The following is a 51,741-nucleotide window of genomic DNA, read 5'->3' on the forward strand; positions in this document are numbered from 1 at the left end:
TTTTTTATGATTTCTTCCTGAAGCTGGGATTTTAAGCTCAGTTCGGCAAACATCTGTTTAAGCTTACGGTTTTCAGCCTCCAGCTCCTTTAAGCGTTTGATATCCGAAGTTTCCATTCCGCCGTATTTTTCCCGCCATTTATAAAAAGTTGAATTACCCATGCCATATTTACGGCAGAGTTCCTTGACAGGAATACCTGCTTCAGCTTCTTTTAAAATAGCGACGATTTGATGTTCAGTCATTTTTTTCATAATTAAATCCCCTTTTACTTTTATCATAGAGAATTTTCTACTTTTTTGCTGTACTATTTTAGGGGATAGTTACAAATTCTCGACCATTAAGTGTTGCATCTCCAACACCATAAACGCCTTCATCAGTAGTTATTTTTAATGTAACAAAATTCCGCCCCGGACTACATACAAATACTTCTGCTTTTACAATTTTCATTTAAAACCTCTTTTGTAAATTTAAGCATGATAAAAATAACGATACAAATACTACCATACAAGTAGAGTTGTATGTCTTTGTGAGATTTATCACAGAAAAAAGAGGATGTTGTTAAAAAGTTTCCGGTTACTATATGTTTCAGTATAAAAAAGAAATAAAAAGATAGCAAACTGGCAATCATATCTGTTTTTAACTGTATTAACGGTATAATGGCTCTGGGTATGACTGGAATTTGGCTGTTATAAATGCCAATGGTTTTAAAACAATACGCTATGTAATTAATAGACTCTATTTTGATATTATTAATAGATAATTATGATTCTTTTACCTTCAATATTCACAATTATTTATGTCAAGTTGGCGCAGAAGTTAAAGTTATTAAAAATGACGAAATGACAATTGAACAAATAAAAGAGCTTAGCTTTTCTAAGATTATCATTTCGCCTGGTCCAGGCTCCCCTACCGATGCTGGAATATCACTTGCAACTATTGCCGAATTTAGTCATATTTGCCCAATATTGGGAGTTTGTTTAGGGCACCAAGCGATTGCTCAATATTATGGTTATAAGATCATCAAAGCACCAACACCTATGCATGGAAAAGTCGATGAGATAACGCACGATGGTCAAGGCGTGTTTAAAGGGATCAAAAGCCCTCTTTCGGTTGTTCGTTATCATTCATTAATTGCTTGTGATAATCCTTTACCTAAAGACTCTCAATTAATTGTAACAGCTCGAAACAATCAAGGATTGATTATGGGACTACGTCACAAAAAGTTACCCATCGAGTCAGTCCAATTTCACCCTGAAGCAATTAAAACCGAATTTGGTTTACAAATGATTGATAATTTTGTCCATGAGCAATACTAAATGAAAATTCATATCGACTTTGAAGGTCAACATAAATATTTTTGCAACCCTATCGCCATTTTAAAGTCTGATGATTATTCAACAATCAAACAACAATTTGATTCAATCGAAAAATTCACACAACAAGGCTATTATGCGGTTGGATATCTCGCTTATGAAAGCGCAATGGGGTTCAATAGTGAAAATAAAACAAAACAGAATTATGATTTGCCGCTATTGATATTTGGTATTTTTGATAAATTTTCTATCATTGAGCAAAAACATGTAGAAATAAGTGATTACACTCCACCAAATTTTGATTTGATGAGCGATACATCAATTGAGGAATATAATCAAAAAATTAACTTTATTCGATCTCAAATTGAATCAGGCAATACTTATCAAACCAACTATACAATTCAATTTACTACTCCATTTAATGAAAGTGCTATTAATTATTACCACTTTCTACAAAAGAACAATCAAGCCGACTATTGCGCTTATATTGAGTTTGACGATTATTGTATTTTATCAATTTCGCCAGAATTATTTTTTAAGTTAGAAAATAAAATTATTACAACAAAACCAATGAAAGGAACAACTGCGCGCGGTTTAAATAATCACCAAGATAAACAACAATTAGAATTATTATTCTCTGAAAAAAACCAAGCTGAAAATATGATGATTGTTGATTTATTACGTAATGATTTAAGTCGGGTTGCAAAGGCAGGATCAGTTACAGTTCCTAAATTATTTTCAGCCGAAAAATATCCAACCGTTTGGCAATTGACTTCTATGATTCAAGGTGAATTGAAAGAACATGTTAATTTATATCATATTTTTCAAGCACTATTTCCTTGTGGATCAATAACTGGAGCGCCTAAAACCAGTACAATGCAAATTATTGCAGATATTGAAAACTCACCACGTGGAGTTTACTGCGGGACAATTGGATATATTGAACCATATATGAACAAAGCTATATTCAATATCCCAATTCGGACTTTAACCATACACAATCAACAAATGCATTATGGTGTTGGCGGTGGGATCACTTGGGATTCAACCTCACAAGATGAATATAATGAGATTTTAGCTAAAACAGCAATTTTAACTCGTACCACTTCTTTTCCCAAATATATCATTGAATCATTATTGTTTGAAAAAGGACAATTTTTCTTATTGGAAGAACATTTAAGCAGACTTTCTCAATCAGCTGATTATTTTGATTTTAACTATGATATCAATGCAATTAAGTTGCAACTTATTAAGTTGGCAAATGCAACTAATAAAAATATTGGAAATATCTATAAAGTCAGAATTTTACTGCAAAAAAATGGGCTATATACCATTAGCGAGAATACAATTAACTCGCCAATGCAGATCAATGAAATCGAATTTGCAAAGCAGTGCGTTCATAACCAAAACGTATATTTGTATCATAAAACGTCTAATCGGGAGCATTTTCCTAATTTAATTACAGGAAAAGAATATATTAATTTTAACCAACACAATGAAATAACTGAATTTGTTAACGGTAACCTCGCATTGCGGATTAATGATCAATGGATTACCCCTAAAAAAGAATCGGGGTTACTAGCTGGCACCATGAGACAATTTTATTTAGATCACAATCAATTGTTAGAAAAAACGATTTTAAAAGATGACCTTTTAAAAGCCGATAAAATCGCATTTATCAATAGTGTTCGTAAATGGGTAGAAATTGATGACAAGGTTTTTAGTCAGTTCAAACGATCATTAAGATCAATTACCGTTTAAATTCAAATATTCCGCCAACATTATGGCGGAATATTATTATGACATTAAAGTTTTATTGAGTTTGCAAAGTCTAGTTCTTCATCCTGCCAACCTTTAGATAGCGCATTAACTAAAGCATCATATCCATTACTTGCTAAAGGAACATAGCGTTCAAATGGTTTGCTTTCAATATTAGTTTTACTATCAGTAACAACCCACCGTCCTTTAATCACCGCATCACCAGTATAGCTTCCATGAAACCCATCAATAAATAACTTTACCGTCAATGTTGGCGTTGTAATTGATCTGCTAGAGACTAAATAATTTGGTAACATGACCGTTAAATCTTGCGTCAATCGTTCTTGCAATTGCTGAGATAGTGTTGATGCCCATAAATGATGCGTTGCTGTTTCATATTTGATATTATCAGTTTGTAATACAATACCTGGTTTATTTAAAAAACTCACCACATCTACCGACTCAATCCAAATAAAATATTTGGTAGTTTTTATTTTTTGCGATACTGAACTCTGTAAATTACTAGTTAGTTGAAAATAGCTTTTACTTGGGTTGTTAGCTGAACAACCGACTAATATTGCAAGTAATGGCATAAATATGATTGTAAGTAGCTTTTTATATATTTTGTTCATCATTTTTTACCTTTTGCTTTAGGCTCTTGATCTTTCTTCGCTGGAGCAGAAAAAATCAGTGCATTGCTCTTATCATTGAGAGTATTAAGTAATGGCGTTAATTCATCCATCATCTGTTGCACTTTTTGTAAACTTTCTTTCATTTGGTTATTTAGTTCAGAGCCAGGTTGTAATTCTTTCATTGTTTCATTTAATGATCGTAATGTCTTTTGCAGATCTTTTGGCATATTTTGCATCTCTTTACTTGCCATAATCTGATTTAATGATTTCATTAACTGTTCGCTTGAAGCTAGTGATTGATTAAACTGTGATAGTGTGTTGTTAAGTGGCAAATTATTAAAATTGTCAAGTAACTGCATAATTTTTGCCTGAATTTGCGCAATTCCTGTCGAAGTCGCCTCAATTGTATCGTAACCAAACTGCTTCGCTAGTTGTGGATCATACTTATTTTTTAACTCAGGATAAAAATCAAGATCTATATATAGCGCACCAGTGAACATATTTGAAGTTTTTAATGACGCTCTTAACCCATTTTTTTGTTCTTTCATTATCAAAGCGGCAATATCGATTTTCTCATCAACCAGTTCCGATAAACGATCAGGCTCTATCCTAATTAATATCGGCACTCTTTTATTTAAAATTGATGTTTTATCTAACATTTCAGCGGTATAAAATGGTACTTTAGATACTGTTCCTAATCTAATACCATGATATTCAACTGGTACTCCCTCTGTTAACCCTGATATAGAGTCTGAAAGCATAATAAGGAATTCTTTATATTCAGTATACTGTGAATCTTGGATAGATTTTTTATCTTCATATAATGTATAAACTGCATTTTGCTCTGCAGGTGCACCTAATTTGGAGCCTTCAGGTAAATCAAAACTAATTCCTCCAGACATTAATACATCCAGAGAAGGAACATCTAGGCTTGCCCCTCGAGATGAAAGCGTTAAATTGATACCACCTTCTTTCCAAAATCGTACATTTTGTGTTACTAACACATCATAAGGCTTAGTAATAAAAATTTGATATTTCATCTTACGCGATTCAACATCAAATTCCGAAGTTTCCACATTACCTACACGATAACCATGAAACATAATAGATGCACCTCGAGGAATCACACCATTTTGCTCGCTTTCTAAATTTAGTCGAATGCCTTTGATACTAGGATCAGACAACGGAGGCGCATCAGAAAGCACAAAAGGTTTATTTTGAAAACTGTGAGTATCGTTCCCTGCGGCTAATTCTATATAGACACCCGATAAAATAGTACCTAATCCCGTTACTCCATCACGACCAATTTCTGGCTTAACAACCCAAAAAATCGAATCATTTTTCAGTAACGGCGCCATATCATTATAAATACGGCCTTTTATAACCACTTGCTGGTAGTCATCAGATAAAGTCACTTCATCGACTATACCCACATCAACACTGCGATTTTTAATTACCGTTTTGCCAGCAACAATGCCACTTGCGTCTTTTGCAAGTAATGTGAACGAGGTACCTCTATCAGCATAATGAGAGTAGATTATCCATAGACCAACAATTGCAGTGACAATGGGAATAATCCATATTGCTGAAATAGCTCTAATTTTAATTATTTTTGCCAATTTACTTGATGTTGCCATATTGTTCCTATTAATCTATTTTCTATTTTGCGGACGATCCCAAATTAAACGAGGATCAAATTTTTGTGATGCAATCATTGTGATAATAACGACAGTTGCAAAGAATGTAACGCCAATATCAGGATAAACCCCCATCATTTGCTGATTTCTCACTAACGAACAAACAACAGAAACAACAAATATATCTATCATTGACCATTTACCAATGAACTCAACTGCAGTATATAATTTTTTCATTTTTAAACAATTATTCTTATTTTTTCGTTTTACTGCTAATGCAAAATAACAAAGCCAACTTAGTGAAATAATTTTTAAAATTGGTATAACAACGCTAGCGAGAAAAATAACAAGAGCAACAGGTACATCACCTGCTTGCCACATATAAATAACTCCATCCATAATATTTGAAGTTGATGCAGCCCCCAAAACAACAGTTATCATAATTCCAAATAAATTAGCTGGAATGTAAAGAATTAACGAAGTAATCAACAAAGCTATAGTCCATTGTATTTTATCACGATCCCTAATTTTACTTTTTTGTTTACATCGAGGACATTTTTTATAATGTATGGGTAATATAGCCTGACAACAATTACATAATTTTAGATTTTGGCTAATTCCTGTTTTTCCAACTTTCAATGAATTAACAGCAAAGTTATTACGATGAATTTCGTTCCAAATTACTTCAGGCGAGAAAATAACTAAAGATTTTATATAAAAAAAGACAAATAGACAAAATGCCCAAAACGTACCAGTAACCCCAATACTTCCATAACTCATTAATTTAACAAAGCTAACCAAAACACCTGTAAGAAAGATTTCCGGCATACACCAATGTTGAAATTTTTCATAAACAATAAGTAGATCGCGTCTGCGATATTTTGTTAATTGAATTCTGGAGCAAAGCAGGACGATAATTAATAAATTAAATATAGGGAAAAGTAAAACAAATAAAATAAAAAGTGCTGAAACATAGCTATATTTATCAAAATAAAGGGTCTTAGGAATATCTAATACGCTAACGCCAATGTAATTTCCTACAATTCGGATATCAATAAAGACAAAGCCACAGGCGACAATAATCATAATTAATGAACAAGCTGCATACATAGCAGCTCTAAACTTCATATTGCTACCATTTTTAGCTAATGTAGTATTACAGCGCGGGCAAACAGCTTTATGCCCTACTGTTATATCAGCTAATTCTATGACCAAATCACAGTGTGAGCATAAAACATAATGTTGTTTATCAATGGCCATTATTTTCCTTTATTTCGAAATATTTTTGAATCTGTATAAATATTTTAGATTAACATTACATTTAAATGTAAAACTAATGCATTATTATTAAATAATCTTTTGAAGAACAAATATTTTAATGAATAAAATGTTGGCTATATTAGCTTCAAAACTAATCATATCAAATGACATTTTTTTATGAAAGTATTACTAAATTAAATTAGTGGGTTTTGATTATTATCAAATATAATCTTTATAAAATGCGTTATTCGTTTCATTATACTAAAATAATCATTATTAACCTAGATTTGATAAAAATTCACAGTTATAAAATTAACAAAATAATTCAATAAATTTAATCTTGAATATCGATATTTCATCATCATTTGTTAGTTTCAATTATTACATAAAATAAATTATCCATAAAAATTGTGACTTAATTTCCATAATTAATAAAATAATTGTTGAGTATAAAAAAAACTTGATACTGTATAACAATACAGTGTAATATTACCAATCCTAACTCATTGGAATTTTATAATATGAACGAAAACAAACAACGCGCACTTTCTGCTGCATTAAGTCAAATCGAAAAACAATTTGGTAAAGGTTCAATTATGCGTTTAGGGGATACCCAAACGTTAGATGTAGATGCTGTATCTACAGGTTCTTTAGGACTTGATATTGCACTAGGTATTGGCGGTTTACCAATGGGTCGAATTGTTGAAATATTTGGACCAGAATCATCTGGTAAAACAACGCTTACCTTATCAGTCATAGCACAAGCTCAAAAAGAAGGTAAAACTTGTGCATTTATTGATGCTGAACATGCACTCGATCCAATTTATGCGGCTAAATTAGGCGTTCAAGTTGATGATTTATTAGTTTCTCAACCTGATACAGGAGAGCAAGCTCTTGAAATTTGTGACGCTTTGGTTCGTTCTGGTGCTGTTGATGTTATTATTGTCGACTCAGTCGCAGCATTAACTCCAAAAGCTGAAATTGAAGGTGAAATGGGCGATTCTCATATGGGATTACAAGCTCGCTTAATGTCACAAGCATTACGTAAGCTAACTGCGAATATCAAAAATGCAAATTGTTTAGTTGTATTTATTAACCAAATTCGTATGAAAATTGGTGTTATGTTTGGTAGCCCAGAAACAACAACTGGTGGTAATGCACTAAAATTCTATGCTTCTGTTCGCCTTGATATTCGTCGCACAGGTTCTGTAAAAGAAGGCGAAGATATTATTGGTAGTGATACTCGCGTTAAAGTGGTTAAAAATAAAGTTGCAGCACCTTTTAGACAAGCAGAATTCCAGATTCTTTATGGTTGTGGTATTTCTAAAGAAGGCGAATTGATTGACTTAGGAGTTAAACATAAGTTAGTCGATAAAGCTGGTGCATGGTATAGCTACAATGGCGAAAAAGTTGGACAAGGTAAAGCTAACTCAATTAAGTTTTTACAAGAACATCCTGAAATCGCAAAAGAGCTCGAAACAAAACTACGTGATTTATTACTAAATAGCCCTGCAGATTTTACAGCACCTGAAGACGATACTTCATTAGAGAATGACAGCATTGAATAATGAAAAAAAACTCAATAAATCAATCCTAAATAAAGCTGTGCAATTACTTGCACAGCGCGATCACTCTTCGTATGAACTAAGCCAAAAAATGATATTCTTTTTTGCAAAAAAGCTACAAAGTACAGAAGATGAATATCATGACCAATTGAGTACCCTAAAAGCTGAAATACAAGATGTGGTTGAACATTGTATTAATCAAAATTGGATAAATGACGCCCACTATATTGAAAAATATATTGTTATGCGTGCCAATAAAGGTTACGGAAAATATAAAATTGCAATGGAACTTAAACAACGGGGTTTATCTGTTGACTTAAGTCGTCAGTTATTGCAAGCCTCTAATATCAACTGGGGAAACCTTGCATATAAACAATTATTAAAAAAGTCAAAACAAATCAAAGCAAAAAATAACAATGAAAAACAAAAAGTTATTCAATTTCTAATAGCTAGAGGCTATACACAAAATGATATTAAAACTGCTTACGATTTGTTGACTTAAATAATTATAATATCTAGAATACAAAATATATAATTTAAAGCCTATTACAAATAAAGCTCATTAATTCTTTTTTTATTTTATCCCTATTTACTTGTAATAAATATTAGTTAGCTCCACTCCAATTTAGGAAGATTTACTTTTCAACTTTAGTTGTAACGGGTATATTACTATGTTTAAAAATCTATCGTTTTATATGGAAGCATAAATGAAAAGTACTGCAGAAATTCGTCAAAGTTTTCTTGACTTTTTCCGTGGCAAAGGACATGAAGTTGTCGCAAGTAGTTCCCTTGTTCCACACAATGATCCAACACTATTATTTACCAATGCCGGAATGAATCAATTTAAAGATGTATTCCTTGGTGTTGATAAGCGTTCTTACACTAGAGCAACAACATCGCAACGTTGCGTCCGTGCTGGTGGTAAACATAATGATTTAGATAATGTTGGTTATACTGCTCGGCATCATACATTTTTTGAAATGTTAGGAAACTTTAGTTTCGGTGATTACTTTAAACATGATGCAATACATTTTGCATGGGAATTATTGACCAGTAAAGAGTGGTTTAACCTACCTAAAGAAAAGTTAACCGTTACCGTTTATGAGACAGATGACGAAGCGTATGCAATATGGGAAAAAGAAATCGGTATCCCTAAAGAACGCATAATTCGTATCGGTGATAATAAAGGTGCTCCGTATGCCTCAGATAACTTCTGGCAGATGGGTGATACCGGCCCTTGTGGTCCTTGTACCGAAATTTTCTATGATCATGGTGATCATATTTGGGGAGGACCTCCTGGTAGCGCAGAGGAAGATGGTGACAGATTTATAGAAATTTGGAATATTGTCTTTATGCAATTTAATCGCCACCTTGATGGAACAATGGAACCATTACCTAAACCATCAGTCGATACAGGAATGGGACTAGAACGTATTGCTGCTGTTTTGCAACATGTCAATTCTAATTATGAAATAGATCTATTTAAGGAATTGATTAAAGATGCAGCTGATATTATTCAAACCAAAGATCTAGAAAATAAATCACTACGAGTTATTGCTGATCATATACGCTCTTGTGCTTTCCTAATTTCAGATGGCGTATTACCTTCAAACGAAGGGCGAGGCTATGTACTACGCCGCATTATTCGACGCGCAGTACGTCATGGGCACATGCTAGGAGCAAAAGATATTTTCTTTTATAAACTAGTTAAACCATTAATTGATGTGATGGGAAGCGCAGCGGTTGAATTAGAAAATAATCGAAAACTAGTCGAAGATGCACTTAAAATTGAAGAAGAGCAATTTTTAAAGACTCTTGAACGAGGGTTATCTTTATTAGATCAGGAGTTAGCAAAAATAACAGGTAAAGTTTTACCTGGGGATATTGCATTTAAACTATATGATACTTATGGTTTTCCATTAGATCTAACGGCTGATGTATGTCGTGAAAAAAACATTATTATCGATGAAGATGGCTTTAACCAATGCATGGAAGAGCAACGAAAACGAGCCCGCGAATCAAGCTCATTTAATGTTGATTATAGTAATGTTATCAAACTTGATGATAAAACTGAATTTTTAGGTTACCAAACAACAGAATCATCAGGAAAAGTTATTGCTATATTTAAAAACGGCCAAAAAGTCGAAAATATTAACGCTGGCGATGAAGCTATTGTCATTCTAGACAAAACACCATTTTATGGAGAGTCTGGTGGCCAAATAGGTGATAAAGGCTTACTAACTGCGGCTAACCTTGAATTTAGTGTTTATGATAGCCAAAAATATGGTAAAAGTATTGGTCATCTAGGCCAAATCATAAAAGGTTCTTTAAAAGTTGGTGATAATATCACTGCTGCTATTGATGTTGAATTACGTGAACGTATCCGACGTAATCATTCAGCTACGCATCTATTACAAGCTGCTTTACAACGTATTTTAGGTAACCATGTTCATCAAAAAGGGTCTTTAGTTAATGATAGCTATCTGCGTTTTGACTTTTCACATAATCAAGCCATTACGCCAGAACAAATTATTGAAATAGAGAACTTAGTAAATCAACAGATTCGTCGTAATTTACCAGTAGATATTGAGCTAATGCCAATTGATAAGGCCAAAGATAAAGGCGCTATGGCTTTATTTGGTGAAAAATATGAAGATATCGTTAGAGTTCTGACAATGGGCGATTTCTCAATTGAACTTTGTGGAGGTACTCACGTAGATAGAACTGGTGATATAGGGTTATTTAAAATAATATCAGAATCAAGCATTGCCTCTGGTGTGCGCCGTATTGAGGCAACCTCAGGGCAAAATGCAATGGATTTGATACATAATGAATCCAATTTACTAACTCAAATTGGACAACTAGCTAAAAGTGATAAATCTGTAGTTTTGGCACGCATTGAGCAATTAATCGATCAAACTAAACAGCTTGAAAGAACAATTGAACAACTAAAAGCACAGAAAGCCAGCCAAGAAAGTGCACAATTACTTAATCAATGTGAAAAAATCAATGATAAACATTTACTAATTGCTAAACTTGATAATGTTGAAGCAAAATTATTACGAACTATGATTGATGATCTAAAAAATCAATTAAAGACAGGTGTAATAATTTTAGCCGCCGTCAATGATGATAAAATCAATTTAGCTGCAGGTGTAACCAATGACTTAGTCAATATAGTTAAGGCAGGAGATTTGGTTTCCCAATTAGCATTAAAAGTGGGCGGTAAAGGGGGTGGGCGACCTGATTTCGCTCAAGCAGGTGGAATGGATCTCTCGGCATTACCAGAAGCGTTATCTTCTGTGAAAAAGGAAATCAGTAATAAATTACAAGCAAATTAGCCAGATAGACTCAAAATATTTGTTAATTGAATATTAGAGTTTTTCTGTAAAATCCCGTCTTATTGATGGGGGCTGATAAAGCTATATATTAAAATTGTTTGGATATATACTTAACTGATATTAGGAGATCTAATGTTAATTTTAACTAGGAGAGTAGGTGAAACACTAATAATTGGTGATGATGTAGTTATTACCATCTTGGGCGTGAAGGGAAATCAAGTCAGAGTAGGTATTAATGCACCTAAAGAAGTTTCTATTCATAGGGAAGAAATATATAACAAAATTCATCAACCACAAGAAGCAAATGATGAAATACCTAAGTCCATAGGGTAATATTGGGCAGGAAATAAACAACTAGCACGCGTAAGCAAAAAAATGTTTGACTTATTTTTTGTAAAACGTAATATGTGCGCCACACATTATGATTTTGTTATTCAAGCAAAGTCATAATGTCTTGGTGAGATGGCCGAGAGGCTGAAGGCGCTCCCCTGCTAAGGGAGTATGCGGTCAAAAGCTGCATCGAGGGTTCGAATCCCTCTCTCACCGCCATTAAATAAATTAAAATATGCATCCGTAGCTCAGCTGGATAGAGTACCCGGCTACGAACCGGGCGGTCAGGGGTTCGAATCCCTTCGGATGCACCATTTTAAATAAATTCAAAACGCATCCGTAGCTCAGCTGGATAGAGTACCCGGCTACGAACCGGGCGGTCAGGGGTTCGAATCCCTTCGGATGCACCACTTTTTTAACGAACTTACACGCATCCGTAGCTCAGCTGGATAGAGCACTCGGCTTCGAACCGAGCGGTCAGGGGTTCGAATCCCTTCGGGTGCACCATTTACCACTTGCGAACACTTTATCAGTTATAGCAATAATTAAAAAATAAAAACTTATCTTATTATATCCAGAATCAAAAACAGTTAAGAACTACTCATCACACCACTTTGTACGTTTATTTGTATATTTTGGGAATTTTAATAGCACATAGTTAAAACTAATGTAGAAAATTACGCTGCTTGCTTTCGTGTTTTATATTCAATAGGCGCCACGTTATTTAATGTCTCATAAAGTCTTTCAGTATTATAAATGGAGAGCTAATTTTCAGTTATTCTTTTTGTTTACTATTGGTTGTTAAAAAGATATAAATCTAACACTCTGTTTTAGTAAGTACGATTAGATTGTTAAATATAACCAATTAGATATGCATTATCAGACTCAATATAATCAATAGTAATACCATATGATTTTTCACAATAGATAAATACTTTTTCTAATTCTAATCCATTATCTACCCGTATTTTGAGTGGATAACCATGATATTGGGTCTGTTTATTCAGATAAAGGATTAAATCCTACCAGTCTGCAATATCAATGCCTAATGCTTCTCATTTAAAGTTATCGATGACATTAAACGTTATAAAAAGACGTTAACGAAACTCATAAAATCCATTGACCAACATTCACCACTTTTCTGGTGTTCGAAATGAAGTATGCTTCTATGTTTTATTCTGAGTAAACCTTAACTCACAATATACCCGATATACACGTTTATGTTCCATTTATAACCGAGCTATCGATTTAGAAAATCGTTACAATCAGATACTGAAATATTAAAAATTCGATTAATCTTTTCCATAATTCTTTATATTCAATTTAATTTTTCTGATAGAAATCGACGATATCATCTACTACATTTTTACCGAAACATAACTTATCCCTTTCTTATTCTTTAAATCAATTTTGATTGGTAGTATATTATGATCGGTTTTACAGATCGATTAAATCATGCACGATAGTCAAAACCTATATTAATTAGTATTACTGATCGTTGAAATCTTTCAAATATTTTTAAAAAGTAATAAGTTATAGTAAATTTAAATAATGAAAGGAGTGTAAATAATGTGCAAAAATATAAAGCAAAAAATTCTAAGAATTAAAGAATTAAAATCAAAAACAGAGCTACTCACAAAAAAAGAAATATTTGAACTAAATAGCTTAATAAAAGAACTTAAAGAATTGTTAAGGGTGAAATTACAAGAACAACAAGATATTGACTTTATTATTGATATTTATTAGTTTTTTTAGGAAACCTACTTACATCAACATCAACCAAAAAAACTAAAATACAATAAAACGAATAAAAAGGGGAACTAAAAGCTCCCCCCTTTATCATAACTATCCCCTAAAAAGTAGAAAATTGTCTATGACAAAAGTAAAAGAGAATTTGAATATGAAAAAGGTGATAAGCACTAAATCGTACCGATATTAAAAAAGTTAAAGCACATTTTTCAATTAAAGCGCTTTGCCTCAAATAAGATATGGGATATTCAACTTTTTATAAATGGAGGAAAAATACGATGGTCTAGAAATTTGGGATATCAGATGTTTAAAAGAGTTAGAAGCGAAAAATCTCAAGCCTAAACGGATGTTTGCAAAATTACAGCATCAAGAATCAATCAGCACAAAAACGTGGACAAAATAGCTACAGCCTATTCAATCTATTTCAATTACCATGAGCTGTGCTATTGTAAGATTAATCCACAGCGTTTACTATTATCATCCTAAATAATCAAATGATCTGATGATTATATCGATATTAAGTAATTCGAAATTATATTATAACAACATCTTTATGCTTTTTATTTTCTTTTTATTCAAAGATAAACAGCCCTCTAGCCGATATTATGAAAAATATTTATTTGTATATGATTAATATATCAAAAAACAGCTTATCGTCTATCTATTTGAATAAATAATATTTTACTAGTTCCCTAAAGTTCTTCTGGTCGCCATTTCGGTTGAATCCCAATATAATTCTAGTATACTAAGCTAACAAATTTTAATATCGGTAAATTAATCTACTTTTTAATTTATATGTTCTGTTTTCTATAATAGAATAACGATAAAGTAGAAAGATATTCCCTAGTTAATAATGGACACTATTTATGTTGGACCCAAATTTACTCCGAAATGAATTGGATCTTGTCGCTAATAAATTAGCACGTCGAGGATTTAAATTAGATATTGATACGATTCGTCACTTAGAAGAAAAACGCAAAGTATTACAAGTTGAAACCGAGAACTTACAAGCCGAACGTAATGCTCGTTCAAAAGCAATTGGTGAAGCAAAAGCACGAGGCGAAGATATTACAGCTGTCCGTGAAGAAGTCAATAAACTTGGTGAAAAACTCAATAGCGCTAAAGCAGAGCTTGATATCCTACTAAGCAAAATTAAAGATATCGCTTCCACTATCCCAAATATTCCTGATGACTCTGTTCCTGATGGAAAAGATGAAAATGATAATGTTGAAATTTCACGCTTTGGCACACCAAGAAAATTTGATTTCCCAATTCAAGATCATGTTGCATTAGGAGAACGCTTTGGTGATCTTGACTTTGCAGCAGGGGTAAAACTCACAGGTGCACGTTTTGTGGTTATGAAATCACAAATCGCACGCTTACATCGTGCTATTACTCAATTCATGTTAGATTTACATACAGAACAGCACGGTTATACCGAAATTTATGTTCCGTATTTAGTCAATCAAGCAACACTTTTTGGAACAGGGCAATTGCCAAAGTTTGCAGGTGACTTATTTCATACTAAACCGCTTGATGAAGAAGCTGAAAGCAGTAATTATGCGTTAATTCCAACTGCCGAAGTGCCTGTCACTAATCTTGTGCGCGATGAAATCCTTGATGAAAGTGTATTACCTTTAAAAATGACAGCACACACCCCTTGCTTTCGCTCTGAAGCAGGATCTTACGGTAAAGATACTCGCGGCTTAATTCGTATGCATCAATTTGATAAAGTAGAATTAGTTCAAATTGTTAAACCTGAAGAATCTATGAAAGCATTAGAAGAGTTAACTGCTCACGCAGAAAAAGTATTACAATTACTTGAATTACCATATCGAAAAATTGTGTTATGTACTGGAGATATGGGCTTTGGCTCTTGTAAAACCTATGATCTTGAAGTATGGGTACCAGCTCAAAATACATACCGAGAAATTTCTTCTTGCTCAAATATGTGGGATTTCCAAGCTCGCCGAATGCAAGCTCGTTATCGTAATAAAGCTGATAACAAAACATATTTAGTACATACACTAAATGGTTCTGGTCTAGCTGTTGGACGTACACTTGTTGCTATTATGGAAAACTATCAACAAGCAGATGGTTCAATTAAAGTTCCATCCGTTTTAGTACCTTATATGAATGGTGTTGAGTTTATTAAATAACTCCCCCTTCTCTTGCAGAGAATAGCGCTATTTATTAGCGCTATTTATTAGCGCTATTTTTTTATTAATAAAGGTGAAAAAATGATAAAAGGTGTAGCGCTTTCAATACTGGCATCATGTCTCTTTGGGTTACTTTATTACTACCCTGTTTTGTTACATTCCTTATCTGTTGTTGATATTTTTTGTTGGCGATTACTAACTTCATTTCCTGCAATAGTTATATTAATCATTGCGGGAAAACAGTGGTCAGTTATAACTGCACTTTTTAGACGAATAAAGCAACAACCACTTTTTTTATTAGGGTTATTATTTTCTTCTGTTTTGCTCACAATACAGATGATGATTTTTATTTGGGCACCACTTAACGGACATGGATTATCGGCATCGCTAGGTTATTTTTTATTGCCACTAGCAATGGTGATTTCTGGGCAAATCTTTTATAAAGAAAAACTCAGCTTTTTGCAAAAAATAGCTGTTGCACTTGCAGTATTAGGCGTGGCTATTGAAATTTACATCACTGGTGCTTTCTCATGGGAAACCGCTGTTATTGCTTTGGGGTATCCAATCTACTTTATGACAAGGCGCAAATTGCGAATAGATGGCATTGTAGGTACGTTTTCTGACTTTTTCTTTATCTTCATAGGGTGTCTTATATATTGTGCCTTAAATTATCGTTTAGACAAAATAATTAGTGATCTTTCTCATTTCCCGATTTACATACCAACCTTGGGGATCATCACGGCTATTGCTTTTGCTATCTATTTTGTTGCAAGTCGCTTACTGCCCATGGGATTATTTGGTTTATTAGGATATGTAGAGCCGGTACTACTAACAGTTATTTCTATATTGTTTTTGCATGAAAAAGTATCATCAGAACATATTGTGTCATATGGATTTATTTGGTTATCTGTTTGCATTCTAGCTTTTGAAGGTGGGATTTTTGTTATACGTGCAATAAAACGAAAAAGATTACAATAGATACTAAAGAGGCACAATTGAATGCGCCTCTTATCAAACAATCTATCTACTATTTACTAAATGTAACATAATGACCATAGCTTTCTAAAATACCTTGGATCCTATCAAGGGTTTCTCTTGGTGGAGCCTCAACGCCTTCCAACTTATATTTATCTCCAATCGTATCCCATTTATAAGCACCTAGTTTATGATAAGCAAGTAATTCTACACGCTCAATATTATCCATCCCCTCAATAAATTTACCAAGCAGATGTGCTGAATTATCATCATCAGTCCACCCAGGAACAACAACATAACGTATCCAAGTTCGCTTATTAATTTTTTGCAAATATTTAGCAAATTCAAGAACTCGTTTATTTGGCACTCCAACTAATTTTTGATGAATTTCATCATTAACTTGCTTTAAATCAAGCATGACCAAATCTGTTACCTCTAAAAGTTCATCAACAACATGGTCGAGCTGCCTTGCATAACCATTAGTATCCAAACAAGTACTAATGCCTTCTTGATGACAAGCTCTAAACCATTGAGTAACAAACTCAGCTTGTAACGTAGCCTCACCGCCCGAAGCTGTCACACCACCACCATTAGGCATAATAAAACTTTTGTAAGAAACAATTTCTTTCATAAGCTCATCAACGGTGACCTCTCGACCAGTTTTTAAATCCCATGTATCACGATTATGGCAATACAAGCAACGCATTAGGCAACCTTGAAAAAAAACAATAAAACGAATCCCTGGACCATCAACAGTACCAAAGGATTCAAAAGAGTGGATACGGCCTTTAATAGGCGACTTAGTTGTCATAATAATATTTTGTTGTTCCATAGATAATCTCGAATCATTGCTCATATGACTTTTTAATAATTTTAACTCCACTATCGTCAAACTTAAACCAATAGTATTAATCGCCATGAATTATATTTCGATTAATTATACTGGATAAATATCAACAATATTAAATTATTATCATCGGATTAATATTTAATTTAAAGATGGCAAAAATAATATTTGCACTGATAAAAAAATAGCGCCTTTAAAGACGCTATTTCGATTAAGTTAACAATTAACTAAATTACATTTTTTGTGTAAATGTACGGTTAATTACGTCATTTTGTTGTTCTTTAGTTAATGAGTTGAAACGCACTGCATATCCTGAAACACGAATAGTTAATTGTGGATATTTTTCAGGATGTTCCATCGCATCTAATAATGTATCACGATTTAATACATTAACATTTAGATGTTGACCACCTTCTACTGTAGCTTCATGATGGAAATAACCATCCATTAAACCAGCTAAGTTGCGTTTACGCACATCATCATCTTTACCTAAAGCATTTGGAACGATAGAGAAAGTATAAGAAATACCATCTTTAGCATAAGCAAATGGAAGTTTAGCAACAGATGTTAATGAAGCTACCGCACCTTTTTGGTCACGACCGTGCATTGGGTTAGCACCTGGTCCAAATGGCGCACCAGCACGACGTCCGTCTGGAGTATTACCTGTTTTCTTACCATAAACAACGTTTGATGTAATGGTTAATACAGATTGTGTAGGTGTTGCATTACGATAAGTTTTAAGTTTTTGAATTTTCTTCATAAAACGTTCAACTAAATCAACAGCAATATCATCAACTCGTGGATCATTATTACCAAATTGTGGGTATTCACCTTCAATTTCAAAGTCAGTAGCTAAACCATCTTCATCACGAATTGCTTTTACTTTTGCATACTTAATCGCAGAAAGAGAGTCAGCTGCAACTGAAAGACCAGCAATACCACATGCCATAGTACGAATAACATCACGATCATGAAGCGCCATTAATGATGCTTCATAGCTGTATTTATCGTGCATATAGTGAATTGCATTTAATGCTGTTACGTATTGTTTTGCTAACCAATCCATAAAGTGGTCTAAACGAGCAAACACTGTATCAAAATCTAAATATTCATCAGTGATTGGAGTCTCTTTAGGGCCAACTTGCATTTTTAATTTTTCATCCACACCGCCGTTGATTGCGTATAGTAGAGTTTTAGCAAGGTTTGCACGTGCACCAAAGAATTGCATTTGTTTACCAACAATCATTGGGCTTACACAACATGCAATAGCATAGTCATCATTATTAAAGTCAGGACGCATTAAATCATCATTTTCATATTGTAATGATGATGTATCGATAGATACTTTTGATGCGAACTCTTTAAATCCACTTGGTAATTTTTCAGACCAAAGGATTGTCATGTTAGGTTCTGGTGATGGACCCATTGTATATAAAGTATTTAAGAAACGGAAAGAAGTCTTAGTAACTAATGTACGACCGTCAACACCCATACCAGCGATAGATTCAGTTGCCCAAATTGGGTCACCAGAGAATAATTCATCATATTCTGGTGTACGCAAGAAACGAACCATACGTAACTTCATAACAAAATGGTCAACAATTTCTTGAGCGTCTTTTTCTGTAATTAAACCAGCTTCAAGATCGCGTTGGAAGTAAATATCAAAGAAAGTCGAAGTACGACCTAATGACATTGCAGCACCATTTTGTGATTTAACCGCAGCTAAATAACCAAAGTATGTCCATTGAACCGCTTCTTGTGCAGTTTTTGCTGGAGCAGAAATATCGAAGCCGTATTTAGCTGCCATTTCTTTAATTTGGCCAAGTGCACGATGCTGTTCAGCGATTTCTTCACGACGTTGCATAATCATTGGAAGATCAACACCGTTTTCAAAATCAGCTTGAAGTGAATTGAATTGTGCAAATTTATCTTGCATTAAGTAGTCGATACCATAAAGAGCGATACGACGGTAGTCACCAATAATGCGACCACGACCATAAGCATCAGGAAGACCAGTAATAACACCTGATTTACGACAACGAAGAATATCTGGAGTATAAATATCGAAAACACCTTGGTTATGAGTTTTACGATATTCAGTAAAGATTTTTTTGACTAAAGGATCAAGCGTTCTGTTATAAGCTTTACAAGAATTCTCGATCATTTTGATACCACCAAACGGAATAATTGCACGTTTTAATGGTTTTTCAGTTTGTAAGCCAACAATTTTTTCTAAATCTTTTTCAATATAACCTGCATCATGAGCAGTAATTGTCGAAATAACACTTGTATCAAAATCCACAGGGGCATGGGTAGCATTTTCAATTTTAATGCCTTCCATTACTTTATCCCATAACTTAGTTGTAGCTTCAGTTGCGCCAGCTAAGAAAGACTCATCGCCTTCATATGGCGTGTAGTTTTTTTGAATAAAATCGCGGACATTAACATTATTTTGCCAATCACCATCTTTAAATCCTTTCCAAGCTGCTGCTTGTACTTCGTTTAAATTACTCATAATTTTCACCTCAGGTTTACAAAAATAACTATTTACCCTATTACATATGAGGGTAAATATTATAAAATCAATGTGGCTTACGTAAATATAAAGCCCAATAAGGTAGTGCTACAGCTAAACCACCTAAAATATTCCCAATTGTAACTGGAATTAAATTTTTAAATACAAAATGCGATATAGTTAACTCTTTAAATGCATCTGCCGACACACCAGCTGCTTGCCAAAACTCAGGGGACGCAAAGTTCTTAATCACAATACCCATAGGAATCATAAACATATTTGCAATACTATGCTCAAAACCGCTGGCAACAAACATCGCAACAGGTAAAACCATAATTAGCATTTTATCAAGTAAACTACGACCAGCGTAACTCAACCAGGCGGCCAAACAGACCATTAGATTAGCTAAAAAGCCAAGACATACTGCCTCAATAAATGTGTGATGTAATTTATGATCAGCGGTTTGTAAAATATTTAGTCCCCACAAACCATTGGCTACCATATACTGGCCCGAAAACCAAATAACTGTAACAAACAGTATAGCACCAATAAAGTTACCAACATAGACCAAAATCCAATTACGAATCATTTTAGTCCAACCAATTTTATGGGTCATTTTAGGTAAAATGGTCAATACTGTTGAAGTAAATAAGTCAGAACCACAACAAACAACAAGCATAAGTCCTAAAGAGAAACAAATACCGCCGACTAATTTTGCCAAACCAAAAGCAACGGTTGCTGTTCCGGTTGTTACGGTAATATAAAATACAAAAGCGATAGATATATAAACACCAGCGAGCATTGCGGATAAAATCGTACTACATGGGTGTTTGTTTACTTTGTAATTGCCAAGTTCTTCAGCAATTTGGGTCATTTGTGCGGGAGAATATGAATCCACAAGTTTATCGGTACTCAAACTAACATCCTCAAAAAAACTAGGGTTTTATGAGACGCATAGTATACTCAAAATTTGAAGCAGATCACCTTTTTTTTATTAAAAAACTTTAAAACCACAAAAATCCCTCATTATTAAAGACGTTACTTATAGTAAAAGTGAGTGATTTAAAATTTTTAAGAAAATTTGTTCATGGTTTGAAGCTAATCTTATTTAGTATCGCTCATCAAAAATTAGCTATTATAAACCTAGCCGTGTTATAAACGTATTTTTTCTCCAAATAGCTTAGGTAGATAGATTATTGATTTTATTTTGCCCCCATATAATTCAGCTGACGCCACGATTCATAAACCACAACTGCGACAGAATTAGATAAATTCATACTACGGCTAGTGGCTAGCATAGGAATACGGATTTTTTTATCTTGTGGTAGTGCATCAAGTATGGTTTTTGGTAAGCCTCGGGTTTCAGGTCCAAACATTAAGAAGTCATTTTGCTGGTAATTGACTTCACTATGTGGCTTTTGCCCTTTTGTGGTTAAAGCATAAACTTGGGTTAACAGGTCAATTTGATTGGCATCTAGAAAATGGTTGAGATTTTTATAACGTTTTACATCAACAAATTCTTGATAATCAAGTCCAGCTCGTCTTAATTTCTTATCATCCCAAAAAAAACCCATTGGTTCAATAATATGTAAATTGTAACCAGTGTTAGCACAAAGGCGAATAATATTGCCTGTATTAGCAGGAATTTCGGGTTCAAATAAAACGATATTTAAGGCTGAATTTGACACAACTTTTCTCTTTCACAATTTATTGATGTTTATGAATTGGCAATACTATCACAATTCTAAGTCCACCAAGATGACTTTTTTCTGCGTTTACAGTACCGTGATCGCGTATGATGGCATTAGCTACAATAGCGAGCCCTAATCCCGTTCCACCAGATTCACGATCTCGAGCTTCGCTTGTACGATAAAAAGGCCTAAAAATTTGTTCTAGTTCACTTTCAGCAACCCCTGGACCATCATCATCAATTGTAATAGTTAGTTTTTGTTGTTGTACAAAAAAATTGATATCGATCTGTTTATTCGAATAACGAAATGCGTTGCGTATAACGTTTTCAAGTGCACTGCACAAAGCAATTGGATAGCATAATATGGTATGGTTGGTTGGAAAATTTGTCACTGTTAATTTTTTACCTATTTGTTCTGCTTCAAAAGCGGCATTATCAAGCACCTGTTTAAATAGAATATTAATTTTATTAAATTCACGAATTTCATTATTGTCATATTGTTGCCTTGCCAATGACAATAAGTCACCAATCATAGAATCTAATTTCATGGCTTCATTATTAATACGAATAACTTCACTACTTTCGCCTTGTTTGCGCCGCAATAGCGATGTGGCAAGTTGCAAACGAGTCAAGGGAGTGCGTAACTCATGAGAAATATCTGAAAACAAACGCTGCTGTACTTCTTGCATCCGTTTAAGCTCTCTTAACATATGGTTAAAACTAGCACCCGTCGCTTTATATTCAGATGATCCCGTTTGTTCTAGCTCAGGCCACTCTTGTAAATTTCCTTTCGCAACCTGATCAGCTGCTTTTTTTAGTCCTCTAGCTGGTTTTGCAATACTCCAAGATAACCATAGCAAAAAGGGAGAACTAGCCAGCATGGTCAAACTTAATAATAAAAAAGGATGATCAAATATAAAGTTAACTAATTGAGATTGAATATCTGTAGTTTGTTGTAGAATATATAATTGATATTCAGCATTAGCATAATGAATTAGAAAAGGTCCTATAATTTCTTGAGAATCATAGATTTTTTTTGCAGGATCTTTAACATTATGGGATTTTTCACTAAAGTTTTTGAGCAAATCAATATTTTTTGTTTCAGCGGTAATGATTTGCTCATTAGGAGTAACAATAAATAAAAATTGACCCGGTTTTTGATGACTATCCATAACAACAATAAAACGCATCCACCACCGAAAACTATCTTTTGGTACATTAATAAGATCATTTTCAATCTGATGCGCAAGTACATTACCAGCTTCTTTATCTTTATTTGCTAAGTAGGTTAAATTTCGAGAATCAAGACTCGGTAAAACCATTATTAACATTAGGAAAAAAGCTATGGTTAATAAAAATATTGTGAAAATTCTGATTGATAGTCTATCAAAAAACCACATGTTATATTATCTAATTTCCATTGTAATGTTATCCGTGCAACAAATCGTCATTTTGATCAATTACAAATAAATAACCTTTTGAACGTAAGGTTTTAATCCAAGGTAAACCATCACTCCTAGGCGGGAGCTTTTTGCGTAAATTCGAAACATGTACATCAACTGAGCGGGCAAGTGGAATAAACTCTTTCCCTAAAACAGATTCACTTAACGTCTCACGTGTAATTATTTTACCTGCATTTTCAAGAAACGTTAACAACACTTGAAACTCTGTACCCGTTAAGATGATTTGTTCGTTATCAAAAAATACAGATTGTTGTTTTCGATTTACACTAAGTTTATCAATTGTATATTGAACCGGTTTATCGATTTCGCCGTTTCCTATATTACCCCATTGAGTTCTACGTAAAAGTGCGTTAATTCGGGCAATAAGTTCTCTATCATTAAATGGCTTTAGGATGTAATCATCAGCACCTAGTTCCAACCCAATAACTTTATCATATTCATTATCTTTAGCCGTTAAAAAAATAACAGGTACCGTAAATTTACCTCTAAGTTGAGATAATAATTTAAATCCATTCATTTCAGGCATCATAATATCTAGCAAAATAAGATCTACCGTGTTATCAAACTTTTCTAACGCCTGAACACCATTATTTGCTATTTCAACTTGATACCCCTCTAATTCAAGCAGTTCTCGTAATAATAAAGTAATTTCCTGATCATCATCCACTACAAGTAATTTGCTGCCCATTATAGTCCTCTTTATCTAATTCACTCTTGATACTTATTTCAATAACAAATATAGTTTTTATCCTAGATAACTCATTATATGTAAAATTTACTAATAATATAGTAAATTATTGTTAAGTTTTATATAGAAAATATTTTTACGTTATTAAAACCTTGGTCAATTAAATAAAGCGCTTGTAACTTACTCATGACACCACGATCGCAATATAGTAAATATTGCTTCGATTGATCCAAATTCCCAAATTGCGTTGCTAACTTATAAAATGGAATATGCTTAACTTCAATATCATTCAATATAAGTGGGTTATCTTCCTGCTCTTCTGAAGAGCGAATATCAATAACCACGTGCTCGGTACTCAAAGTTGTGACAGTTTCAACATGAGCAATTTTTGTATCAGTTTGTTTTGCTATCTCACGAATATCAATATTTTCAGCCTCGGCAACTGCTTTATCCAAAATCGTGAAATCAAAATTCATTTCCTCTGCTTCAATTTTTTCTTTCACGGCTTTAACCGTTGGGCTTTTAGATATCACGCCACAAAATTCTGGCATTGTTTTAGCTATATCTTCAGTACCAATTTGACGAGCAATATTGATAATGGTTTCTTTATCGTGTGTGATTAAAGGACGTAAAACTAATGTATCACTGGCATTATCAATTAAACGTAAATTGGTAAGTGTTTGGCTTGATACTTGCCCCAATGCTTCTCCAGTAACGAGAGCTTCCACTTTATAGCGTTGCGCAATTTTTGATGCTGCACGAATCATCATCCGTTTTAGAATAACTCCCATTTGCCCATCATCAATTTTTTCAAGAATTTCACCAACAACATCTGAAAAATCAATAGCAATGAAACGCACTTTATGCGAGCTACCAAAACGTTCCCATAGGTAATGAGCCATATGTTTAACGCCAATTTCGTGAGTTTTTCCGCCAAGATTAAAGAAACAATAATGCACTCGGCTTCCGCGTCGCATTAGCATATAACTTGATACACCAGAATCAAAACCACCCGATATGAGCGAAAGAACATCTTCTTGTGTACCAGTTGGAAAACCGCCAATACCAGCATGTCGACCTTTTACCAGCAGTAACTTTTCTTTGTCGATTTCAAGATGAACGGTGATTTCTGGATGAGTTAATTTAACCTTAGCTGAAGACACATGTTGATTAAGCCCACCACCAACATAACGTTCAACATCAATTGAAGTAAATTCATGTTTACCACGACGCTTCACGCGTACACAAAACGTTTTGTTTTCAATTAATGGAGCATAATAATCCAATGCTTTTTCAAAAATATCATGCATATCAACAAAAGTGATTTCATCGACAGCAAGAATATGATGTATACCAGGGATTCGCATTAATAATTGAAGTATCTTAGCTTCACTATTTTCAACTTTTGGACGAACTTCAATAAAATCCCAATGACGAATAACCGCAACATCTTCAATATGATGCTTTAAAATATTACGAATGTTACTTGTTAGTATTTTAATAAATCGTAAACGAACAGAATCACTTTTGATGGTAATTTCGGGAAAGAGCTTAACAATAAATTTCATAAAATCAATGAGAACTATTATAAAAATGCATTATTATACTTGTTTTCCTCAAAAACTCACAATTGATTATAAGAAATATATCTAATGACGATTTTAATTTATTTATTGAAATAAATTTAGTTAATAAACAATGATACCTCATCTACAGATAAAATAAGTATTTTTACTACTCGAAAAGTATAACTGCTTAAAATATATCAATCATATCTTAAATTTTACTTGCTTGTTTGGCTGTCTTTCGCTAATATTTCGCATCAATAAATTCTGCTGTATAACATATAAAATTGACAGGTTGAAATGTACGAATTTTTAATTATAAGCTATTTAATTATCGCGATTGTAATAGTTGCATTAGTTTTAATACAACGAGGTAAAGGTGCTGACATGGGTTCATCGTTTGGCGCTGGCGCATCTGCAACTTTATTTGGCTCTTCAGGTAGCGGGAATTTCTTAACTCGTGCTACAACTTTATTAGGTATTTTATTTTTTGTAATAAGCATCTTACTTTCAAATTTAGGTGCAAAACCACACGTGACTTCATCTAACGAATTCGAAAACATTGAAGATACCGTACCTGAAACAACACAGCTAAATGAAGGTAATACTATACCTGCAACAGCTCCAATTACTCAACCTGTACAGCAAAATTCAACTTCGGATATTCCTGAATAACAACGGCGCCGTGGTGGTGAAATTGGTAGACACGCTATCTTGAGGGGGTAGTGCTCTAAGAGCATGCGGGTTCAAGTCCCGCCCACGGCACCAAATCAATAAACAGTAACATTCTTTTAAACCCTACAAAGTACACCAAACCCAGTAATAACAAGCCTCAAAGTCTATTTTATTGCCCATTAAGTATCAGTAAGGTACATTTACAACCAAAATTTTTAGGACTATATTAAGGACTATGCAAACATATTAAAATAATTTCATAGTCCCATAAGAGAAAAGTATGCCTAAAAAAGTAATTCCAATGACGCACCAAACAAAGTTCCTACGCAAGTAAAATAAAATTACTCCCCTATCCTTTTCTTAAAAAAATTCGTTTTTATAATACTTTCTAAAATTTCCACTTAAAAGAATTTTTGATTAATTTCAAGCAAAAGAGTAACTTTTAAAAAAGTAATTTTTAATTAACATTAGGCTCGAAACTGTAACCCTATTTTATACTGAAACGTATAATTACCGGAAACTTTTTTACAAAAACTGTAAAGCTTTGCCGACAGTGTCGGCAAAGCACGAATTAAGCAAAGCCTTTCAAACCAACTACATGCACATGTTCTTGGTTATTGATAACTTTACGTACGAGTTTATAGGTTGTTCCTTTTTCAGGACTGATGTTTTCTGGAGCAGCAATGATTAATTGCATTTCTAATCGTTCACAAAGTTCAAATAGTGTTGCAATTGATTTGGCATCTAGTCGAGCTGCTTCGTCTAAGAATAGTAGACGACATGGCAAAATATCTTTATTCCGAAGTCGTTTGGATTCTTCTTCCCAACTTTGAATCACCATAAGTAAAATTGACATACCTGTACCAATTGCTTCACCCGTTGATAATGCACCGCTTTCAGCACGTAACCAACCATCTGCACCTCGATTCACCTCAACATCCATTTCAAGATAATTTCGATAATCTAGCAGTTCTTCACCAATATTTTGAGCAGTTCGTTGTCCCATATCAATATGTGGATTTAAACGTTGATAGAGTTTAGCTAACGCTTCTGAGAAGGTAATACGATTATTACTAAATAGATCTTGATGTTCATTTTGCTCATCGGCAAGTGCAGCTAAAAGAGTTGAATGAGCTTCGCGAACATTGACATTTAAACGCACGCCATTAACTTGACCAAATGCCACTGCTTGTAATCCTTGGTTAAGCATACGAATACGATTTTGTTCGCGCTGTATGGTTTTACGAATAATATTCGATACACTCTTCGAGCTAATTGCCAGTTGCTGTTCACGCGAAGTGAGTTCTTCTGTTAAGCGTGACAATTCAATTTCCATCTGTTCAATGGCTTCAATTGGATCGTCAGTTTTAACAATATCCTGGCGAATCCGTTCACGCAAATGTGCGTAAACAGCGATATAGAATTGGATTTTACGTTCTGGGCGTTTTGGATCTTCTGATAGTCTTAATACATCCCGCAAATGTTCATTGTCATTAACAGCTAAACGTAAGGAACCTAATGCTTTATCTGACATTGAGCGCAATTCATCCGCACTTAAATAGGCAAGTTCACGTCGATGTAAACGCCGTTCAACACTATTTTCTTTAACAAGCCTTAAAACTAAACACCAACCCGCTTTGGCTTGCACTACTTGTTCGCGTAGTTGCTTATAATCTCGCAGTGTTTGAGTTAGCCGTTTTTGCAATTGTGTCATTTCGCTTTCGCACATAATGAGTTGCTTTTCAAGCGATGTACAATGTTGACGATTGTTATTTAATTTTTGATGGATTTCATCACGACGTAATCGAGCACGTTCTTCAGTGATCGCATCGGCTTTTACCCCAATTTGTTCAATTTCTTTTTGTAGCTCATGCAACATATCGCGCTTGGTTTCAAATGCACTTTTAAGCGAAGCTAGTGTTTGATTATATTGATTGTATTTGTCTTGATACTGTTGCATCTGGCTGCGAGCTTCAGTTCTTTGAGTTTCGACGATTTCTAAGCGAGAACGTAATTTTTCATTTAAATCACTATTTTCATTTAACATACCTGCCGAGTCTTCATAGCTAAAGTGGGCACGACGTTGCATTACTTCAGTTAAGGCAAAAACTTGTTGGCGGATAGTCTGTTGTTGTGCTTTAACTGTATTGTATTGTTCTCGTAAAACCTCATTTTGTTCAGGATCACTTTGTAAAACAGCTAAAATTGGTTCAAGCTCTGAAACGGTATTACGATTACGGCTAACATATTGCGCAGATTCTTGTGCTTGTGCTACTTGTTCACGTAAATCGTCAATCCTATCGGCCAGATCATCATCAGCCAATAAATGCATTTGCGCAACCAAGCGATTTATGGTTGCTAATTGTTCTTTGCAATTAGTAACTTGTTGCTGATTTTGTTTATCAATACTTTCCTGAGACGATAATTGTCGTTCAATTTCAGTGCGTCTTGTCGTTAATTTTTGCGCTTCAGCTTCAGGATCGATATCAAAAGCAACTCCTAAATGTTGACCAATAAATTGCCCAACATTTTGTTCAATTCGTTGTAATTTTTGTAAATCAAATGAGATAGTTGCATAGCGTTCATGTAATTCATCACGTTCGGCAGATAATTTTTCAAGGTGAATCTCACGAGCGGCACGACCAAATAGTGGTACTTTAGGAAAGCTTGAGAATCGCCATTGACGATCGCCCGTTTTGACAAGTACCGCTTTATTCATTTCCTCACAATCAAAAACACTATCATCAAATGATGAAGGATCACCTTCGATAAAATAGATATCTTCAGGGTAATCTTCATCACTTGCGGTAAGGTTTTCTAATTGCTGTTTAACTAATGATAAATCTGGTACAACAATAGCTTGTCTTGATGGACCATATAATGCAGAAAAGTAAGGTGCATCATCAATTGTTACATCTTCATAAATTTCAGAAAGTAATACACCATTAAATCGTTCTGCTAACGAAGACAAACGTCCATCATCGACACCACTAGGTTGATTTAGTTGCTCAATTTGAACATCTAATTGGTTGCGTCTAAAACTAATTTGGTCTCGCTCAGTAACAAGTATTCGCTCTTTTTCTAGCAGTTTTTGCATATGTTGAGTGACATCTTGACTATTATTAAACTGTTCACTAGTTTGTTCTTGTAAAGCGATTAATGCATCTTGTGCTTTCAACCATAATGGAGCTTTTTGACGATAATCAGCTATTTTTGATTGAATTTGTTCAAGCTCTTGCCTAAATTCAATACGTTTTTCGCTAGATTCATTAGCTCGTTCGGCTGTTTCGTCTAATTGCAATTCAAGTTCTTGTTTGAAATCATCTAGTTCATCGTAATTAACTTGGCGTTCAATACGTTTACAAAATTGTGTTAATAACGATTCTGCTTCTTTTTGTTCAAAAAATCGTTGTTCTAGCTCATCTAGTTGTAGCTGTAAATGCTCGGCTTGTTCTGCTTGGTAACATTGTGATGGCCATTGTCTTAATGCTTCTTTAGCGGCCGCAAAAGCGTCACTTCGGGTAACATCGCCAACTAATTTGATCACTAATTGATAAGCACGGTCAAACTGATTAATTGCCGCATCAGATACACTTAATTTTTGCTCGAGTTCAAGAACTTGTTCCGTGATCTCTTTTTGCTTTTCTTCAAACAATTCATAGTGATTTTCAATATTACTAATACCTAATTTTGGTAACTGGCATAATGACTGAGCATTTTTTAACGCCTGTAAGGCCTGTTGGTATTGAATTGCACGTGTTTGTTGAACATCAAGAGCCTGTTGGTAATCAGCTAATTGAGTCTTGATTTCGTCAACTTCTTGTTCTGTTTGTTCTACTTGATCACGATAGGTTTGGTACTGTTCATTCGCTTCAAGTACCACTTCGTTTTGTTCTTCTAACTTTAAGTTTAAATCATCTAAATCTGCTTGATAACGGTCAATTTTTTCCTGTTGACGTAATGCTGTTTGCACTAAATTGAGGTGATCATTAGCCGCCTGTAAGTCGGTTTCCAAATCACTTTGCGCATCTTGATGTTCTTTAAGTTCTTTTGCCATTTCAACTTGGCGGTATTGATTGCTTATAAGCAGATCTTGTGTTTTAAACATATCACGGCGCAGGCCAAGTACTGATTCTATATGAACTCGGCGTTCATTATTATGGCGCATATAATCAGCTGCCACATAATTAGTTGACTCAGTAATTAAGTGTTTAAATAAGTCACGATCCGATTGTGTTACTCGAATGGCTTCTAACGTCATCCGATTCTCGCGTAATGCGGCTTCCATATCTTGGAAAGCTTTTCGTACACCACTATTTTCTGGTAATAAATAATCACGTAGGGAACGAGTAATAGCACTTGAGATACCACCATAAAGTGAGGCCTCAATCAAACGGTAATATTTACTTCTATCGGATGGAGAGCGTAAGCGTTTTGGTAGAATACCAAAATCAAACATAACCGAATGATAATCAGTAATTGAGTTAAATTGTTTAAAGATAATGCCTTCCATTGATTCGGCTTTATCTTTTAACTCTGGTAACGATAAGATTCGCGCTTGTTTATCATTTAAACGCTCCGTAACCAACTCTGTTGGGCTTACACTGATAGATAATCCTTGCAATAAAAAAGGCTTGATATCGACTTTTTTGTCCCGCCCTGCTACTTGTTGCAAACGTACACCACAAATAATCCTTTGGTTCCGTGAGTTAATTACGTCCAGCATAGAATAACAGACGCCTGGTTTTAATTTACCATGCAAGCCTTTATCTCGTGAACCTGATGTGGCTCCAGCCTCGGTTGTATTTCTAAAGTGTAATAAAGTTAAGTCGGGTATTAATGCAGTTACAAATGCCGCCATGGTAGTTGATTTACCAGCACCATTACCACCAGATAATGTCGTAACTAATTGGTCAAGCTCAAAAGTTCGTGCAAAAAAACCATTCCAGTTAATTAGCGTTAATGAGTGAAATTTACCGTGTCCAATCATGATTATTCAGTCTCCTCATTAACATCTTCATCTTGTTCTTCATTATTATCATCTAAAATAAGTGCTGATTCGATTTTAATTGCTTCGCCATCTCGAATTAGGCGTAATTGCGCTTCTTGTGCGTCATCACTACTTCGTACATCCGCACCAAAACGGAAAATTGATTCGTTAATGCGAAAACGGCTACTGTCATTACCAACAATAAAAAAAATCATGCCTAGCCGGCGTAGGCGATTTAACGCTGTTTTCACTTTATCAAATAGTTTTTGGCGATCTAAATCTGAACCTGTTGAACGTTGGTTTACTAATTTGAGTAACTTACTTTCATCTGCTAATGAAACCAGTTCATCAAACAATTCTTGTAAGGTAAAAATCCCTTCATGCGCTAATCTCTCGGGACTTAAATACAAATAACAAAGTACTTTGCCAACAAGCATATCAAGCTCCGATAATACTGAACGAGGAATCAATGTTGTTGAGCGAGGACGAAGATAGAAAAATCCTTCAGGCGCACGGATTAGCTCAACATTATAACGTTGATAAAATTGTTCAAGCTCAAGTTGGAAATCCATTAGAAAAGCATGATGATCAAGTTCATCAATACCAATATGACGGCCAGAGCGTAGTAAACTATCCAGTTCTGGAAAGATCGGATTAGCAATTGCTTGGGCCAATTTAACGGGCATATATTTATCGATAGAAGCTTGAGAACTAGCGACTATGCGCCCCATAACTTCATCAAGATGATGTGCGTTTTGTTGTGTTTCGAAATCGTTAGTATCTGTTGATGACATGTGCTTGTACCTTAGCTCCATAATCGTTAATAGGTTTCCATTCGGCAGGAATTCCAAGCCAATCATCTTCAGCAATACCGAGACGAATAGCCTGATCAATAAATAATCTCGCTATATCAAAATGTTGTTCGCGCGGGAACTGAGCCAAATAGTTATGAATGGTAGCGCCCATATCAAGTGGTTTATTTTCTTGCTTAAATACCATTAAATTTTGTTCAATATGAGCAATAATATGTTCTTGAATCTCTTCAATCATTTCAAATTCAAGTTCCGAAGGTAATTCTCCAGTTACCTCAGCATCATGTAGTGCCAATTCTTCATCACGCATATCTAGTAAGCGATCGGCATTAGCAAAAGTGAGTGACCAAGGCAAATCAAAGTATCCTTGAATCGATTTTCGTAAGCGTTGCGAAAACACACGATTTTTATCTAAATCAATAGCAGTACGAATAAATTTATGAACATGGCGATCATAACCGATCCAAAGATCAATCGCTTTTTGCCCCCAACCAATAATTCGATCTAGTTTACCTTGCAGATCCATAACTACATTGTTGATTTTATCTAGTTCTGGATTATCAAGCGTCGCATCTTGTATTAAAAGTAAACTGGCTTGTAATTTATCACCTGCAGCAGCCAAAGTATCTTGTAATTCCCGCAATGTTTGTGATGTTTCAGTCAGTAACCCTTCACAACTGCTAATTGCTGCTTGCCAATCTTGACTTAATAGAGCAGAAATATTTTGTTTAACATCAGCTTGTTGTTCATCCATCACTCGTTGTGTGATATCGATACTATCAAAAATTTCAGCGACTGAATATTTTAATGGCGCAAAGACATTTCGATGCCAATGTAAATCATCACCACCTTCGATGGCTGCATCTGCAGCTCGTTTTAACTCTTGCGCAACAATAGATAATTGAATGGATAAACGCAGCGTTGAGAATTCACGTTGGCGAATATAATAATCAGAAATACCTATCCCTAACGGAGTTAAACGATAAATCGAAAAACCGTCTGTCATTTCACTTGCAAAACGTGTGATTAAGCGTTGGCGTACCAAATCATTGATAGCATTATTAGCTCGCAATGTAATAGTGTCTTCACTCTGCTCGAAAATTTGTGAAACATGCCTAAAAGCATCAATTAATTCAGATTCCGTCATTTCACCGTCAAAACGTTCGCTATTTAATACGGCAATAGCTAATAAAAAAGCTAACCTTTCCACAGGCAAAGCGATCGAAAAATCATTCTTTTTTGCCCAAGAGACCAGTTCTGGCACTGATTGGGAAAAATAAATCATAAAAAATCCTTAATTCAAGGAGAACAAAATCGAATCATGCCTCAAAGTTTACACTTCAAGGTAGACACAAAAATAACGCTAATTATATAACAATATAGAGTAAATTTGTAATGGAATTCGATGAAAGCATTAAAACTGTTTTATTTAAATTATAGCTATTTCGATATAGCCTTATAATAATATTAATTAATAAATATTACTCAAATAATTTAAAAATCTTATTTCTTGAATAAAAAATAGATTCACTACTCGCACAGAACCCTATTTATGCTAAAATCAACTTACATACAATAAACTAACATAAGGACGTAACGAAATGCATATCGGTATACCTAAAGAACGGTTAGCCAATGAAGCTAGAGTTGCAGCGACTCCTTTAACTGTTGGACAACTGTTAAAACTGGGCTTTACAGTTTCCGTAGAACAAGGCGCTGGACATGCTGCTCATTATGAAGACCAAGCTTTTATTGATGCTGGGGCTACAATTCAAAACGCACAAGACATTTGGCAAAATGATTTAATTTTGAAGTTTCATGCACCAAACGACGATGAAATACCTTTAATGAAAGAGGGTTCAACCCTTATTAGTTATATTTATCCAGCTCAACATAAAGAACTATTAGAAAAATTAGCCGCCAAAAATATTACTGTAATGGCTATGGATTGTGTACCACGTATTTCACGCGCACAATCTCTAGATGCATTAAGCTCAATGTCTAATATTGCTGGTTATCGTTCAGTTATTGAAGCAGCAAATCAATTTGGTCGATTCTTTACAGGGCAAGTTACTGCTGCTGGTAAAGTACCGCCAGCTAAAATATTAGTTATTGGAGCAGGTGTTGCAGGCCTAGCAGCAATTGGTGCTGCAGTAAGTTTAGGTGCAATTGTTCGTGCTTTTGATACTCGCCCTGAAGTTGCCGAACAAATTAACAGCATGGGCGCTGACTTTTTAGAGTTAGATTTTGAAGAAGAAGCAGGTTCTGGTGACGGTTATGCTAAACAGATGTCAGCGGCCTTTATTGAAGCTGAAATGGCACTGTTTGCAGAACAAGCTAAAGATGTTGATATCATCATAACAACTGCACTAATTCCAGGTAAACCAGCTCCAAAACTCATTTCGAAAGAAATGGTTGAATCAATGAAACCGGGTAGTGTTATAGTTGATTTGGCTGCATTAACTGGTGGTAACTGTGAGTTAACTAAACCAGGTGAAATTTTCGAAACAGATAACAATGTTAAAATTGTAGGTTATACTGATTTAGCTAATCGTATGCCAGCACAAGCATCACAGCTTTATGGTACTAACATTGTTAACCTATTAAAACTGCTTGCTAAAGAAAAAGACGGTAATATTGATATCAATTTTGAAGATGTTGTAATTCGTGGTGTAACTGTGGTTAAAGATAAAGAAATCACTTGGCCTGCACCACCGATTCAAGTATCTGCTCAACCTCAGAAAAAAGCATCAGATCCAATTGTTAAACCAGAACCAAAGCCAATGGATCCTCGCAAAAAATATGGTATTTTAGCTTTAGTTCTCATTGCTTTCTTCTGGCTTGCAAACTCCGTTCCTGAAAGCTTTTTAGGACATTTTACTGTATTTGCATTATCTTGCGTTGTTGGTTACTACGTTGTATGGAATGTTACACATTCTTTGCATACACCTCTAATGTCGGTAACTAATGCAATTTCTGGAATTATATTAGTCGGAGCAATTTTGCAAATCAGTGATGATAATGGCTTAACTACGGCAATTGCTTTTGTTGCTATTTTAATTGCTAGTATCAATATTTTTGGTGGATTCTTTGTTACCCAAAGAATGCTAAAAATGTTCCAACGTGGCAAGTAAAGGAGAGCATAAATTATGTTAAGTAATGGAATTATTCAAGCGGCATATGTAATTGCTGCGTTGCTTTTTATATTCAGTTTACGCGGTCTATCTAACCAAGAATCAGCCAAATCAGGCAATATTTACGGTATGATTGGTATGGCTATCGCTCTTATTGCTGCAGTTGCAAGTATTAAAGGCGGATTACACTGGATAGTTATTGCAATGATTATTGGTGCTGCAATTGGTTTATATTTGGCTAAAAAAGTTGAAATGACTCAAATGCCAGAACTTGTTGCACTACTTCATAGCTTTGTTGGAATGGCTGCTGTTCTAGTTGGTTTAAACAGTTATTTAGATCCACACATTCAAAATTTTCAAGGTGGAGAGTTAACTGTACATTTAGTAGAGATTTTTGTTGGTGTCTTTATCGGCGCAGTAACCTTCTCTGGCTCTGTTGTCGCATTTGGTAAATTAAATGGACGCATTAGCTCAAAACCATTATCAATTCCAAATAAACATTATTGGAATCTAGCAGCAATTGTTGTTTCTACCATTTTAATGTTTACTTTTGTTGAAGTAAAAAGTGGCGCTGGTGCAACAATTAGTTTGTTGATCATGGCAATTATTGCATTCGTGTTTGGTTTCCATCTTGTTGCTTCAATTGGTGGTGCTGACATGCCTGTTGTTATTTCAATGCTAAATTCTTATTCAGGTTGGGCAGCAGCAGCAGCAGGCTTTATGTTAGGCAACGATCTACTAATTGTAACTGGTGCGTTAGTTGGTTCATCAGGCGCAATTCTTTCATATATTATGTGTAAAGCGATGAACCGCTCATTTATTAGTGTTATTGCTGGCGGTTTCGGTAGCGATGGTAGCGCAGCTAGTTCATCAGATGAAGAACAAGGTGAATACCGTGAAATGCAACCAGCCGAAGTTGCGCAAACATTAAAAGAAGCCCGCTCAGTTATTATTGTTCCTGGATATGGTATGGCAGTTGCTCAAGCTCAAGGTGCAGTAAGTAATATTACTGAAAGACTACGTGGTATGGGTATAGAAGTTCGTTTTGGTATTCACCCAGTAGCAGGACGTTTACCTGGGCATATGAATGTATTATTAGCCGAAGCAAAAGTCCCTTATGATATTGTATTAGAAATGGATGAAATAAACGATGACTTCCCTGATACTGATGTGGTTTGGGTAATTGGAGCTAACGATACAGTCAACCCAGCGGCAGAAGAAGATCCAAATAGTCCAATTGCTGGCATGCCTGTTCTTGAAGTTTGGAAAGCAAAAACGGTTGTTATTTCTAAACGCTCAATGAATACTGGTTATGCAGGTGTACAAAACCCACTATTCTTTAAAGAAAATAGCTATATGCTATTTGGTGATGCTAAAGACAGTGTTGAAAAAGTACTACAAAACCTTTAAGTATCACTAAAAGTATTACTGCGGCTTTTGCCGCAGTATATTTCTAAAATAGGCACTTAATTTAAATTCACCTTAGCTAAAAAATCGATTATTTGATCCGTTATTTCACGGTGTATCTCTGTCCTTGTGCGATTCCCACCATCTTTACAAATGATTGCTTCTCCTTTAGCCTCTTGCTCTAAAATATCTATAGCATCTGATTTACAAATTTGCATGAAACTAAAATGCGTTGCATCAGGGATAACAATATAAGTTGATAATGATTTTGAAAGAAACTGTTGTAAATAACCAGATTCTAGATCTACATTCATATCACCAACATCAATACCAGCGCCAATGATTAAAGAAGGAAAAGCAATATTTTTCAAACTATCTGCAGTAAATCCTCTAACTAATCCAGCATCTAAAGAAATAAATGACTTTATTCTCTGATCTGACATGTTTTTATTTAATTGTGGGTTATCTAGTCCAAGTTCATTTACTAACTGGCAAGCTTTTAAATGTGAATGTATAGTGCAATCTTGTTTAAAAAGATCTGTATCAAACCTTGCTCCAGCAAGTGCAGCTACTGTCCAACCGCCAAGGGAATGTCCAATAGATGAAATTTTATTCATATCAATATAGTTTGCCAAAAACTCATCTATTTGTAACGCATCAATAGTTTTACTTAGATCTTGAGGACGTAACCACAATTTAGTAGATTGAGTAATATCTTTATTAAAATAAATAGTTCCCAGATGATTTGGTGCAGCAACAATATATCCCCTATCTGCCAGTTCATAAGCAAGCCAATTTAAACTTTGCCAACTTCCTCCATAACCATGCGAAATAACAATCAAAGGATGTTTACGATAATTTGAAATAGATGCTGCATTAGGAATGACTTTAGAACCGTAAAAAACGGCATTATCGCCAATAGCTACTGCTCTTTGTTGAGCATCTGTCGGATACCATATTGCAATATTTAAAGGTCTACTGTCTTCTTTGCTATAATAGATTTCCTTAAATCCCACATTTGAATAAGCATAGTTGAAAAAGGGAAAGGACAAAATAAGCGAATAAAGCAAAAAGTATAGTTTAGTCATGAAATTAATTTCTATTTAACAATGTTTCTCTTTTTTTTAATGCTACAGTATGAATAACAAAAACACAATAAATAGTAATAGTAAAAATCAGTAATTAGTAGATATTCTTATTGAAAATAATTAATTGCTAAACAGCATAAAATTTTAATATTACGACCAAATTAGAATTTTGAGATTGGATTTGGGGTAGTATAACGATTAATGACTATCTTTTTTGATTTGTTCTTTATGATATAAATAATAAGCTCCACGAGACACCATTCTTAGTTGAAAAATAAGATCTTCAATTAATTTTTGTCTTTGTACTGTATCAAAATCAATTGCTTCAGCTCCCGCATTAAAAGCAATAGTGACCATTGCTTCTGCTTGAGCTTCATTGTAATGGTGAGGCATCTGGTTGGCATTATCAAGATAATCAACAAGCTCTACAATAAAGTGTTGGATTTCTCGAGCAATAGCAGAACGAAAGGCAGAAGAAGTTCCTGCTTTTTCACGTAATAACAATAAAAAAACTTTAGGGTTTTTATCAATAAACTCAATGAAAGTTGTTACAGAGGTACGTAAAACACTTCCTCCTTTTTCAATACGTTTTCGCGCTTGGCGTAACAATTGACGAAGAGTTAAGCCACTTTCGTCCACCATGGCCAAACCAAGCTCATCCATATCACGAAAATGTCGATAAAATGAAGTAGCGGCTATTCCTGCTTCACGCGCTACTTCTCGTAAGCTTAAACTTGTAAAACCTTGCTCAGCATTGAGTTGATTAAATGCTGTTTCAATTAAAGTACGGCGAGTTCTTTCTTTCTGTTGAGCTCGAACACCGCCGATCTTGATATTTTTCATTTAGTAGCTCAGTTATAATATTTCCTAGTTATGCACCCTTAAATTGATTTGTTTAATAATCTTTCTTTATCAGCAAATACTTTAGGCATATGGTCTCGAATTGTTTTAGCAATGGTTTCATAACGAGCACGCAATGGAGAACCTGGTCGATAAATAAGAGCAATACTACGCACAGGTACAGGATCAGTACATGGAATATAACAAATATTATCACGAATTCGCTCGTTAGGTATAGCAAGTTCCGGAAACAAAGTAATACCGCGACCAGCAGAAATCATACTCCGAAGTGTTTCAAGACTGGTAGCTTTAAATTGTTTATCTTCATCAACTCCAACTTGAAAACAATATCCCATTGCATGATCTCGTAAACAGTGACCATCTTCTAACATTAAGAATTTTTTACCTTTTAAGCTGGAAAGTTTAACTGTCTTTTTACTAGCTAATTCATCAGTAGCAGGAACAGTTAAAAACATAGGTTCATCAAATAAAGGTAGTTCAATAAATTGTGCTGTTTCTTTGACTTGGGCAATGATTGCACAATCAAGTTTACCACTTTCGAGTTGAGCAACAATATTAGCAGTTTGCGCTTCATGTAAGTAAAGTTCCAACTGAGGAAAAGAGTCATGTAAAACTGTAATGACATGAGGTAAAAGATAAGGCGCTATAGTGGGGATCAATCCTATATGCATTGGTCCAGACATTTCTTCACCTTGACGGCTTGCCATTTCTTTTAGAATTTGGATGTTACGCAATATCTCTTTCGCTTGTTCAACCAGCATCATACCGGTTTGTGTAAATAACACTTTGCGGCTTGTGCGCTCTAATAACATTACACCTAATTCATCTTCTAACTTTCTAATTTGACCACTAAGAGTTGGTTGACTCACATTACAAGCATCAGCTGCTTTACGAAAATGCCGAAATTCAGCTAACGAAACAAAATATTCCAAATCACGAATATTCATAATGTCCCCAATAAGTTATCAGTTAATGGTATATACTCAAACAACTTCTATCCTGTAAGGCTATAACAAATAACATTAAAAGCGCTTTATAATTTATTAAATTATCATGCATTATAAATTATATTCTGTGAAACAAATTGGTAAAAGAAGTTCTGAGTACAGTTTTATTTCATCTTAATCAACTAGTTAAAAAATTTTAACTAGAACGAAACAAAGTTTATTGTTTTTTATTAGATGTTGTTAATACTACTATTAGTTACTATTGTTGATAATTATGTTAAAAAAATCAAATATAATATTTAAATCATCCAGAAAAATTACAATTTTATTGAATAAAAAATACCAATTCCAAGAAACATGGAAACTTATTAACAATTACTATATAATTGTGCGCTATATTGTTATGAAGCCAAAAAAACTTTTTGAGGTGCCCTATTTTTAAACAAGTTTCACGCTTTTATCGAAAGTTTTTTCACAATGAAGAAAAACAAAAAGCTAGCTATGTGTCCATTCCTAGTAATGAACATAATGTTTCTCGTAAAGAGATTAGTGAAAACGCATTAAAAGTCCTTTATCGATTAAATAAACTAGGGTACGAAGCTTATTTAGTTGGTGGATGTATCAGAGATCTTATCTTAGGTAAAACACCAAAAGACTTTGATATCACAACTAATGCTACACCAGAACAGATTCAGAAAATTTTCCGTAATTGTCGCTTAGTAGGACGACGGTTTCGTCTTGCTCATATTATGTTTGGCAAAGAAATAATTGAGGTTGCGACTTTCCGCGGCGATCACGATTCTAAAAAAGGGCAAAACAATACATCTAAACGTTCTCAGTCCGGAATGCTATTACGTGATAATGTCTATGGTACCATTGAGCAAGATGCTGTTCGTCGGGATTTCACTATGAATGCACTTTACTATGATGTAAATGATTTTACCTTACGTGATTATTGCGGAGGATTAGAAGATTTACAAAAAGGCGTTATTCGATTAATTGGCGATCCGCAAACACGTTATCGAGAAGATCCCGTTAGAATGCTAAGAACTGTCCGTTTTGCAGCAAAACTGGATATGAAAATTGAGCCAGCTACTGCTAAGCCTATTAGACAGCTTGCATCACTATTAAAAAATGTACCATCGGCACGACTTTTTGATGAGTCTCTTAAACTATTACAAACAGGGAATGGCTACAAAACTTACAAGTTACTAAGAGAGTATTGTCTCTTTGAACAACTATTTCCTGTTATTGAGCATCTATTTGCTAACAATCCAAACAGTTATTTAGAGAAAATCATCGAACAAGTTTTAAAAAATACTGATTATCGCATTGCCAACAATAAGCGAATTAATCCAGCATTTTTGTTTGCAGTTTTTTTCTGGTATCCAATAATTGAACAAACACAAGCAACGTGTATCGAAAGTGGTTTGCCATTTCATGATTCGTTTTCGATGGCAATTAACGAAGTGCTAAGTGAACAATGTAAAAGCATAGCCATACCTAGACGGTTAACGACCATAATGAGCGATATTTGGCGTTTACAACTACGTATGAAAAAACGAAATGGTAAACGTGCGTTTGCCATTATAGAACATCCTAAGTTTAGGGCTGCTTATGACCTTTTAGAAATGCGCGCCTCAATCGAAAAAGGAGAACTCCTACAATTAGCTAGGTGGTGGGATGAGTTTCAAAATACTTCAGTCGAAAAAAGAATAGCGATGGTAAAACAGCTTAATAAAATAAATAAACGCACAGGGAAACGTTAATTTTTAATTCGCACTTTTATAAATAACCGCTATAATGTTGCAATCATAATAACTTTATAACCATTAATGAAAAAATTAACGCCTTCTCTTATTGCTATAGCCGTTACTCTTTCTTTGTATGATAGCTCTAGTTATGCTATAAATTTACCTAAAGTTGTAAGCGATAATCCTCAATGCCTTATTGACGTTCCGAAGTTTGATCGTCCTTTAGTTAATGGAGATATAAATACCTTACCTGTAAATGCTGAAGCTAATCAACTTGAAGCAATTTATCCCAATATCGCCATATATCAAGGTGAAGTATTAATAGAACAAGGCAACCGAACAGTTCAAGCAGATAAAGTAACAATTGACACTCAAGATAATAATAATCGAACAGTGACATTAGAAGGTAATATTACCTATCAAGATAATTTAATAAAAATGAAAGGCAATAATGCATCAATGAATCTAAATAACAACGATGCAAATATGAGCCCGAGTCAATACCATCTTGTCAATAGACTTGGTCGCGGTAATGCAGATAAAATGCAACTTGAAAAAAATCGTTATGTTATTCTAAAAAAAGGTAGTTTTACATCCTGTCCTACCGACGACAGCACATGGGATATTAAAGGAACAACGGTTATTCATGATAACGAAGAACAATTACTAGAAGTTTGGAACGCTGTATTTAGTATTGGTAAAGTACCTGTTCTATACTCGCCTTATTTACAATTACCAACCGGTGATAAACGCCGCTCTGGATTATTAATGCCGAATTTCGGCTATGACAGTATTGATGGCATTGATTTTTCAATACCGATTTATTGGAATATTGCACCAAATTATGATGCAACCTTTACGCCGCGAATTTTACAAAAACGTGGAGTACAATTACAAACTGAATTTCGCTATTTAAACGAATTAGGTTTAGGTACACTTGCATTTGACTGGCTTCAACATGATACTAAATATAATGATGATAGAGACAGTCATTTCAATGGTAACAATTACGACGATAATCGTCACCGTTGGTTATTCCATTGGAAAAATGATGAATTAATTAATTATAATTGGCGCTTTTATGCAGATACAACTCGAGTTAGTGATAACCATTACCTTACAAACCTAAACTCCAAATATGCATCCCAAACTGCTGGGTATTTAACACAATATTATAAAATTGCCTATAATGATGAAAATTGGGATATTACGTTAGGCTATCGACACTTTCAGCCATTCCATTCAGAATTAAAAAATTCACTTTATCAAACTCAGCCACAATTAGATATGAGTTATTATAATAATGATCTGGGTCCATTCAAATTTAGAACATTTTCTCAAATATCCCGATTTTTGACGTCTGGGGAAAGCAAACCTAAAGCATGGCGAGCGCATTTGGAACCAACACTTAATTATACTTTATCTAATTCTTGGTCGTCATTAACCACAGAAACTGGTTTTATGGCAACTCATTACAATCAAGAAAATATCAATAAAAATATTGATAAATATAAATACTTAGATAAAAAAGTAACTCGTTTTTTACCTAAATTTAGCGTTGATGGTAAAGTCATTTTTGAGCGTGATATATCTTTCATTGATGGCTACACACAAACCTTAGAGCCTCGAGTAAAGTATATTTATATTCCTTATCGAAACCAATCTAATATTAGCGACTATGATTCCACTATATTACAATCAGATTATATTGGTCTATTTAGAGATCAACCATATAGTGGTTTAGATCGAATTGCTTCAACCAATAAAATATCAACAGGTGTAACAACTCGGTTTTATAATAATAAGGTTGAAAAATTTAACTTATCAATTGGGCAAATCACTTATTTTACTAAATCTAAAACGAGTGAACATAATAATGATCTAGATGAAAACTCTGATACAGGTAGTATTACTTGGGCATCAGACAGCTTTTGGCGCGTAAGTAATGATATGATTTTTAGAAGTGGCGTTCAGTATGACACTCGAATTGATACAATCTCGTTAGCTAACGCAATATTCGAGTACCGACCAACTGGTGACAAGTTAATTCAACTATCATACCGCTATGCAAACCGTAACTATATTGATACTGTTGATAAAAATCCATTTTATAGAGGTTATAAACAAGATATTTCACAAGCTGGAATAATGAGTGCTTGGCCATTAACACAAACACTTAGTGCTGTTGGTTCATATTATTATGATGTTAAATTAGAACAAACCTCTGATGGTTTTGTCGGATTAAATTACAGTGATTGTTGTTGGGGTGTAACGATGCAATATGGTAGGAAACTAACTGATTGGGACAATACTTCTCGCAAAAGTAAGTATGAAAATAAACTATCAATTAACTTCGAATTAAAAGGATTAGGTAATAACCGAGATGCCAAAGCTAAAATGCTTAATTTCGGGAAACTACCATATAATACAGCATTTGAATAAAATATTTTTGTAACTATAGATTACCAATAAATTTATTATAAGCTGTCTATGCTGAAAAACAAAATGAGTTAAGTGAATATGAAATTATTAAAACTATTTATAGCATTAAATCTAAGCGTAACTTTAGGGATTATAACTCCGTTATCTGCCAGTGCTGCTCCGAAAGTTGTAGAACAAGTTGCTGCGGTTGTTAATAACAATGTCATTTTAGAAAGCGATGTTAATGATATGTTAAAAACGATCAAAGCAAGCACCGATCCACAAAATCTACCTAATGATAAAATACTTAGACAACAAATTATCGATCGTTTAATTATCGAAAACCTAATTTTACAAAAAGCAGCCAAAGCTAAAATTACGGTTAGTGATGACGAGGTAACTGACGCTATTAATAGAATTGCTGCAGAAAATGGTATGAGCATCGACCAGCTTAGAAGTAGACTTTCGACAATGAAAATAAGTTATAGTGCCTATCGTGAAAGAATACACAATGACATGCTAATAGATAAGACTCGAATGCATGAAGTTAGATCAAGAGTCAAAATTTCAGAAAAAGAAATAGAAAATTTAGCAAAAAATATTGCTCGCCAACCAACCAATAATATTGATGTAAAAATCAGTCATATCTTGATTTCTGTTCCAGAAAAAGCATCTAAACAACAAATTGATAATGCAACAAATAAAGCACGAGATATCATTAATCGAGCCCAAAAAGGGGAAAGCTTTGCTAAATTAGCCACTTCATATTCAAACGATGATTTTGCATTAAAAGGTGGCAGTATGGGTTGGCATAAACTTAATGAATTACCTACTATCTTTGAAGAACGGTTAGTGCGAGCTCCTAAAGGTAGTATTATTGGACCTATCCGTTCTGGGGTTGGTCTGCATATTCTAAAAGTTGATGATACCCGTTCAGAAGCACCGAGAACTGTCACAATTGAAGAGGTAAATGCACGCCATATATTGATTAAAACAAATGTATTAGTCACCGACCAAATCGCAAAACAAAAATTAATTGATCTCCGTAAAGCAATCGTCAGTGGAGCCACAACCTTTGAAGCTGCTGCTAAAGCTAACTCTGAAGATACAGGTTCAGCAAGTAAAGGGGGCAACTTAGGTTGGAATCGTCCTGAAATTTATGATAATAGCTTTAGGACTGCTCTGATTCAGTTAAAAAAAGGAGAAATTAGCCAACCAATAAAATCAGCTTACGGTTGGCACTTAATCCAATTAATTGATAAAAGAAAAGCTGATGGAACAAATGCAATGAATAAAGATCAAGCTTATCGACTCATTTTTAATCGTAAATTTTCTGAAGAAGCCCAAGTATGGATTCAAGAAATAAAAGGCGACGCTTATATTAAAATTACAGGTGAAGATAAACATGAATAACCGTGTTCACCAAGGACATTTTGCCCGTAAAAGATTTGGGCAAAATTTTTTACATGATGATTACATAATCGAAAATATTGTCTCAGCTATACAGCCTAAAAAAGATCAAGCACTAGTCGAAATTGGTCCAGGGCTTGCGGCATTAACAATACCTATCAGTAAACATATTGATCATTTGACAGTTATAGAGATAGACAGGGATCTAGCTAGTAGGTTAATTGAAAATCCATTTTTAAATAATAAACTAACGGTTATAGAGCAAGATGCCCTAACCTTTGACTTCAATCAGTTAGCTGATCAATTAGGTAAACCATTAAGAGTATTTGGTAACTTACCTTATAATATCTCTACACCGTTAATGTTCCACTTATTTGAGCATGCAGACATCATCACTGACATGCATTTTATGCTACAAAAAGAAGTAGTAACTCGCTTAATTGCATCGCCTAACAGTAAACATTATGGTAGATTGAGCGTTATGGCTCAATATTATTGTCAGATTATTCCTGTTCTTGAAGTACCACCAACATCATTTAAACCTGCTCCAAAAGTTGACTCTGCTGTTGTTAAATTAATACCTTATAAAGAAAAGCCTTATCTTGTTAATGATATAAAAATACTTTCTCGCGTAACTACAGAGGCATTTAACCAACGACGTAAAACTATCCGTAACAGTTTAAGTAACTTGTTTACTGTTGAACAATTAACTGAATTAAATATTGATCCTAATTTACGTGCCGAAAACTTAACAGTACAGCAATACTGTCAACTTGCAAATTCATGGAGTTAACAGGAATGGCAAACTTACTTATTGGTGATATTCATGGTTGTTATGATGAGTTTATGCGCTTACTTGAAAAAGTGAAATTCTCATCATCGGATATTTTATGGTTAACAGGTGATCTAGTTGCTAGAGGTCCAAAATCATTAGAAGTTCTAAGATTTGTTAAACATAATGCTAACCAAATTCGATTAGTATTAGGTAATCATGACCTACATTTATTATCAATTTATGCCAATGTTACCCCTTCTAAAAAGAAGGATAATCTTGATGAAATTATTCGTGCACCAGATTTTGGTGAATTAATGGAATGGCTGCGTAGACAGCCATTGGTCCAAATTGACGAATCATTAAAGTTAATTATGACCCACGCTGGTATTTCACCACAATGGGATATCGAAACACTAAAAAAATGTGCTTATGATCTGAATGTTATGCTATCTAGTGATTCCTATATCCTATTCCTTGATAAAATGTATGGCAACTTTCCGGATGAATGGTTTCCTGAACTACAAGGATTAGATAGATTGCGTTATATTGCTAATGCATTAACTCGTATGCGTTTTTGTTATGAAGATGGTCGATTAGATTTTTATTACAAAAAATCACCTGAGCAAGCACCTTCGAAACTTAAACCGTGGTTTTTATTACCAAGCAAAATTCCAAACGAGTATGCAGTCGCCTTTGGCCACTGGGCTGCATTAAATGGAAAAGGTACACCAGATAATGTTTATGCACTCGATACAGGATGTTGTTGGGGTGGAAAATTAACGTGCTTAAGATTTGAAGATAAAAAATACTTCAAAAAGAAAAATATTGAAGCAAAAAATTAGATAAACTATCTATGAAAAGGATCATTTATTATGTCTGCTTTATCTGCCATTAAATCAATATGGAAAGTGATTAACTTAATAAGGGAAATATTTCTTAATCTAATATTTCTAATTATTATTATTTTAATCTTTAGCGTCATCGCATTAGTCCAAGAAACACAAAAACAAGAAATTATTCCACAATATGGAGCATTGGTGTTGGATATTGAAGGAGTAATTGTTGACAATACATTATACGGTGATGAAATTTATGCTTTACAAAGCAAAATTTATGGTAAAAAAGTAAATACCTCTCGTGAAAATAGTTTATTTGAGCTAACTCAAAAAATAGCTCAAGCAACAGCAGATCCAAAGATTACAAGCATGGTCATTAAATTAGATCATTTTGTTGGCGCTGATATGAGTTCACTACAATATATTGGTAAATATTTAACCAAATTTAGTAAGGCGAATAAACCAATTTATGCTTATGGTTCCAATTTTAATCAAAGCCAATATTATTTAGCTAGCTATGCTGATAAAATATATTTAACACCACTTGGTTCAGTTAATGTATATGGGTTAGCAGCTAACAACCTATACTATAAAACCTTACTTGATAATCTAAAAATTAACACTCATGTGTTTAGAGTGGGAACTTATAAGTCAGCCATCGAACCATTTATTCGTGATGATATGTCAGAAGAAGCAAAAAGCAATACAACACGTTGGCTAACACTTATGTGGAACAATTATCTTCAAGACATTTCAACACAACGGAAAAAAGCCGATACCCAATTGGTTCTAGCGCCAGAAACTATGTTGACTAATTTAAAAGCAGTTAATGGTAATATGGCTCAATATGCTATGTCTAATGGATTGGTCGATGAAATTGCATCTAATTACCAATTTGAATCTGAGCTTAATAAGCAACATCAAATCAGTATTTATGATTATCAACTTAAGTCAAAAGATACAAATTTAGATAGTGATAACGGAAACAATAAACCACTAATTGCGGTTGTATTTGTAAATGGTACTATTACCGATGGTGAAAATAGTAGTAATATCGCTGGTAGTCAAGACATTGTTGAACAATTGAAAAATATCCGTATAAATTTAAATAAACATAACACACAAGCAATAGTATTGCGAGTAAATAGCCCAGGAGGGAGTGTGGATGCGTCAGAAGCAATTCGTAGTGAATTAGAAGCATTACGTGATTACCAAATTCCTGTTGTTATCTCCATGGGCGGAATGGCTGCATCGGGTGGATACTGGATATCAACCGCATCAGATTACATAGTTGCAAGCCCAAATACAATTACCGGTTCTATTGGTATCTTCGGTATTATTCCAACATTTGAAAAATCTTTATCTCATATTGGTGTTTATAGCGATGGTGTAACTACCTCTCCATTAGCAAGTAATAACTTTGCGCAAGATCTACCAACCGAAATGAACCAACTAATTCAATTAAATATTGATAATGGCTATCAAACATTTATTTCGTTAGTAGCAAAAGCACGAAATATGACAACCGAACAAGTCGATAAAATTGGACAAGGTCAAGTTTGGCTTGGTTCAGAAGCAAGTAAGATTGGACTTGTTGATAAATTAGGTGACTTTGATGATGCAATTGAAACAGCAGCAACATTAGCTAATTTAACTGATTATGAAATTGACTGGCAAAAGCCAAAGGGAAATTGGTTTAATGCATTTTATTCAGATATGATAGCCATGTTGCCTAAATCAACGGCAGAAATATTTTTTGAACAACTTCCTGAAGCAAAACAACTTCAACAGCATGTTTCTTTATGGAATAAGTTTAATGATCCACAAAATCGCTATATTTATTGCTTAAATTGTGCTGATGTTCGTTAATATACTTAGTTCATTATCCGCCACATTTGTGGCAGATAATGTTTCTTTCTTTACGCTTAAAGAATAATTAATTATTTATTAAGCTATTTTTTCCTGATTGAGAAAAATAACGCATATGATTCATTGCTTCTTGAATATATTGATAATTCGGCACTTCATCAACTTCACGATTATGTAAATCCATATAATGACTGATACCTAATCGATTAACAAGATAAATATTATCAGATGTTCTCACCGCATAAGAACTATAATTAGACATCAAAAGCCAGTTACGTTCAGTTATAGGATTAAATAAATCATAACCTGTCGAATAATCACTTATATCATTTTTCACATATAAATAATGTTTCATTAAGGTAGGAACGACATCTTCATGGCTTGTTATTTTGGCACTATTATTTTTTAGGCTCTCTAATTCTTTACCACCAATAATAATAAAAGGCACCTTTGTTTGTGCATCTGTGTAATTACCATTATGCCCCCAAAATCCTAATTTATTATCATTCATCTCTTGAGCATGATCACCTGTAATAATCAATATTGTATTATCTAACGAACCTGATTCTACAAGCTCATCATAAATATTTTGTAGTAAATAATCATCATAATAAACACTTTGCTTGTAACGATTAAAAATAGGCAAAGGATCAGTGTCATTACTCAATGTCATATAATTAAGATCACCAATAGGTTTGAATTTCACCGAAAAATCGTCTGGAAAGTCATAAGCATGAGGAGCATCATAGAATAAAAAAGAAAATGTTGGTCTAGATGTATCTCGTAGTTTATACCATGCAAGCCAATCATCAGTGATTTGTTTATCTCGACTAGATGCAGAACCATCTTTACTACTAATTCTTAAATTTTTGATGGTAACAAAGGCTGTTCGATCAAATTCTGGAGCAGTCACTTTAGCTGACGTAAAAATCCCAATATTATAGTTTTCTTTCTGTAGTGTTGTGATAAAGAGTGAAGGAACACTATTTCGTAAAAATGAATCCCAATAAGTACCTGGAATACCATAAAACAAACCAAAAATACCTGTACGTGTTGCATTACCAGTTGAATAATGATTATCAAAAATGACCCCATTATTCTGCTTAACAAAACGAAATGTATTAGGCGAAATTTCTTCACTAAACGTATCATATCGCCAAGAATCCAAAACAATAAACATAATATTTTTAGTTTTTTTATTTTCTGGATTAATCACCAAAGGATTTTTCGGGTAATCAACACTAGCATTACTATTATCTTTGTTATACACGACTTTTCGTTGCCCTTTTTCGTCAAAAAAATTCATGATTTTTTTCGACGTAAATGGTCGATAAAGTGGAATATATTCTTTCACTACCATAATAGGCGAATAAGCATAATAAAATGCAATCATGTGCACAACATGACTAATTAAAAATGAACTAAAAAGAAATATTGTTGATAATAAAACAATTCTTGAATTTTTATGCAATGAAGTTAATTTGTTATTGAGCAAGTAAAGAATAAAATACTCGGTGCAAAATACAACAACAATAAGCGTAAACATTAAAAAATAGGTAATTATCGAAAAATCGACAACCTGTCCAGACAAAACCATGGATAAGACAGATTGATTTACGTGAAATCGATACTGTTGAAATACAATAGTATCGATATATAATCCAATTTGAATAAAGCTAAATATTGCAGCTAAAATAATATTGCGAATAGCTTGTTTAAACCATAAAAGAGGTATACAAACAACCAAAAGTAATAAATAAGCCGAGAAAAAATGCCCCAATACAGCAAATATTGAAAATGCCACACTCGGCCAATTAAATGATGCCTCGGGGACAAGAAAGAAACGAATTGATAGTATTGATGAAATAAATAGATTAATTAAGGCAAAATAGTATAATTTTTTCATAGTGTTAAGTAAGTTATTAATTCATTATAATAAGAATTTTACTGTATTTTATATTGAAACATAGTCTTTCCTGAAACTTTTTAATAAACTAGTACTAAAAAAATACGATTCTAATAAAATTTTAACAAAAAAGGCTCAATTTAGAGCCCTTTTAGTTGAATTAAATGCAATTATCGACGATCTGCAAAAATTCTTAACAACATAATGAATAAGTTAATAAAATCAAGATAAAGGGTTAGTGCACCTAAAACAACAAATCTCCTAAACATATTAGGATCATCCTGCGATAATTGATCGCCAAATTCTTTCAGGTTTTGCGTATGATAAGCTGTTAATCCAGCAAAAACAAATACACCAATATACGTAATAGCCCACATCAACGGCTGGCTTTGCATGAAGATATTAACGAGCGAAGCGATTATAATACCCACTAATCCCATAAATAAAAAGCTTCCAAAACCAGACAAATCACGTTTAGTGGTATAACCATAAAGAGCCAAAGCTGCAAACATTCCAGCTGTAATAAAAAATACACTTGCTATTGATGATGAAGTATAAACAATAAAATAAATCGAAAATGTGCAACCATTTAAAACCGAATAAAACATGAATAATGTTGTCGCAACAGCTCCAGAAAGGCGATTAATCAATGCAGAAATGGCAATAACTAAAGCAAATTCAGCAATAAGTAACACCCACATACCTTGATATAAAACGTTCAAAAGCGCATAGTTATTGGATGCAAACCAAGCAACTAGGGCTGTTAAAAGCAATCCGACGGCATCCAACCATAAACATGACTAATATATGTTTGCATGCGATTACTAGATTGTTCAATAATCGAGCCATTAGGTGAATTATTTCTCATTAATTACCTCTAGTTAAAAAAGAATGACATAACTTAATATCATTATATACTAAATAAATACTAATACCATTTTCTCAATGTTTCTTTATCTGTTTTTTTTGCTTCAACCCAAGTTTCGCCTTGGGGCGTTCGTTCTTTTTTCCAAAAAGGCGCTTCGTTCTTTAATACATCCATAATGAACTCTACTGCTGCAAACGCATCTGAACGATGTGCGCTACTTGCTCCCACAAAGACAATCTTTTCATTTGCGATAATTTCACCTACTCGATGAATTACCGCAACTCGACTTAATTGCCACCGCTCTCTAGCTTGGGCTATGATATTAGCTAAGACTTTCTCTGTCATTCCTGCATAATGTTCTAAAAATAAGCTTATCGTTTGTTTTTCATTACTACGAACTTTGCCCATAAAAGAGACAACAGCACCATCTTGTGGTAATTGTGAAAGCCAATCGTTTAACTTATTAACATCAATCGGCTGCTCACTAACATTGATAAGATC

General features: G+C 34.0%; 37 protein-coding genes, 5 tRNA genes and 2 pseudogenes. 23 read left to right on the forward strand and 21 right to left on the reverse strand.

Features of this window, described 5'->3' with window-relative positions; translation table 11 throughout:
- Positions 1-251 (reverse strand): transposase (locus A9G31_RS02850; RefSeq protein ID WP_176700342.1); only part of this gene is annotated, 251 nt, incomplete at its 3' end.
- Positions 252-327: 76 nt separating this feature from the next.
- Positions 328-447 (reverse strand): annotated as a pseudogene (locus A9G31_RS11575) (hypothetical protein); the annotation flags it as partial.
- 293 nt (positions 448-740) lie between these two features.
- Between A9G31_RS11575 and A9G31_RS02855 the strand changes: the two are divergent.
- Together A9G31_RS02855 and pabB are read left to right on the forward strand one after the other, a co-directional pair.
- A complete protein-coding gene (locus tag A9G31_RS02855; protein ID WP_065560347.1) occupies positions 741-1,316 on the forward strand; it encodes an anthranilate synthase component II in 576 nt (191 codons plus the stop codon).
- Positions 1,317-3,074, forward strand: a complete 1,758-nt coding sequence (gene pabB, locus A9G31_RS02860) for an aminodeoxychorismate synthase component I (RefSeq protein WP_065560348.1) — start codon at positions 1,317-1,319, stop codon at positions 3,072-3,074.
- A 44-nt stretch (positions 3,075-3,118) separates the two neighbouring features.
- On the opposite strand, the gene A9G31_RS02865 is transcribed toward pabB, so the two are convergent.
- The 3 genes from A9G31_RS02865 to A9G31_RS02875 are packed head-to-tail and all read right to left on the reverse strand — an operon-like array spanning position 3,119 to position 6,600.
- On the reverse strand, positions 3,119-3,706 hold the full coding sequence (locus A9G31_RS02865; protein ID WP_081299319.1) for a PqiC family protein: 588 nt from the start codon (positions 3,704-3,706) through the stop codon (positions 3,119-3,121).
- Positions 3,703-5,340, reverse strand: a complete 1,638-nt coding sequence (gene pqiB / locus A9G31_RS02870; protein WP_065560350.1) for an intermembrane transport protein PqiB — start codon at positions 5,338-5,340, stop codon at positions 3,703-3,705. The genes A9G31_RS02865 and pqiB overlap by 4 nt, the downstream gene beginning before the upstream one ends.
- A gap of 15 nt (positions 5,341-5,355) precedes the next feature.
- The gene (locus tag A9G31_RS02875; protein ID WP_065560351.1) at positions 5,356-6,600 is read right to left on the reverse strand and encodes a PqiA/YebS family transporter subunit; all 1,245 of its coding nucleotides are present in this window, start codon (positions 6,598-6,600) and stop codon (positions 5,356-5,358) included.
- A 521-nt stretch (positions 6,601-7,121) separates the two neighbouring features.
- On the opposite strand from A9G31_RS02875, the gene recA reads away from it, so the two are divergent.
- The 11 genes from recA to rarD all read left to right on the forward strand — a co-directional run bounded on the left by recA (position 7,122) and on the right by rarD (position 16,722).
- Positions 7,122-8,168, forward strand: coding sequence for a recombinase RecA (gene recA, locus A9G31_RS02880; RefSeq protein WP_034913207.1), 1,047 nt, complete (start codon positions 7,122-7,124; stop codon positions 8,166-8,168).
- Entirely contained in the window at positions 8,161-8,667 is a 507-nt protein-coding gene (locus A9G31_RS02885; RefSeq protein WP_176700343.1) for a regulatory protein RecX, read from the forward strand. Before recA ends, A9G31_RS02885 begins: the two co-directional genes overlap by 8 nt.
- Positions 8,668-8,872: 205 nt before the next feature.
- Positions 8,873-11,506 (forward strand): alanine--tRNA ligase, encoded by a 2,634-nt coding sequence (gene alaS, locus A9G31_RS02890; protein WP_065560353.1) that lies wholly within the window; start codon positions 8,873-8,875, stop codon positions 11,504-11,506.
- 132 nt (positions 11,507-11,638) lie between these two features.
- Positions 11,639-11,839: a carbon storage regulator CsrA gene (gene csrA, locus A9G31_RS02895; RefSeq protein WP_034913196.1), complete on the forward strand. Its 201-nt coding sequence runs from the start codon at positions 11,639-11,641 to the stop codon at positions 11,837-11,839.
- Between the two features lie 123 nt (positions 11,840-11,962).
- Positions 11,963-12,055, forward strand: a tRNA-Ser gene (locus A9G31_RS02900).
- Positions 12,056-12,073: 18 nt separating this feature from the next.
- Positions 12,074-12,150: transfer RNA gene (locus A9G31_RS02905), tRNA-Arg, on the forward strand.
- Between the two features lie 19 nt (positions 12,151-12,169).
- Positions 12,170-12,246: transfer RNA gene (locus A9G31_RS02910), tRNA-Arg, on the forward strand.
- 20 nt (positions 12,247-12,266) lie between these two features.
- A tRNA-Arg gene (locus tag A9G31_RS02915) sits at positions 12,267-12,343 on the forward strand.
- Positions 12,344-13,405: 1,062 nt separating this feature from the next.
- Positions 13,406-13,582, forward strand: coding sequence for a hypothetical protein (locus tag A9G31_RS11735; RefSeq protein ID WP_176700344.1), 177 nt, complete (start codon positions 13,406-13,408; stop codon positions 13,580-13,582).
- 869 nt (positions 13,583-14,451) lie between these two features.
- On the forward strand, positions 14,452-15,744 hold the full coding sequence (serS, locus tag A9G31_RS02920) for a serine--tRNA ligase (RefSeq protein ID WP_065560354.1): 1,293 nt from the start codon (positions 14,452-14,454) through the stop codon (positions 15,742-15,744).
- Positions 15,745-15,825: 81 nt separating this feature from the next.
- Entirely contained in the window at positions 15,826-16,722 is an 897-nt protein-coding gene (gene rarD, locus A9G31_RS02925) for an EamA family transporter RarD (protein WP_065560355.1), read from the forward strand.
- Between the two features lie 49 nt (positions 16,723-16,771).
- Here rarD and pflA read toward each other — a convergent pair whose 3' ends face one another.
- The 7 genes from pflA to thiI all read right to left on the reverse strand — a co-directional run bounded on the left by pflA (position 16,772) and on the right by thiI (position 25,490).
- On the reverse strand, positions 16,772-17,551 hold the full coding sequence (gene pflA / locus A9G31_RS02930; RefSeq protein ID WP_218056351.1) for a pyruvate formate lyase 1-activating protein: 780 nt from the start codon (positions 17,549-17,551) through the stop codon (positions 16,772-16,774).
- A gap of 247 nt (positions 17,552-17,798) precedes the next feature.
- A complete protein-coding gene (pflB, locus tag A9G31_RS02935; RefSeq protein WP_065560356.1) occupies positions 17,799-20,081 on the reverse strand; it encodes a formate C-acetyltransferase in 2,283 nt (760 codons plus the stop codon).
- A 67-nt stretch (positions 20,082-20,148) separates the two neighbouring features.
- On the reverse strand, positions 20,149-20,997 hold the full coding sequence (focA, locus tag A9G31_RS02940) for a formate transporter FocA (protein ID WP_081299320.1): 849 nt from the start codon (positions 20,995-20,997) through the stop codon (positions 20,149-20,151).
- 286 nt (positions 20,998-21,283) lie between these two features.
- Complete coding sequence (trmL, locus tag A9G31_RS02945; RefSeq protein ID WP_065560357.1) at positions 21,284-21,769, reverse strand: tRNA (uridine(34)/cytosine(34)/5-carboxymethylaminomethyluridine(34)-2'-O)-methyltransferase TrmL; 486 nt, start codon at positions 21,767-21,769, stop codon at positions 21,284-21,286.
- A 19-nt stretch (positions 21,770-21,788) separates the two neighbouring features.
- Complete coding sequence (cpxA, locus tag A9G31_RS02950; RefSeq protein WP_065560358.1) at positions 21,789-23,171, reverse strand: envelope stress sensor histidine kinase CpxA; 1,383 nt, start codon at positions 23,169-23,171, stop codon at positions 21,789-21,791.
- 28 nt (positions 23,172-23,199) lie between these two features.
- A complete protein-coding gene (locus tag A9G31_RS02955) occupies positions 23,200-23,922 on the reverse strand; it encodes a response regulator (RefSeq protein WP_065560359.1) in 723 nt (240 codons plus the stop codon).
- A gap of 119 nt (positions 23,923-24,041) precedes the next feature.
- On the reverse strand, positions 24,042-25,490 hold the full coding sequence (gene thiI, locus A9G31_RS02960; protein WP_065560360.1) for a tRNA uracil 4-sulfurtransferase ThiI: 1,449 nt from the start codon (positions 25,488-25,490) through the stop codon (positions 24,042-24,044).
- Between the two features lie 297 nt (positions 25,491-25,787).
- Between thiI and secG the strand changes: the two genes are divergently transcribed.
- On the forward strand, positions 25,788-26,162 hold the full coding sequence (gene secG / locus A9G31_RS02965) for a preprotein translocase subunit SecG (protein ID WP_065560361.1): 375 nt from the start codon (positions 25,788-25,790) through the stop codon (positions 26,160-26,162).
- Positions 26,163-26,169: 7 nt separating this feature from the next.
- A tRNA-Leu gene (locus tag A9G31_RS02970) sits at positions 26,170-26,255 on the forward strand.
- Positions 26,256-26,733: 478 nt separating this feature from the next.
- Here A9G31_RS02970 and mukB read toward each other — a convergent pair.
- Genes mukB through mukF form a run of 3 tightly spaced genes read right to left on the reverse strand, consistent with a single transcriptional unit; the run spans position 26,734 to position 33,249 of the window.
- Positions 26,734-31,152, reverse strand: coding sequence for a chromosome partition protein MukB (gene mukB, locus A9G31_RS02975; RefSeq protein WP_065560362.1), 4,419 nt, complete (start codon positions 31,150-31,152; stop codon positions 26,734-26,736).
- A gap of 2 nt (positions 31,153-31,154) precedes the next feature.
- Positions 31,155-31,883: a chromosome partition protein MukE gene (gene mukE, locus A9G31_RS02980; RefSeq protein ID WP_081299322.1), complete on the reverse strand. Its 729-nt coding sequence runs from the start codon at positions 31,881-31,883 to the stop codon at positions 31,155-31,157.
- A 43-nt stretch (positions 31,884-31,926) separates the two neighbouring features.
- Complete coding sequence (gene mukF, locus A9G31_RS02985) at positions 31,927-33,249, reverse strand: chromosome partition protein MukF (RefSeq protein ID WP_065560363.1); 1,323 nt, start codon at positions 33,247-33,249, stop codon at positions 31,927-31,929.
- A 316-nt stretch (positions 33,250-33,565) separates the two neighbouring features.
- On the opposite strand from mukF, the gene pntA reads away from it, so the two are divergent.
- Positions 33,566-35,098, forward strand: coding sequence for a Re/Si-specific NAD(P)(+) transhydrogenase subunit alpha (gene pntA, locus A9G31_RS02990; RefSeq protein ID WP_065560364.1), 1,533 nt, complete (start codon positions 33,566-33,568; stop codon positions 35,096-35,098).
- A gap of 15 nt (positions 35,099-35,113) precedes the next feature.
- Positions 35,114-36,508 (forward strand): Re/Si-specific NAD(P)(+) transhydrogenase subunit beta, encoded by a 1,395-nt coding sequence (gene pntB / locus A9G31_RS02995; RefSeq protein ID WP_065560365.1) that lies wholly within the window; start codon positions 35,114-35,116, stop codon positions 36,506-36,508.
- Between the two features lie 56 nt (positions 36,509-36,564).
- Here pntB and A9G31_RS03000 read toward each other — a convergent pair whose 3' ends face one another.
- From A9G31_RS03000 to oxyR, 3 genes are all read right to left on the reverse strand, one after another.
- On the reverse strand, positions 36,565-37,593 hold the full coding sequence (locus tag A9G31_RS03000; RefSeq protein WP_065560366.1) for an alpha/beta hydrolase family protein: 1,029 nt from the start codon (positions 37,591-37,593) through the stop codon (positions 36,565-36,567).
- A 198-nt stretch (positions 37,594-37,791) separates the two neighbouring features.
- The gene (fabR, locus tag A9G31_RS03005; protein WP_065560367.1) at positions 37,792-38,436 is read right to left on the reverse strand and encodes an HTH-type transcriptional repressor FabR; all 645 of its coding nucleotides are present in this window, start codon (positions 38,434-38,436) and stop codon (positions 37,792-37,794) included.
- Positions 38,437-38,474: 38 nt separating this feature from the next.
- Positions 38,475-39,401, reverse strand: a complete 927-nt coding sequence (gene oxyR / locus A9G31_RS03010; protein WP_065560368.1) for a DNA-binding transcriptional regulator OxyR — start codon at positions 39,399-39,401, stop codon at positions 38,475-38,477.
- Positions 39,402-39,835: 434 nt separating this feature from the next.
- On the opposite strand from oxyR, the gene pcnB reads away from it, so the two are divergent.
- The 6 genes from pcnB to sppA all read left to right on the forward strand — a co-directional run bounded on the left by pcnB (position 39,836) and on the right by sppA (position 48,466).
- A complete protein-coding gene (gene pcnB, locus A9G31_RS03015; protein WP_065560378.1) occupies positions 39,836-41,170 on the forward strand; it encodes a polynucleotide adenylyltransferase PcnB in 1,335 nt (444 codons plus the stop codon).
- Between the two features lie 66 nt (positions 41,171-41,236).
- Positions 41,237-43,597, forward strand: coding sequence for an LPS assembly protein LptD (lptD, locus tag A9G31_RS03020; protein ID WP_065560369.1), 2,361 nt, complete (start codon positions 41,237-41,239; stop codon positions 43,595-43,597).
- A 78-nt stretch (positions 43,598-43,675) separates the two neighbouring features.
- Positions 43,676-44,989, forward strand: a complete 1,314-nt coding sequence (gene surA / locus A9G31_RS03025; protein WP_065560370.1) for a peptidylprolyl isomerase SurA — start codon at positions 43,676-43,678, stop codon at positions 44,987-44,989.
- Positions 44,982-45,779 carry a 16S rRNA (adenine(1518)-N(6)/adenine(1519)-N(6))-dimethyltransferase RsmA gene (rsmA, locus tag A9G31_RS03030; protein WP_065560371.1) on the forward strand — a complete coding sequence of 266 codons (798 nt, stop codon included), beginning with the start codon at positions 44,982-44,984 and terminating at the stop codon, positions 45,777-45,779. The genes surA and rsmA overlap by 8 nt, the downstream gene beginning before the upstream one ends.
- Before the next feature lie 5 nt (positions 45,780-45,784).
- On the forward strand, positions 45,785-46,603 hold the full coding sequence (apaH, locus tag A9G31_RS03035) for a bis(5'-nucleosyl)-tetraphosphatase (symmetrical) ApaH (protein ID WP_065560379.1): 819 nt from the start codon (positions 45,785-45,787) through the stop codon (positions 46,601-46,603).
- 30 nt (positions 46,604-46,633) lie between these two features.
- Positions 46,634-48,466, forward strand: coding sequence for a signal peptide peptidase SppA (sppA, locus tag A9G31_RS03040; protein WP_065560372.1), 1,833 nt, complete (start codon positions 46,634-46,636; stop codon positions 48,464-48,466).
- Between the two features lie 67 nt (positions 48,467-48,533).
- On the opposite strand, the gene A9G31_RS03045 is transcribed toward sppA, so the two are convergent.
- The 3 genes and pseudogenes from A9G31_RS03045 to moaE form a co-directional block, all read right to left on the reverse strand.
- Positions 48,534-50,372: a sulfatase-like hydrolase/transferase gene (locus tag A9G31_RS03045; protein ID WP_065560373.1), complete on the reverse strand. Its 1,839-nt coding sequence runs from the start codon at positions 50,370-50,372 to the stop codon at positions 48,534-48,536.
- A 170-nt stretch (positions 50,373-50,542) separates the two neighbouring features.
- Positions 50,543-51,240: pseudogene (locus tag A9G31_RS03050) on the reverse strand (Bax inhibitor-1/YccA family protein).
- A gap of 60 nt (positions 51,241-51,300) precedes the next feature.
- A complete protein-coding gene (gene moaE / locus A9G31_RS03055) occupies positions 51,301-51,735 on the reverse strand; it encodes a molybdopterin synthase catalytic subunit MoaE (protein ID WP_065560380.1) in 435 nt (144 codons plus the stop codon).
- Positions 51,736-51,741: the final 6 nt, after the last annotated feature.

Source organism: Gilliamella sp. Gris1-4, assembly GCF_001690335.1.
In the GTDB taxonomy this organism is placed as follows: domain Bacteria; phylum Pseudomonadota; class Gammaproteobacteria; order Enterobacterales; family Orbaceae; genus Gilliamella; species Gilliamella apicola_P.

Coding starts and splice junctions, on each gene's coding strand:
- mukB (WP_065560362.1), bottom strand. CDS start 31,152: ATGATTGGACACGGTAAATTTCACTCATTAACGCTAATTAACTGGAAT.
- A9G31_RS02955 (WP_065560359.1), bottom strand. CDS start 23,922: ATGGGCAGCAAATTACTTGTAGTGGATGATGATCAGGAAATTACTTTA.
- mukE (WP_081299322.1), bottom strand. CDS start 31,883: ATGGGGCGCATAGTCGCTAGTTCTCAAGCTTCTATCGATAAATATATG.
- A9G31_RS11735 (WP_176700344.1), top strand. CDS start 13,406: ATGTGCAAAAATATAAAGCAAAAAATTCTAAGAATTAAAGAATTAAAA.
- oxyR (WP_065560368.1), bottom strand. CDS start 39,401: ATGAATATTCGTGATTTGGAATATTTTGTTTCGTTAGCTGAATTTCGG.
- thiI (WP_065560360.1), bottom strand. CDS start 25,490: ATGAAATTTATTGTTAAGCTCTTTCCCGAAATTACCATCAAAAGTGAT.
- serS (WP_065560354.1), top strand. CDS start 14,452: ATGTTGGACCCAAATTTACTCCGAAATGAATTGGATCTTGTCGCTAAT.
- A9G31_RS02875 (WP_065560351.1), bottom strand. CDS start 6,600: ATGGCCATTGATAAACAACATTATGTTTTATGCTCACACTGTGATTTG.
- A9G31_RS02865 (WP_081299319.1), bottom strand. CDS start 3,706: ATGATGAACAAAATATATAAAAAGCTACTTACAATCATATTTATGCCA.
- A9G31_RS03000 (WP_065560366.1), bottom strand. CDS start 37,593: ATGACTAAACTATACTTTTTGCTTTATTCGCTTATTTTGTCCTTTCCC.
- fabR (WP_065560367.1), bottom strand. CDS start 38,436: ATGAAAAATATCAAGATCGGCGGTGTTCGAGCTCAACAGAAAGAAAGA.
- lptD (WP_065560369.1), top strand. CDS start 41,237: ATGAAAAAATTAACGCCTTCTCTTATTGCTATAGCCGTTACTCTTTCT.
- alaS (WP_065560353.1), top strand. CDS start 8,873: ATGAAAAGTACTGCAGAAATTCGTCAAAGTTTTCTTGACTTTTTCCGT.
- A9G31_RS03045 (WP_065560373.1), bottom strand. CDS start 50,372: ATGAAAAAATTATACTATTTTGCCTTAATTAATCTATTTATTTCATCA.
- pqiB (WP_065560350.1), bottom strand. CDS start 5,340: ATGGCAACATCAAGTAAATTGGCAAAAATAATTAAAATTAGAGCTATT.
- cpxA (WP_065560358.1), bottom strand. CDS start 23,171: ATGTGGTTTTTTGATAGACTATCAATCAGAATTTTCACAATATTTTTA.
- pabB (WP_065560348.1), top strand. CDS start 1,317: ATGAAAATTCATATCGACTTTGAAGGTCAACATAAATATTTTTGCAAC.
- sppA (WP_065560372.1), top strand. CDS start 46,634: ATGTCTGCTTTATCTGCCATTAAATCAATATGGAAAGTGATTAACTTA.
- mukF (WP_065560363.1), bottom strand. CDS start 33,249: ATGATTTATTTTTCCCAATCAGTGCCAGAACTGGTCTCTTGGGCAAAA.
- rarD (WP_065560355.1), top strand. CDS start 15,826: ATGATAAAAGGTGTAGCGCTTTCAATACTGGCATCATGTCTCTTTGGG.
- csrA (WP_034913196.1), top strand. CDS start 11,639: ATGTTAATTTTAACTAGGAGAGTAGGTGAAACACTAATAATTGGTGAT.
- rsmA (WP_065560371.1), top strand. CDS start 44,982: ATGAATAACCGTGTTCACCAAGGACATTTTGCCCGTAAAAGATTTGGG.
- pflA (WP_218056351.1), bottom strand. CDS start 17,551: ATGGAACAACAAAATATTATTATGACAACTAAGTCGCCTATTAAAGGC.
- surA (WP_065560370.1), top strand. CDS start 43,676: ATGAAATTATTAAAACTATTTATAGCATTAAATCTAAGCGTAACTTTA.
- pntB (WP_065560365.1), top strand. CDS start 35,114: ATGTTAAGTAATGGAATTATTCAAGCGGCATATGTAATTGCTGCGTTG.
- secG (WP_065560361.1), top strand. CDS start 25,788: ATGTACGAATTTTTAATTATAAGCTATTTAATTATCGCGATTGTAATA.
- pntA (WP_065560364.1), top strand. CDS start 33,566: ATGCATATCGGTATACCTAAAGAACGGTTAGCCAATGAAGCTAGAGTT.
- recA (WP_034913207.1), top strand. CDS start 7,122: ATGAACGAAAACAAACAACGCGCACTTTCTGCTGCATTAAGTCAAATC.
- pflB (WP_065560356.1), bottom strand. CDS start 20,081: ATGAGTAATTTAAACGAAGTACAAGCAGCAGCTTGGAAAGGATTTAAA.
- apaH (WP_065560379.1), top strand. CDS start 45,785: ATGGCAAACTTACTTATTGGTGATATTCATGGTTGTTATGATGAGTTT.